The organism is Nocardia thailandica NBRC 100428, assembly GCF_000308795.1.
GTDB lineage: Bacteria > Actinomycetota > Actinomycetes > Mycobacteriales > Mycobacteriaceae > Nocardia > Nocardia thailandica.
In genome coordinates this window covers 1-43,176 of the sequence record NZ_BAGK01000234.1, presented here as the reverse complement: position 1 = coordinate 43,176, position 43,176 = coordinate 1, and the positions used below count along the sequence as shown (strand labels likewise).

The following is a 43,176-nucleotide window of genomic DNA, read 5'->3' as shown; positions in this document are numbered from 1 at the left end:
GGCCCTCGTGCCGGTGGTGACCGCGCTGCTGCACGTCGGCGTCTGGGCGGGCGCGGGGGCCCTGTGCGCCGCGCCCGCGCTCGTCGTCCTCTCGGCCGAACAGGGAATCCTGCAGGGCGGCAGGCGTTTTCGTGACCTCGCGGTCCTGCTGGCCGCCGCGGGAACCGCTCGCGTCGCGCCCGCCCTGCTGGTTCTCGCGCTCGGTGGCGGCGCCGCGCCCGCGCTGTGGGCAGGCGCCGCGGGCATCGCGGCCGCCGCCGTGTTCGGCCGCTGGATCGGCGACCGCGCGCCCCTGACCCCCGACGAGCCTGCGCCTGCGCCGCGCGGCGGGGCGCCGGCCACCGTCGAGACCGCGCGCGGTGCCGTCGGCGTGCTGCCGGTCCTGCGGGCCGCCCAGGTCCAGGCCGCGCTCATGGCGCTGTCCTCGGCCGACCTGATCGTGGTGCGCATGGTCCTCGACGACGTCGACGCGAGCCGGTACTCCCTCGGCACCATCGCCACCAAGATCGCGTTCTGGCTGCCGCAGGCCGTCGGCGTCGTCCTGTATCCCCGCATGGCCCAGCCCGGCCACTCCGCCCGCGCGATCCGCGACGCCCTCGCGGTGCTGTCGGGCATCGGTGTCCTCGCGGTGGCGGGCGCCGCGGTCGCCGCCCCCCTCGCCCCGCTGTTCGCGGGCCAGGACTACGCGCCGATCGAGGGCCTGCTGTGGTTGTTCGCCCTGCACGGCGCGATCCTCGCGGTCCTACAGGGCGCGCTGCTGTCCGCCATCGCCGTCGAACGCACCGCCCTCGCGGTCGTCACCTGGATCGGCCTGCTCGTGGAGGTCGCCTGCATGCTCGCCTTCGCCCGCAGCATCGGCAGCCTGATCACCACCGCGGTCTCGGTCGCCGCGGTCACCACCACCGTGGTCGCCGTCATCGTGCTCCGCAACGCCAGGACGGACTGATCCGCCGCGCGGCGGCGGTCGTGGCCGCCCCGACGAAAGGGACCCCGAGCCCCTGCGGCACAGCCGCGAAGCTCGGGGTCCCTGTCGTCGGGGCCGGAAGGGCCGCGACTCGGCGCGTCAGCGCTCCGAAATCACTGCTTCTTGTTGATGTCGATCTGTTCGGTCGGGGAGTCGTAGTCGCCCCGGGTGAACTGGGTGGTCGGCGCGTCGTCACCCGACCACTCGTCGCGGGTCTCGGGCGCGGGGGCCGGGGCAGGCGCCGGGCGGCCGCCGCGCGGGCTCGCGTGGGCGGGGGTGCTGCTGCCGCCGCCGGTCAGCCCGAGGAACAGGCCGGCGATGAGCGCGATGACACCGAGCACGCCGAGCACGATCGGGACGATGCGGCCGAACAGCGACAGCTTGTCGGTGTTCTCCTTGGCCACGGCCAGCTGCGACTCGACGGTGTTCTCGTCGAAGACCAGGTGCGACTTGAGCGCGGTGACCTCGGCCTTGTCCGGGGTGCGCGAGTAGAACAGGTGGATGTTCTCGCCGCCCTTCACCACGGTGCCGGTCTGCGGCTCGATCCACAGGTCGCGGGTGTTGGTGTAGTAGCGGGTCATCGTGACGTCGCCTTCGCCCTCGACGCCCCACTTGGCGGCGGGCAGGGTCAGGCGGTTGGTCGGCGCCTGCACGACGTCCCAGGTGCTGGTGACCGGGACCTTCATCTGGAAGTGGTAGACCTTGGTGTTGTTGATCTCGGTCTCTTCGATGAAGTTGGCGTCGAAGGACTTCCGCACGTTGACGTCGAAGTACGGGTAGGTCTTCTTCTCGGTGCCGATGGGGAAGCGGTAGCCGAGGCCGGTGTGCTGGACCGGGTCGAAGACGGTGCCGTTCTTGTCGACGGTGGTCGCGATCGCGCCGTTGGGGTTCTCGTCGACGGGCTCACCGGTGACGCGGTCGATGGTGACGCGGTCGATGTTGGCGGTGAGCAGGCCGGTGTCGCCCTGCTTGTCGATGCGGCGCAGCGTGGAGCCCGCCTGCACGGTCATCTTGTCGGCGTCGGAGGGTTCCTCGACCGTGAGGAATCGCTGCGAGATCAGGGGGACGTTGGTGTCCACCTTGGCCGGGCCGTCGCCGGAGGTCAGCGTCTTGGAGTCCAGCACGAGGCTGTCCTCGCCGGGCTGATTGGTGGCGATGGTGGTGATCTCGAGATCGAGCGGGGTCTTGGCCACCTTGCTGACCGTGTAGGTCGGGATCAGCAACGCGGCGGTGAGCAGCGCCGCGCCCAGACCCACGAGCACGCAGGCAACCGTCCTTCTGGTACCGGCACTCAGTGCCATGCAAACTCTCCTCGTCGTCTAACACGGATGTTCCGGTGGACCGGTGGGCGCGCCACAGGCACTCGTGAGCCCCGACCCTAACAGTTCGGGTGATACATACGACACGGCACACTGGACGCGATGACCGCCGTAACTCCCACCGCGCCCCGCCCGTTCGTGCCTGCTCTGGAAGGCATGCGCGGGATGGCCGCGCTCGGCGTGCTGCTGACCCACGTCGCCTTCCAGACCGCGGCGACCGCCACGCCCTGGCTGGGGCCGATCTGGGAGCGGTTCGACATGGCCGTCGCGGTGTTCTTCTCCCTGTCCGGTTTCCTGCTGTGGCGCCCGCACGCCGCCGCCGCGCGCGGGCTCGGCGCGGCGCCGTCGGCCCGCCGCTACCTGGCCCATCGCGCGGCGCGCATCCTGCCCGCGTACTGGGTGTGTGTGGCTGCCGTGCTGCTGTTGCTGCCGGGCGCCGCGCAGACGGCGAACCTGCGGGTGTGGGTGTCCAACCTGTTCCTGCTGCAGGTCTTCGTGCCGCTGACGCTGACCGAGGGGCTCACCCAGATGTGGAGCCTGTCGGTGGAGGTGGCCTTCTATCTCGTGCTGCCGCTGCTGGCGTGGTGCCTGGTCCGGTTGCGCGGCGCTTCGGCCGGGGCGCGGGTGCCCGCGCTGCTGGCGCTGGCCGCGGTGTCGCTGACGTGGAACCTGCTGCCGGTGCCGACCCCCGACGCCATCCACGCCGACAACTGGCTGCCCGCCTACCTGCCGTGGTTCGCCGCGGGCATGCTGCTGGCCGAGCTGATCCACCAGGTCAGGCCGACCGCGTGGTGGTACCGGCTCGGTGTCTCCCAGCCGCTGATGTGGGCGATCGCGCTCGCGGCGTTCCTGCTCTCGGCCACCGAGTACGGCGGCCCGGCCGGGCTGGAGCGGGCGCAGCCGTGGCAGTACGCGGTGAAGATGCTGCTGGGCGCGATCATCGGATTCTGCCTGCTCGCGCCGCTCGTCCTGCGGCCCGAGGGCGCCGCGCCGCACCGCTGGCTGGAATCGCGGCCCGCGGCGGTGCTCGGCCGCTGGTCCTACGGGGTGTTCCTGTGGCACCTGGCCGTGCTGACGATGGTGTTCCCGATCTTCGGCATCCTGCCGTTCTCGGGCGACTTCGTCTGGGTCCTGTTGCTGACGATCGCCTTCACCCTCCCGCTGGCCGCCGCCAGCTACGCGCTGATCGAGGAGCCGATCCGCCGCTGGGTGCGCGACCGGGAGCGGGCGAGGACCGCCGCGCAGCGGCGCGCCGAGGAGGAGCAGGCGCACGCCGCGCCCTAGTCGGTACCCGGTTCGGCGGCCGCGTCGCCGGTCTCGCGCGGGGGGAGCGCCGCGACGCCGACGGCGACGACGGCGACGAGCGCGGGCAGCTGCGCCCACAGCGATCCGCCCATGTAGGTCGACCCCGACCGCCACGTCCCCGTCGACAGCGCCGCCGTGGACAGCAGCGTCCCGACGCCCGCGATCCACGGCAGGGCCGCCGCCGTCGCCCGCGCGCGCGTGGCCCGGCAGATCAGCCCGAGCGCCGCCAGCGCGGCGCCGACCGGGCCGGAGATGACGGTGGCGAGCGCGACGAGTCCGGCCGCGCCCGGCCACGGGCTGCGCCAGGGCCGCGGCGCCGGTCCGGGGTCCCCGGCTCGGCGGGCCCGGCGCGGGATCGCCAGCAGGGCCAGCGGGATCAGCAGCGACAGGCCGCCGAAGATGGCGAGCCGGTACCAGCGGTCGGTGGGGAAGGACACCGTGATCGGCCCGGCGGTGCCCTCGGGCAGCAGCCAGCCCTGCTGCCACCCGTCGACGACGATCGGCGCGAGCGCGCGCCCGTCGGCGGTCTGCGCCTGCCAGCCGACGTTCGTGCTCAGCGGCAGCACGAGCACTCGGGTGCCGGGGGAGCTCGGCGCGGGCCGCAGCGGGTCGACGCGCGGCAGCCGCAGCCGGTCCACCGTGAACATCTCGGTCGGCGCGACCGTCACGTCGGTGCGGCCGGGGAGCAGGTCGACCCGCGTCCCGGCGTCGGCGTCGGCCTCGCCCTCGGGCGCGTCGGCGCAGGGTCGCGCGGACACCGGGGCGCCCGAACGGAGTTCGTCGGCGGTGGCGGTGATCGTGGTGTGGACGTTGCGGCCGCCGAGCGCGATGACCGGGCCCGCGTCGCAGCCGATGGTGACCATCCGGTCCCCGGGCGCGGCCGCCGGGTACTCCGGTCCGAGCACGGTGACCTCGGCGAGGCCCGGCGGCTGGGTGAGCACGAAGCCGAGCGCGGTGCGGTCGAGCACCTCGTTCCAGGACTGGATGCTGATCTCGATGCGGTCGGTGACGGCGGGATACAGCTCGACGCGAGCGGGTTCGCCGTGCTCGCGCTCGGGCAGCTCACGCACCTGCGGGCCGTCGCCGAGGTTGACCGAGACCGCGGTCGGCGTCGCGGGCAGGCCGCCGAGGCTGGTGGTGAGGTCGAGCCCGGTGACCTCGACCGGTTCGGGAAGTTCCAGGACGAGGGTGGGTTTGCCGCCCGCGAGGTTGCGGACGGTGGATTCGGGGGCGGTCCAGGTGGTGCGCGGGTCGCCGTCGGTGGCGGCGAACGCGGATCCGCGCAGGTCGCCGACGTCGGCCTTGCCGCGGGCGACGGGCCTGCCACGGTCGGTGAGCAGCGCTTCGAGTTCGGGACTCTGGCGGGTCCGCACGGTCAGTTCCGGGGTGACGGTCGCGGGTTCGGGGACGGTCAGCGTGCGGCTGAACCGGCCCGGTTCCTCGGCGGGCAGGCCGAGGCCCTTGCTGCAGTGCACCCGGTCCGGTCCGTCGAAACAGGCACTGCGCCCGGGGAATTCCTGGCCGAGGTCCCAGCCGGCGACGGTCGCCGCGCGCGCCGGTCCCGGGACGACCGTGCGGTGCCGGATGTCGACCTGGGTCGGCGCGTCGCGGTGTGTGTAGTCGTAGACGCTCAGCTCGCTGATGCCGAACTGGCCGCCGCGCGCGCCGGTCTCGGTGCGCGTCGCCGTCACCGTGATCCACGAGGTGCGGCCGGCGGGCAGCGGGACGCTCACGGGCACACCGGGTTCGGTGATCCGCGCGGACACCGTGCCGCGCTCGGTGCGCACCTCCACCCACTTCACCGGGTCGCCGATGGCGGCGGCGCTGGTGGTGAAACTCAGCGAGCCCGCGGCGATCGGCTGGTCGAGGTCGAGCCGGAGCCACTGGCCGAGCGCGTTCTCCGCGCCGTTGCTGATCCAGGCGGTGGTCGGGTCGCCGTCGACCGCGGCGGCGGTGGAGCTGCCGGGTGCCGCGCCGCCGATCTGGGTCGCGTCGCCCGCCGCGCTGGACGCGGTGACCGTGGCGCCCGACCATTCGCCGCGCACGAGTTCGGTGCCGTCGACCGGGTAATCGGGCACGAGATTGTGCGTGCGGCGCGCGTCGCCGGGGGCGCGCAGCGCGGAGTTGTGGTTGTCGACGCGGCCGAAGTCGGCCTCCCGGTCCATCGGGGTGTCGGTGACGAGCACCTGCCCGGCGGGCAGCCCGGCCCGTTCGGCGTCGGCGCCGAGCAGGCGCGGCGCGGCGGGGTCGCCGGTGCCGCGACGGAGGCGTTCGAGCACCTCGGGGCCGCCCTGCACCACCGGGATCGCGTCCAGCGCGACGGTGTAGGCGCCCGGGAAGCCGGGGGGCGCGCCGGTGCCCGCGCGCACCTCGGCCGGGGTGCCGGGTCCGGGCGTCTCGACCCGGTAGATCTCGACGGCGGGGTAGGGCGGGCGCAGGTCGTTGTCGACGACGAGCCCGGCGTCGGCCTCGCGCGGGCCGATCTCGGCGCCGAACTCGGCGACTTTGGTGAGGCCGGGTGAGCTGTCCAGGGTCTGGTGGGCGAGCATCGGCCGGGTCGAGCGCGAGGTGTCGGGGTCGAGGTCGTTGCGCAGGACGAGCACCCCGATGCCCTGGTCGGCCAGGGTCGCGGCGAGGCCGGTGGAGGGCCGCCCGTCGGCGATGAGCCGCTGGACCGAGTCCATCGCGCGGATGGTGCCGGGCGGGTTGAGGGGCACCGAGTCGCGCACGGCCCAGGGCGTCGTCGCCAGCGCCTGGATGGGCTCGTCGCGGGTGAGGCCCCAGATCTGGCTGCCGAACGGCGCCCCGGGGACGATGAGCGCGCGGGTGTCGGCGGCGTTGGCCTCCAGCCAGTCCGCGGTGTCCTGCCAGTACGCGGGCACCTCGTCGTAGGCGCCGCGGGGGGCGAGCTTGCCGGTCCAGGCCAGCGAGGTCGCCAGGACGAGCGCGGCGAGCACCAGCCCGGCGACGGCCACCGGACGGCTGCGCTCGGGATGGGCGAAGGCGCTGCGCCACACCGGCATCGGCACCGACGCGGGCAGCGGCACCCGGCCGAGCAGGTGCGCCAGCCCGAGCACCAGCGGCAGCCGGATCAGCGGTTCGAGCTTGTGCACGTTGCGCAGCGGCGCGCCGGAGGCGTCGAGGAAGACCCGCACCGACTCGGCGAAGGGTCCGCCGAGCTCGCCGACGTAGCCCGCGCAGATCCCGGCGAGCCCGACGCCGAGGATCAGGGCGAACCGGCCCCGGTGCGGCATGGTCTTCATGGCCAGCCCGGCCATGCCCGCGGCGGCCAGCAGCCCGGTGGCCAGCACGGCCGCGGGCTGGGTGACCAGCACGGCGCCCGCGATGCGTTCGGGGGAGACGAACGGGGTCCAGCTGTCGGTGCCGCGCAGCACCTCGCTCAGGGAGGCCCACTGGGTGGTCACCCCGGAGGACTCGATGTAGTCGAGGAACGGCGGGCTGACCTTGCCGAGCAGCAGCAGCGGCACCGCCCACCAGAAGGTCGCCAGCACCAGCAGCGGGATCCAGGCCGCCGTGAACCGCCACCAGCGCCGGTTCGGGCGGTACGTCGCCCACCACAGCGCGGCGGGCAGGAAGGCGGCGACGGTGGCGACGGCGTTGACCGATCCCATCAGGGCCAGCGCGAACGCGCTACCGGCCGGGGAGGTCGCGCCCCCGGCGCGGGGCGGCGAACTGCCGGTCCGGCGTCCCCGCATCGCGACGCCGAGCGCGGCGGGCGCCAGCAGCACCCAGGGCGCGAGCATCATCGGCAGCGTCTCCGAGGAGATGGACCCGAGCGTGGTGAGCACCCGCGGTGACAGCGCGAAGGCGATACCGGCGATCACCCGCGACCCGCGCGCGCCGATCCCGAGCGTCTCGCACAACCGCACGATGCCCCAGAAGCCGGCGAGCAGCAGCAGCGCCCACCAGACGCGCTGGGTGGCCCAGGCGGGGACGTGCAGCAGGTGGCCGCCGGAGAAGAACGCACCGTGCGGGAAGAAGTAGCCGTAGGCCTGGTTCTGCACCTGGCCCATCGGTGCCTGGCTGTTCCACAGGTGGGAGGCGCGCGCCAGGAAGCCCAGCGGATTCTGGGCGAGGTCGTATTTGGTGTCGGCGACGGTGAGGCTCGGCGCCTGGGCGAAGGTGAGGACGAAGGCGGCTACGACACTGCCGAGGAACCAGCGCTTGCCCAGCGGTTTCGTGTTCGGTAGCTCTGCCTGCATCTGTGACGGGCGCGCCGGGGCGCGCGACGACTACCGGCTGCCGTATTCGGGCGTGTTGAGCAGCGAGGAATCCTTGTCGCCGCTGCGGTCCACCGAGGGCACCGAGTTCTGCTGCACGGCGGCCGTGATCGCGAAGACGGCGATCGCGCTGAGCAGGGCGCCGCCGATCGCGCTGGCCACAGCCGGAACAGCAAACTTCATCGCGCTCTCCATTTCGCTCGACGACACCACAGTCCCGGCCAACCTAGCAGGTGCGTCGCCGAAGGTCAGTCTTCGGGCAGGACACAGTTCAGGGCGCCGAGCAGCGTGCGGAACTTGGCGGTCGTCTCGGCCAGTTCGGTGACCGGGTCGGACGCGGCGACGATGCCGCCGCCGGCGCAGGCGCGCAGGGTGCGGCGGTCGGCCGAGAGTTCGGCGCCGCGGATGGCCACGACCCATTCGCCGTCGCCGCGCCCGTCGCACCAGCCGACCGCGCCGCCGTAGAAGCCGCGGTCGGGTTCGTCGCTGGTGATGGACTCGAGCGCGCCGACGAACGGGGTGCCGTTGACCGCCGGTGTCGGGTGCAGCAGCAGGGCGAGGTCGAGCGCGGTGGTGGCCGGGTCGCGCAGCACGCCGCGGATGGGGGTGGCCAGGTGCCAGACCTGGGCGGTGCTCAGCAGCGACGGCGCGGCGGGGATGTCGAGGTCGGCGCACACCGGGCCGAGCCGCTCGGCGATCCACTCGACGACGTAGCGGTGCTCGTCGTGGTTCTTGGCGCTGGCCAGCAGTTCCTCGGCCTGCGCCGCGTCGGCGTCGGGGTCGGCGAGCCGGGGCAGGGTGCCCGCGAGCGGATGCAGCGTGACGACCGCGCCGTGCCGGGTGACGAGCACCTCCGGCGTCGCGCCGAGCAGGGTCTGGCCGGTACGGCCCGCCGCGGTGAGGTCGACGGCGTAGACGGACGCGGTGGGGTTGCGCAGCAGCAGATGCGCCGCCGCCACTTCGGGTTCCAGCGGCCGCGCGGCCTCGGCGACGACGGATCGGGCGGCGACCACCTTGTGCAGGTCGGCGTCGGGGTCGCCGAGTTGTTCGACCAGTTTCGTCACCCGGGCGACATGCTCCGCCGCGCTGGGCATCTGGGCGACCACGGCGATCTCGGGCAGGTCCGGCACCGCGGCCGGGCGCCACGGGCCGCTGGTGTGCTCGGCCTGTTCGGGTTCCCACAGCGCCGCCGTGCCGCGCGGGTCGAACGGCAGGGCGCCGACGACCAGGTCGGCCCCCGCGGCCAGCGCGGCCACCGCGTCGCGCGGATCGCCGAAGGCGCGCCGCGCGCCCGAGGCGCGCAACACACCGCCGGGCCGGGCTAGCAGATAGTCGTTCATCGCCCAGCCATCCTATGTGGCGCCCGCACGGCCCGGCCGGGGTGAGACCGACGGCACTACTTGCCCGGTGGGACCAGGAAGACCGGCCGGTGCGCGTGCTTGAGCACCGCCTCGGCAACGCTGCTGTGCAGCAAGGCTTTCAGTCCGGTGGCGCCGCGGGTGCCCGCGACGATCAGGTCGACCTCGAGTTCGTCGGCGACGTCGACGATCGCGTTCCAGATGGTCGTTGTGCACTCGGCCGTGCGCGGCTCGGCGTCGATGCCCGCCAGTTTCGCCAGCCGCACGCCCTCGGCGTTGACGGCGCGGGCCTCGGTGTAGGCGATGTCCTCGACCTCTTCGTCGGGCAGCCAATCCGGTTGCATGACACCGGAGAGCCCGGAGATCCGCGCGGCCTGGCGGACCATCGGCTCCCAGGCGGTGAGCAGGATCGCGCGCTGGGCGGACAGGAACCGGCCCGCGTATTCGATCGCGCGCTTGGCGTTGTCGGATCCGTCGTAGGCGATGAGCATCCGGTCGCATGCCATGGGGGCCTCCCGGGGCGGGGCTGCGTGCATTTGCGCGGCTACCTCCCCAGGTTACCCCCGGTTTCCGGTCGGTAATCGGTGAACCGGGACGTGTCGGGGGCCCCGGGCGGGCTACGGTGGTCGGCATGCGGAAAACGTCCGTGGTCGTCCTCGCCGTCCTCGCCGCCGTCGCCACCGCCTGCTCGGGCGGTTCGTCCACCGAGTCGCCGGGGACCTCGGCGACCAGCGCGTCCCCCGGTACCGGGCAGGCCGCGCCGACCGGCGGACCGACGGACGCGACGACGGCGCAACAGCCCTGCGGGCAGGCGTATCTGGCCGGCCTGACCCAGCGGCAGAAGCTGGCCCAGCTGCTGACCGTCGGCGTCACCGGCGCCGCCGACGCGACGAACGTGGTCGGCTCCGAACAGGTCGGCGGCATCTTCATCGGTAGCTGGACCGATCCCTCGCTGCTCTCGTCCGAGGCGCTCGCCCCGGTCAAGGCGCTGGCCAAGGTGCCACTCATGGTGACGATCGACGAGGAGGGCGGCCGGGTCTCGCGGGCCAAGGCCAAGATCGGCGCGTCGCCCTCGGCGCGCGTCATCGCCCGGACCCAGACGCCCGAGCAGCACTTCCAGAACACCCTGACCCGCTCGAAGGCCCTGGTCGACCTGGGTGTCACCGTCGACTTCGCGCCCGACGTCGACGTGAGCGCCCAACCCGACGACAGCGTCATCGGCGACCGCTCCTACAGCGACGACCCGCAGGTCGTCACCACCTACGCCGACGCCTACATCCGGGCGTCGCAGCAGGCGGGCCTCGGCGCAGTCATGAAGCACTTCCCCGGCCACGGTTCGGGTTCGGGCGATTCGCACACCGGCGCGGTGCGCACCCCGCCGCTGTCGGAGCTGCAGGAATCGGATCTGGTGCCCTACCGCAACCTGATCGGCTCGGGCGCCGCCGTGATGGTCGGCCACCTCGATGTCCCCGGGCTGACCGCGCCCGACGTGCCTGCCAGCATCAGCCCGGCGGTGATGTCGCTGCTGCGCGAGGGCACCGGCTACGGCGCGGCCCCGTTCCAGGGCCCGATCTTCACCGACGACCTGAGCGGCATGGCCGCAATCACCAGCCGTCTCTCCATCGATGCCGCCGTCGAGGCGGCGCTGGTCGCCGGCGCGGACAACGCCCTGTGGATCTCGACGAACGCGGTGAGCACGGTGCTCGACCGGCTCGAACAGGCCGTGGCCGCGGGCCGGTTGCCCGCCGACCGGGTCGACGCTTCGGTACTGCGAATGGCGCGGTACAAGGGCGTGTCGCTACCCTGCTGAGCGGCCCCGCGGCGACTCGGCGGCAAATCAGCTCCCGTGAACTTACCTTGCAGTAAGATAGGGGATACCAGGTCAAGTAGGAGATAGTGGATGGCGGGCGGAACCAAGCGACTTCCCCGTGCGGTGCGCGAGCAACAGATGCTCGACGCCGCGGTGGAGGTCTTCGCACGCAAGGGTTTCCACGACACCTCGATGGACGCCATCGCGGCCGAGGCCAAGATCTCCAAACCCATGCTGTACCTGTACTACGGCTCCAAGGACGAACTCTTCCGCGCCTGCATCCAGCGCGAGGGCATGCGTTTCATCGAGGCCATCGCCCCGGCGGGCAATCCCCAGCTGACCCCGCACGAGCAGGTGCGCACCGCCCTGGAGAGCTTCCTGTCCTTCGTCGACAGCAACCGGCAGTCGTGGCAGGTCCTGTACCGGCAGGCAATCGGTCAGCAAGCCTTCGCGAGCGAGATCGACAACGCCCGCGAGCGGGTCATCGAGCTGACGGCCAAGCTGCTCGAATCCAGCGCCAAGCACGCCGAGCCCGGCACCGACTTCGAGGTCGTCGCCGCCGCCATGATCGGCGCGGGCGAGGCCATCGCCGACCGGGTGGCGGGCGGCCGGATCGACGTCGGCGCCGCGGTGGACCTGCTCGACAACCTGGCCTGGCGCGGCCTCGCGGGCCGCAAGAAGGGCGAGTGACCCCGGCCCGGTTGCTCATCGGGCCCGTGGCTGCCAGAGTGCTCGGCGTAGTGGCGAGGTGGAAGATCGGGGATCGCGGTGTTCGGTGTGCTCAGGCCGTGCGCGCACAGTGCGGAGAAGTACGGTATCGATCCCGGCCGGTGGCAGGCGCACATGTGCGGGCTCTGCCTCGGCCTGCGTGACGGCCACGGCCAGTTCGCCCGCGCCGCGACCAATACCGACGCCGTCGTCCTGAGCATCCTCACCGAGGCCCAGCTCGGCGCCGGAGCGCGCGGCACCGCGGCCCCGTGCGCGCTGCGTGGCCTGCGCCGGGCGCAGGTCGCCACCGCCGACTCGCCGGGCGTGCGCCTGGCCGCCACCGCGTCACTGCTGCTGGGCGCGGCCAAGATTCGCGACCACATCGACGACGGCGACACGAACCGGCTGGCGCGGCGCCCCCTGCGCGGCGTGTCGGATCGCTGGGCCGCCCGGGCACGCGCCGAGGCCGCCGCGCTCGACCTGGACGTCGACCCGCTGCTGGCCGCCATCGCCACCCAGCACGAGCTCGAGGCGCGCGCGGCGCACGGCGACGCGACGGACCCGATCACCCTCGACGAGCTGACCGGCCCGACCCGCACCTGCACCGGCGCCCTGTTCGGTCACACCGCCCGGCTCGCGGGCAGGCCCGAGAACATCACGCACCTGACCGTCATCGGCCGCGAGGTCGGCCGGATCGCCCACCTCGCCGACGCCATCGAGGACTTCGAGCGCGACACCGCGCGCGGCCGCTTCAATCCGCTGGCCGCGACCGGCACCGGGATGCCCCGCGCCTACGACCTGATGCGCGAGAGCGAATCCCGGATCCGCGCCGCCGCCGCCGAGGCCGGGATCGATCGCGTCCCGGCGGTGCGCTGGGCCCTGCTCGATCCGCTGGCTGGCCTGCTGCACCGGCTCGCGCGCGGGCTCGGGCTCGCGGTCCGCCACGCCTGCCGGACGAAAGCCGAGGCACCGCAGGCGCATACGCCCTACCAGTTCCCGACCCCGCCGCAGCACCGGCCGCCGCGCAGGCCCGGCCCGCTGAAGGCGACCGGACTCATCCTCGGCGTCTACTGCACGGGCGTCGCGTGCTGCGTCGACCACACCAGCCCGTGCAGCGGCGAGCAGAAGGACGCCTGGATCAAGAACTGCGACTGCGACAGCTGCTGCGAGGGCTGCGACTGCTGCTCGGGCTGCGGCGACTGCGGCGACGGGTGCGACTGCTGCAGCTGCGACTGCGGCTGCTGAGGCTCACTCGCAGGTCACGATGGGGATCGGGTCGTACTTCACGGTGCGGGTCGTCCGCGAGATCTGCGCGCCCGTCTTGTGATCGGTGATCACCCGGGTGTCGGAGATCGTGAATCCCGGCGCGCCCTCGGAGGCGATGCAGTCGTTGCCCTTGGGCAGTTTCACCTCGGTGGGTTCGGTCGGCTTGGACTTCTCGCCGGTGATCGACTCCACGTCGACGGTCTTGGTGCCCCACAGCCGCACGGTGATGTCGGATCCGGTGGCGATGGCCTGGATGTAGACACCGGTGGCGGCGGTGTTGGTGAACTTCAGATCGATCGCGCCGTCGAACACCGTCGCCTCGCGCGCCGCGGGGTAGCGCGAGATGTAGTAGCTGTGCTCGGTGTGCCCGGCGTCCTCCATGCCGGCGAAGTAGGCGGCGTTGTAGAGGGTGGTCGCGAACTGGCTGATGCCGCCGCCGACCGCCTTGCTCGGCCTGCCCTTGTCGATGATCCCGGACTCGACGTAGCCCTCGGCGACGCCGCGTGGCCCGGTGAACTCGTTGAGCGAGAACGTGTCTCCGGGTTTGACCACCGCGCCGTCGACCTTGGCCGCCACGGTGCGGATGTTCACACCGGACGGTCCGCTGAACCCGCCGGTGGTGAACTGGCCGATCACCTCGTTGACGCCGAGCCCGTTGGCCGCCTCGGTGGTGAGCTTGGGCTCGACCCGCTGATAGGCCACCTCGGCGGCCCGGTCGCGCGGCTTGGTGAGCGCGGCGGGCAGCGATTCGAGGGTCTTGGCCCACTCGATCTTCTCGCCGACCACGGCGGGCACGACGGTCGGTTTGCCCGTCCCCACCGTGAACGTCGCGTCCTTGGCCTCGACCTCCGAGCGCCCGAGCTGCGGCGCGAGCAGGGCGGTGGCGGCCTCGGGATCGATGCGCGGCGCCAGCCCGCCGTTGCCGTCGGGCGCGAAGGTCAGCACGCCGGCGATCTGGTCCGGGGTCAGGGTGGCGTCGACATTGTTCTTGCCCTTGAGCACCACCGGTCCGGACACCGCCGGGGTGGCGATGTCGCGCAGCGCGGCCTGGACCGCGTCCATGCGCACGGCGACCGGCGCGGGCATGACGGGCAGCACGATCTCGCCGCCGGATGCCCAGCGGTCGAGCAGGGTGGTGCGCGCGCCTGACTGGTCGAGCACCCGGCCGGGCACGGGCGCGACCGCGACCGGCTTGCCGTTCTCGAACCGGACGGTGCCCTCGACGGTCGGGTTGTCGTGTCCGGCGAAGGTGGCCAGCTGCTGCTGGAGGGCGGGCTCGTCGATCGCGCTGGCGACGGGCACCTCCCGGGTGCCGAACAGCGAGACGAGCCTGCGCACGGGGTTGGCGGGCTGGCCGCCCACGTTCTGCCAGGTGCGGTCCCAGTCGACCTGGAGGCCGGCGGCGGACGGCACCAGGGTGGCGCGGACGTCGCCGATGCGGACCGGCAGTTGCTGTTCGGTGCGGGGGCCGAGCACGGCGTGCAGCTTGGCGTCGGCCTCGTCGACGTCCATGCCGCCGATCTCGACGCCGGCGACGACGACCCCGCGCGGTACCTCGCCCGCGCTGACTATCCGGTCGGCCAGGTAGAGCGCGGTGCCCGCCGCCAGCACGCCCGCGACGCCGATCCCGACCCGCTGGGCGGTACTCAATCCGGACTTCGGCGGCGGGGTGGGGGTGCCGCCCGCGGGGGCGGTGGGCCAGGGCTGGGGTTTGACGGCGTTGAGGGGCTGGGTGGGGAGGGCGGCCGTGGTCTCGGCGTCGAACGTGCGATTGGCTTCGAGCAGCTTGCGTAGTCCGACCTCGCCGCCTCCGGGTCGCTGCGCCGGGTGTCCGGGAGTCGACTCGCTCGGCACGGAGGTCCTTCCGTTCGGTTGTGGGTTTCGCGGCCCACGATAGTGGGTACCGGCCGGTACGGCATCGTGGCGAAGCCCGCACCGCGCCCCACCAGGCACAGCGGAAGGCTCCGCGGAGTTGCCGGGTCGGGGGTCTGGCAACTCCGCGGAGCCGATCTGTTTATCGGCGGCCCCGCACGGGCGTTACACACCGGATCACGAATGTATCGCCGGGGCCTCGGCGCCGGCCGCCGTCGCGCGTGGAAGACTCGCCACCAGGGCCGCCGGACTACTACAGGAGTGCAAGATGCAGCTGGGAATGATCGGTCTCGGACGGATGGGCGCCAACATCGTGCGCCGGATCGTCGCGGACGGGCACACCGCCGTCGGATACGAGCGGCATCATCCGCACATCGACGAACTGCGGTCCGAGCTCGGTGACAAGTTCGCCGGGTACACCGATCTGAAGGAGTTCGTCGCCGCGCTGGACACCCCGCGGGTGGCCTGGGTGATGATCCCGGCGGGCGCGACGGGCGCGGTCATCGACGAGCTGGCCGACCTGCTCGAGCCCGGCGACATCATCATCGACGGCGGCAACAGCCGGTATCACGAGGACATCCGCCGCGCGAAGGCCCTGGCGCCGCGGGGCATCCATTACCTCGACATCGGCACCTCGGGCGGCGTGTTCGGCCTGAAGCGCGGCTACTGCCTGATGATCGGCGGCGAGGCCGAGCAGGTCGCTTACCTCGAGCCGCTGCTGAGGTCGATCGCGCCCGGTGTGGACGCCGCGCCCCGCACCCCCGGCCGCACCGGCGAGCCGTCCGCCGCGGAGCAGGGCTACCTGCACTGCGGCCCCGCGGGCGCGGGCCACTTCGTGAAGATGGTGCACAACGGCATCGAGTACGGCGCCATGGCGGCCTATGCCGAGGGCCTGAACATCCTGCACCACGCGAACCTGGGCGCCGGGCACGACGGCAGCGAGCACTCGGCGGAGGAGACCCCGCTCGAGCACCCCGAGTACTACCAGTACGACCTGGACATCCCCGAGATCACCGAGGTGTGGCGGCGCGGCTCGGTCGTCGCCTCCTGGCTGCTCGATCTCACCGCGGGCGCCCTGTACGCGGACCCGAACCTGGAGTCGTTCTCCGGCCGGGTCTCCGACTCGGGCGAGGGCCGCTGGACCATCGACGCGGCCATCGACACCGCGGTGCCGGTGCCGGTGCTCTCGGCCGCGCTGTTCAGCCGCTTCTCCTCGCGCGGGGAGGCCGTCTACGCGGACAAGATGCTGTCGGCCATGCGCAAGGCCTTCGGTGGCCACAACGAGCTGCCCCAGAAGTAACCCGTTCAGGGGTGTTGACGCTCTCCGGCCTCCCGCGCGCGAACGCGGGAGGCCGGAGGTGTCTTCGTGGCACGATCGGGGGAGCGGGGGTCGAAAATGGTACGTGTTCTACAGTAGCCATACGGTCTAAAACGGCAATGTTTCACAGATTCACAACGGTCTTCCCGAACTCATGGACATGCGTCCAATCTGCTGGTTAACGTGCTCGCAGAGTGGTCCTCTGCCACTCATGGCGATGATCTGTATCGCCCGATGAGGATTTCCCCCTGGAAGTTTTCCAGGGTCTGGAGGAGAACATGTTCCACACTTCGCGCATGGCCGTGGGTCTCGCCTCGACCGCCCTCGTGGCGGCCGGGCTGGTGGCCGGTACCGGGGCGGGCACCGCCGTCGCCGACACCGGATGCTCGGTGAGCAGCCACGACACGAAGAAGGACGTCAGCACCGTCGGCGTCACCCACGTCTACGACAAGGTGGCCAGCGCCGAGCAGATCGGCGTCGGCACCTCGGTGACCTACAAGGTCATCGTCGGCACCACCGGCATCGGCAACCCGTACGTCAACACCATCACCGACTTCCCGCCGCCCGGCTTCGGCGCGCCGACCAAGACCACCATCACCGCCTACCACGCGGCGGGCGGCCAGGTCACCGAGGACGTCACCGCCACGCCCAACGGCGGCGGCTGGAAAGTGACCAGCACCGGCTGGTTCGTGAACTCCGGCAACCCGGTGACCCTCACCATCACCTACCCCGTCCCCGACAGCGTGAAGGCGGGCCAGCAGGTCACCAGCGGCGGCGTCGGGGTGGCGGGCACGGTCGGCGTCGGCGGCGAATTCCCCAACCTCACCGCCTGTTTCACCGCGCGCGGCGCGAACGCGGGCGAGACCGTGATCGGCAGCCTCGGCGACAACGGCCTCGGCTCCTCCGACGGTCAGCTCAGCTCGACCGGGTCGGTCACCGACATCATCTCCCAGATCCTGCGTAACGTGATCGGCAGCTGATCCCCGTTCTCCGCCCGGCCGGTCCCCTCCCGGCCGGGCGGGAACGGCCTTTTTCCACAAGGATTTCCCCGTGTTCGGTTCCACCCCGGCCCTGCGCCTGCTCGCCTGCGCGATCGCGGCCACCCTGACCCTCGCCGCCCCGCTGACCGGCGCGAGCGCCGCCCCCGGCTCCTACCTCGACCGCAGCGACCGGCCCGGTCAGCGCCAGCAGACGCTCTACGTGTACTCGGCGGCCATGGGCAGGCAGGTTCCGCTGCAGGTCATCACGGCGCGCGACACCAGCGTGCCGCGGCCGACGCTGTACCTGCTCAACGGCGCGGGCGGCGGCGAGGACATCGCCAACTGGTACAACCAGACCGACATCGTGCAGTTCTTCGCCGACAAGAACGTCAACGTGGTCACCCCGGCCGCGGGCAAGTTCTCCTACTACACCGACTGGCAGCGCGACGATCCCACGCTGGGGCGCAACAAGTGGCAGACCTTCCTCACCGAGGAACTGCCCCCGATCATCGACGCCACCCTGCGTACCTCCGGCGTCAACGCCATCGCGGGCCTGTCGATGTCGGCGACGGCCGTGCTGAACCTGGCCATCGCCGCACCCGACCTCTACCGCGCCGTCGGCGCCTACAGCGGCTGCGCCGCGGTCTCGGACCCGGTCGGCCGCGCCTACGTCGACGTGGTCTTCGCCCGCTCCGGCGCCGACCCGGCCAACATGTGGGGCGCCCCCGGCGACCCCGCCTGGCGGGCCAACGACCCCTACCTGAACGCGGAACGCCTGCGCGGCAAGGCCATCTACCTCTCCAGCGGCACCGGCCTCCCCGGCGCGGGCGAGACCCTCGACCCCGGCGAGTCCTCGGTGAAGCTGGCCGACCAGATCATGCTCGGCGGGACGATCGAGGCCGCCGCCAACGGCTGCACCCGCAACCTCGCCACCCGCCTCGCCGAGCTGGGCATCCCCGCCCAGGTCGAGTTCCGCCCCGCGGGCACCCACACCTGGCACTACTGGCAGGAAGACCTGCACACCTCCTGGCCCCTGCTCGCCGCGGCCATCGGCGCGAACTGATCCCGTTCCGCCGCAACCCCTGCGGAAACGACCGCGGCGGCACCCGAATCCGGGTGCCGCCGCGGTGTTCTCGGGATCGGACTAGCGCTCCACGATGGCGACGACGCCCTGGCCGCCCGCGGCGCAGATGGAGATCAGCGCGCGACCGCCGCCGTTCTCGGCGAGCTGCTTGGCGGTCGAGGCGATGATGCGGCCGCCGGTCGCGGCGAACGGGTGGCCCGCGGCCAGCGACGAGCCGTTGACGTTGAGCTTGCTGCGGTCGATGGAACCCAGCGCGCCGTCGAGGCCGAGGCGCTCTTTGCAGTAGGCGTCGGACTCCCACGCGGCCAGGGTGGCCAGCACCACGGAGGCGAAGGCCTCGTGGATCTCGTAGTAGTCGAAGTCCTGCAGGGTCAGGCCGTTACGGGCCAGCAGGCGCGGCACCGCGTAGGTCGGGGCCATCAGCAGGCCGTCGGGGCCGTGGATGTAGTCCACCGCGGCGACCTCGGAGTCGACCAGGTGCGCGAGCACCGGCAGGTTGCGCTCGGCCGCCCACTCCTCGCTCGACAGCAGCACCGCCGAGGCGCCGTCGGTGAGCGGGGTGGAGTTGCCCGCGGTCATGGTGGCGTCGCCCAGCTTGGTGCCGAAGACCGGCTTGAGGGTGGCCAGCTTCTCCACGGTCGAACCGGGACGCAGGTTGTCGTCGCGGGTCAGGCCGAGGAACGGGGTGATCAGGTCGTCGAAGAAGCCGCGGTCGTAGGCGGCGGCCATGTTCTTGTGCGACAGGTAGGCCAGCTTGTCCTGCGCCTCGCGGGCGATGCCGAACTCCTTGGCGGTGATGGCGGCGTGCTCACCCATCGACAGGCCGGTGCGCGGCTCGGCGTTGCGCGGGATCTCGATGCCGAGCATGGAGGGCCGCAGCTGGCCGACCAGCTTCAGGCGGTCCTTGTTGGTCTTGGCGCGGTTGGCCTTGAGCATCCACTCCCGCATGTCCTCGCTGACGCCGATCGGGGCGTCGGAGGTGGTGTCGGTGCCGCCGCCGATGCCGGACTCGATGCGGCCGAGCGCGATCGCGTCGCCGACGGTGACGATCGACTGCAGGCCGGTGCCACAGGCGAGCTGCAGGTCGTGGGCGGGGGTGTAGGGCGAGAGCTTCGAGCCGAGCACGCTCTCCCGGATCAGGCCGTGCTCGCCGACCCGCTTGAGCACCGCGCCGCCGACGACCATGCCGAGGCGCTCGCCCTGCAGGCCGAACCGGCTCACCAGACCGTCGAGCGCGGCGGTGAACATGTCCTGGTTGGACGCCTGCGCGTAGGCCTTGTCGGAGCGAGCGAACGGGATGCGGTTACCGCCCACGATCGCGACCGGGCGCGCGGTCTTTCCGGCCGGGGTGGCCTTGGCAGCCGGCTTCGCCGAACGGGCTTTGCTAGTCACTCGAGTCTCCAGAGGTCTCGTCGGTTCGGGTATCGGTTTACATTAAACTTACTCTGGAGTAAGTTCTTTGTCGAGCACAGATACCTCGTCGAGCACAGAGAAGGTAGGAACAGTGGCAGCCAAGAGCAAGGGCGCACCCAACCTCTACGGATCCTTCATCCACTCCGCTCCCGGCGCGTTCCTGGCGAGCAAGCTGGGTCTGCCCCAGCCGGAGACCCTGCGTCGCTACAAAGCCGGCGAACCCGCCCTGACCGGCCCGGTTCTGATCGGCGGCAAGGGTCGCGTGGCCGAGCCGGTGCGCGCGCTGCTGTCGGACTACACCTTCGCCGACGCGCTGCAGTCCGGCACCAAGTACGGCGCGCTGGTCTTCGACGCCACCGGCATCGGGTCCATCGACGAGCTGTCGCAGCTGTTCGAGTTCTTCCAGCCCGCTATGCGCAGCATCACACCGTCGGGCCGCATCGTCGTCATCGGCACCACCCCCGAGCTGGTCGCCTCGGTCGACGAGCAGATCGCCCAGCGCGCGCTCGAGGGCTTCACCCGCTCGGTCGCCAAGGAACTGCTGCGCGGCTCCACCGCCCAGCTGGTCTACCTGCACCCGGAGGCGGGCGCCTCGGCCACCGGCCTCGAGTCCACCCTGCGCTTCCTGCTCTCGGCCAAGTCGGCCTTCGTCGACGGCCAGGTCATCCGCGTCGGCAAGGACGATTCCGTCGCCCCCGCCAGCTGGGACAAGCCGCTCGAGGGCAAGATCGCCGTCGTCACCGGCGCGGCCCGCGGCATCGGCGCCACCATCGCCGAGGTCTTCGTCCGTGACGGCGCCAAGGTGATCGTCGCCGACATCCCCGCCGCGGGTGAGGCCCTGTCGGAGACCGCCAACAAGATCGGCGCCACCGCGCTGGCCCTCGACGTGACCGCCGTCGACGCCGCCGAGCGCCTCGCCGACTTCGCGCTCCAGCGCTTCGGCGCCCTCGATATCGTCGTCCACAACGCGGGCATCACCCGCGACAAGCTGCTGGCGAACATGGACGAGGGCCGCTGGGACTCGGTCATCAACGTCAACCTGGCCGCCCCGCGACGCATCACCTCGGGCCTGGTCGCCAAGGGCGCGCTGAAGGAGGGCGGCCGCGTGATCGACGTGTCCTCCATCGCCGGCATCGCGGGCAACCGCGGCCAGACCAACTACGGCGCCTCCAAGGCCGGCGTCATCGGCATGGTGAACGCCGAGGCCCCGCTGCTGGCCGAGAAGGGCATCACCATCAACGCGGTGGCCCCCGGCTTCATCGAGACCGCCATGACCGCGGCCATCCCGCTCGGCACCCGCGAGGCGGGCCGCCTGATGAGCTCGCTGCTGCAGGGTGGCCAGACCGTCGACGTCGCCGAGACCATCGCCTACTTCGCCAGCCCGGCGTCGAACGCGGTGAGCGGCAACGTGGTCCGCGTCTGCGGCCAGAGCCTGATCGGCGCCTGATGACCCAGACGATCACGCTCTCCGAGCTGCCGCGCAACGGCGGGCTGTACGCGAAGGCCGCGCTCGGGGCGGTCCCGCTGCCCGGCGGCCTCTCGGCCCGCAAGTCCACGCTGCCCGACCGGCAGGTCAAGCTCGACGGCGTCAAGGTCGATCCCGATCACCTCGCCGCCTACTGCCACGCCACCGGGCTGCGGTTCGGCGACACCCTCCCGCTGACCTACCCGTTCATCCTGGCCTTCCCGCTGTCCATGCAGCTGGTCGTCGCGCGGGACTTCCCGTTCAGCGCGGTCGGCGCGGTGCACTTCGAGAACGTCATCGAGCGCACCCGTGAGATCTCCCTCGCCGAGCCGCTGGACTTCACCGCCCACATCGAGAACCTGCGCGAGCACCCCAAGGGCCTGCTCGTCGACGCGATCACCGAGATCCGCGTCGGCCGGGAGCTGGTGTGGCGCCAGGTCACCACCTTCCTGCACCAGCAGCGCACGTCGCTGTCGGGCGGCCCCAAGCCGGAGCCGAAGCCGGAGGAGGTGCCCCCGCCGCCGCTGCGGGTCACCCGCGTCGATCAGAAGATGATCAACCGGTACGCCGCCGCGTCGGGCGACCACAACCCGATCCACGTCTCCGGGATCGGCGCCAAGGCGATGGGCTTCCCCAAGACCATCGCGCACGGCATGTGGTCCGCGGCCAACATCCTCAGCACCATCGAGGGCCGCGTCCCCGAGAAGACCACCTACACGGTCCGTTTCGGCAAGCCGATCTTCCTGCCCTCGTCGGTGAACATGTACGCCGACAAGGTCGACGGCGGCTGGGATCTGTCGATCCTGCACCCGAAGAAGGGTTACCCGCATCTGACGGCCACCCTGCGCTGATCGGTACCGGTGAGGGGCCGCACGTGTGAGAGGGAGCGTGCGGCCCTTCGCCGTCTCGGGCCGGTGATCCGAATTCGCGCCGAGTTCGCGTACGGTTCATCCGCCGGTGAGCGGATGTAATTGTTCCGTGATAGAAACGGTGTCGCCGCCGGTCCAGGATCCGGCGGTGCGGTGTTCCGGGGAGGAGGCACCACAAACCCCGACACCACCGTGCGCACGCACGATCACGTGGTCCACCGCAAGGAGAACTCTGTGACCATCGCCGCCAACGCCATCGCCGACACCGGTTCCGCCGAAGGCCTCGTCGACCTCGGCACCCTGCTCTTCGGCCTTTTCGGCGGCTCGTCGAACCTGCTGACCAGCCTCTGATCGCGGTCGGCGCCGGGCCGCGCGGAGGCATCGCGCGGCACCTGGCGGACCCATCCGCCCCGTCCACGGACTAGTGTTGTCAATCGGAAGCGTTGCCGCACTCGTCGCGAATGACAAAGGGGCTCTTGATGACATCGGTCGACAACCTGCTCGCCGTGCTGGGTCTGCTCACCGGCACCGGTTCGGCAGGCAGCCTGGGACCGGTGCTCAGCATTCTCGCCTACGGCTCGTCCGGCCACTGACCCGCCGGCCGGTTTGCCCCACCGGCCGCGACGCTCTACTGTCCCCCCTGGCCCGCATGCATTCGGCGCGGGTCGAACGATCATCTTTTTGGGGGGAGTGCCATGTCGGCACCACAGGGATTCGGCGCGGTTCCGGCCGCGCTCGGCACGGCCAACGGAATCTACTGCGTTTTCTGCGGGTCGACGCCCGCCGCGCCCGCGACCATTCGCAGTCACCGCGGTTTCCTGATCATGATGCAATTCGTGAAACAACAGGGGCCGTTCTGCCGTGACTGCGGTATGGCGACCTATCGGCGGATGACCGCCGAAAGCGCGATCCTGGGTTGGTGGGGCATCGTCTCCGCGATCGCCAATCCGATCACCATGCTGCTGAACATCGCTCCGGCGCAGCGCATCAAGAACCTGCCCGCACCCATCCCCGGCAGCCCGCGGATGCCCCTCGACCCGGGCAAGCCGCTGTTCCGCCGGGCGGGCATGCTCGGTCTGCTGATCCCGCTGATCCTCGTCCCGCTCGTGATCGTCTCGGGCGCCGAGTCCGGGAAGCGGTCGCCGAGCAGCGCCGAGATCGGTGACTGCGTGGTCAACCGCCACGGCAGCCGCACCGACGACAGCTCGCCCGACGTGGAGAAGGTCTCCTGCTCGGACCCCGCGGCGCAGGGCAAGGTCATCGCGAAAGTCGCGGGCACGCACGGAAATTCCAGCACGGCGGAACTCCTGTGCTCCCGCTATCCCGAGACCGAACTCGTCTACACGACCGACAGCTACACCCTCTGCCTGAAGAGCCCGCGCTGAACCGCGATCGGCGCGCGTCCTGGCCCGGAGTGGTCGACCCGCCGGCGACGCGGCGCTGACATCACGGCGACCGTCCGGTGCTAGAAGGTCAAATCGATGTCGAGGGGGAATGGGGCTGTGGTGTTGATGTTGCCCGTGAACACCTCGCCGTCGCGGTAGGCCCTCGTCGCAGGATCCAGGACGTAGGTGTAGGTCAGGGGGACGCCGGTCGGGGCCTGTTCGACCCGCCAGTAGAACGCGATGCCTGCCTTGGCGTACTGGTCGACCTTGACGACCCGGTCCGTCGTTTCCGATCCGGGCGACACGACCTCCACGACCAGCAGGACGTGTTCGGGCCGGGTGGGGGCGATGTCGATGGTGTCCGCGCGGTAGACGACGACGTCGGGGCGTCGGTTGGTGAGCGGGACGTCCTGGAGGCGGACGTCGAAGTCGGTGTCGGCGTTCCAGTCCGGCCCTGCCGCGCTGTCCAGGGCATTCGCCAGGATACGGGCGAGGCGATTGTGGCGTTTGGTCGCGCTGGGACTCACGACCACCATTCCGTCGACGATCTCGACACCTGCACATTGCTCCTCGGTCCAGGAGTCGTATTCCGCGGCGCTGATCTGCCGGTGCATCCATGCGGGGGTGATGGGTTCGATGGTCATGACACCCTCCTCCCGGACGCTCTGGGCGGACTGGATTCCGCCGGTCAAGTCTACAAGCTGTATCGCGGGCCGAAGCCCGACAGCGGAAGGCCCCGGAGTCGATGACTCCGGGGCCTTCCGTCAGTTGTCTACTGTCTACCCGATCACGGATCAGAACGCGGCTTCGTCCAGCTCCATGATGTCGTTGTCCAGGTTGGCCAGCACCGCGCGGGTGGCGGTCAGCTCGGGGAGGATGTTGCGGGCGAAGAACTGGGCGACGCCGACCTTGCCGGTGTAGAACGCCACGTCGTTGCCGGTGGCGCCGTTGTCGAGGGCGGCGAGGGCGATCTCGGCCTGGTGCAGCAGCTGCCAGCCGATGAACAGGTCGCCGACGGCCAGCAGGAAGCGGACCGAGCCGAGGCCGACCTTGTACAGCTCGGTCGGCTGCTCCTGGGCGCCCATCAGGTGGCCGGTCAGGGTGGCGGCCATGGTCTGGACGTCCTCGAGCGCGGTGGCGAGCAGCTTGCGCTCGCCCTTGAGGCGCTCGTTGGCGGAGTCGGAGTCGATGAACTTCTGGATCTGGCCTGCCACGTGGGCCAGGGCCACGCCGCGGTCGCGGGCGATCTTGCGGAAGAAGAAGTCCTGCGCCTGGATGGCGGTGGTGCCCTCGTAGAGCGAGTCGATCTTGGCGTCGCGGATGTACTGCTCGATCGGGTAGTCCTGCAGGAAGCCGGAGCCACCGAAGGTCTGCAGCGAGTCGGTCAGGTACTGGTAGGCGCGCTCGGAGCCCACACCCTTGACGATCGGCAGCAGCAGGTCGTTGACCCGGAAGGCTACGTCCTTGTCGGCGCCCGAGACGAGGTTGGCGATGTCCTCGTTCTGGTGGGCGGCGGTGTAGAGGTAGATGGCGCGCAGGCCCTCGGCGTACGCCTTCTGGGTGGCCAGCGAGCGGCGCACGTCCGGGTGGTGGGTGATGGTGACGCGCGGCGCGGTCTTGTCGGTCATCTGGGTCAGGTCGGCGCCCTGGACGCGGGTCTTGGCGTACTCCAGCGCGTTCAGGTAACCGGTCGACAGGGTGGCGATGGCCTTGGTGCCGACCATCATGCGGGCGTTCTCGATCACGTCGAACATCTGCGCGATGCCGTTGTGGACCTCGCCGACCAGCCAGCCCTTGGCGGGCACGCCGTGGCCGCCGAAGGTGACCTCACAGGTGGCCGAGGCCTTGATGCCCATCTTGTGCTCGACGTTGGTGACGAACACGCCGTTGCGCTCACCGAGGGTGTCGGTCTCGAAGTCGAAGTGCCACTTCGGGACGTAGAACAGCGACAGGCCCTTGGTGCCCGGGCCCGCGCCCTCGGGGCGCGCCAGCACCAGGTGCATGATGTTCTCGAACAGGTCGTCGGAGTCGGCCGAGGTGATGAAGCGCTTCACGCCCTCGATGTGCCAGGAGCCGTCCTCCTGCTTGATCGCCTTGGTGCGACCGGCGCCGACGTCGGAGCCCGCGTCGGGCTCGGTCAGCACCATGGTGGCGCCCCAGTTGCGGTCGGCGATCTTGGCGGCCCACTTCTTCTGCTCGTCGGTGCCGTTGTTGTAGAACACCTGCGCGAAGCCGGCACCCGCGGCGTACATCTGGATGGGCGGGTTGGCGCCGAGCACCATCTCGCCCAGGGCCCAGCCGACGACGGACGGGGCGGCGAGGCCGCCGAGCTCCTCGCGGACCGGAACCTTGGCCCACTCGCCCTCTTCCAGGGCCTTGTAGGACTTCTTGAACGACTCCGGCAGGGTGACGGTGTGAGTGTTCGGGTCGAAGACCGGCGGGTTGCGGTCGGCGTCGGCGAACGACTCGGCCAGCGGGCCCTCGGCCAGGCGGCGGACCTCGTTCAGCATCTCCTTGACGGTGTCGGTGTCCAGGTCGCCGTAGGCGCCCTCGTCCAGGAGCTTGCCGATGCCGAGCACCTCGAACAGGTTGAACTCGAGGTCGCGGACGTTTGCCTTGTAGTGGCCCATGTGAGTACTCACTCTCCGTTGAGTTCTGGTGCGGGTCGGTGTGCGCCGTTCCCGCCCGTGTGAACGTTCACCGGGTAGCTGCCGGTTTTCCGCATGCTACTCGCGGGTAACTTATGGAACATATTACCGGCCAGTAGTGCTTCTGCAAAAGGGGACGTGCGCAATGTGACGCGCGGAACACGCGCGATCGCCGTGATGTTGCCTGCCGTGCGCGCGGGGCTACGGTGAGGTATGCGGATCGACACCGGTGCCGGGCCTGCGGAAGTGGCACTCGACGGGCCGGCGCGGCCCGCGTTCCTGCTGCTGATGACGCACGGCGCCGGCGGCGGTTGTGACACGAAAGACATTGCCGCCGTCTGTGATTCGGCCATCGAGCACGGCGGCGTGGCGGCGCGGGTGACCCAGCCCTACCGGGTCGCGGGCAGGCGGGCGCCGGGATCGGCGCCCGCGCAGGACGCGGCGTGGCTCGAGATCGTCGCGGCGTTGCAGCGGCGCTACCCGGACACGCCGCTGGTGCAGGGTGGCCGCAGCAACGGTGCCCGGGTGGCCTGCCGGACGGCGGTCGAGGCCGGGGCGCGCGGCGTCGTGGCGCTGTCGTTCCCGCTGCATCCGCCGGGCAAGCCGGAGAAGAGCCGCCGCGAGGAGTTGCTGGCGACCGGCGACATCCCCGTCGTGGTGATCAACGGCGGCAGCGACCCGTTCGGGGTGCCCGACGCCGCCGACGCGGCCGAACTGCTGGTCATCCCCCGGCAGCCGCACTCGTTCCGTACCGGATTCGAGCAGATGGCCGCGACCGTCGGCCCGTGGTTCGAGCGCTGGCGCGACTGATCAGTCGACGGGTTCGGCGCGCCGGGCGACCACGAGCGCGTCGATCGCGTCGTTGCCCTCGGTCGGGCGGAGGACGGTGTCGGCGACGGTGACGACGATGTCCTCGCGGGTCTCGCCGAGTTCGGCGCGCACGTCCTCCGGGGTGAACAGGATCTCCGGGTCCTGGGGTCCGCCGTAGCCGTCGGCGATGTTGCGCCGGTCGTGGCCGAGGACCAGCAGCGTTCCGCCGGGGGCGAGCCGGGCGGTCACCTCGCGCAGCAGCGCGCGGCGGGCCGGCGCGGGCAGATGGACGAACACCACCAGGATCAGCTCGAACGGGCCAGCGACGCCGGCCGCGTCCAGGTCGGTGATGTCGGCGCAGCGCCAGTCGATGCGGGAGCGCACCGAGCGGGACAGGCGCGCCGCCACCGTGCGGCCCTTGTCGATGCCCACCTGGGAGAAGTCGACCGCGGTGACCTGCCAGCCGTGGGTGGCCAGCCACAGGGCGTGCCTGCCCTCGCCGCAGGCCAGGTCGAGCGCGCGGGGGAGCTCGGGGACGGCGCCGCCGGGTTCGTCGGGGCGCAGGGTGATCCGGCGGTCCAGCCCGTGGATGTGCTCGACGACCGTGCTGTTCGGCGGTGCGCCCCAGACCAATTCGGTGCGGGCGTAGCGTTCGTCCCAATCCGAGGCGTCCATGGGGGCGAGTCTAGGCCCCGGGGGCGCACCGCCCGCGCGGGTGTCAGGCGACCGCGGTGCCCGTCAGTTCGACCAGCTGACCGGGGACGGCGAGCCGGGTGACGCCGAGCATCGTGGTGGCGGGCGCCACCCGCGCCGCGCCCAGGCGGCCTGCCAGCACGCCGTAGTGCGCGAAGAGGAGTTCGACGTCGGTGGTGTGGACGTCGAGCCGGACCAGGTTCGCCAGGGTCATGTCCGCCCCGGCCAGGACGGCTTCCAGGTTGTCGATGCTCAGGGCCAGCTGGGCGGCCATGTCGCCCTCGTGCCGGGGTTCGCCCTCGGCGCCCATCGCGGTCTGGCCGGAGCAGTAGAGGGTCCGGCGGTGTCCCGAGACGAGGACGCCCTGGTCGAACCCGAGTTTCTCGGACCAGGTCACCGGGTTGATCGTCGTGCGTTCCGCTGCCACGTCAGCTCCATTCGTTCGTCGAAATGCGGACCTGCGGCAGCCTGCCAACCATTCACGACAACCTGTGTCGTGTATTTCGCTAGGGTGTCCGCATGCGCGCCGACCGGCTGGTCTCCCTGGTGCTGCTGCTGCGTCAGCGCGGCAGGCTGACCGCCGCCGAACTGGCCGACGAACTCGAGGTCTCCACCCGCACGGTGCTGCGCGACATCGAGGCGCTGTCCACCGCGGGCGTCCCGGTCTACGCCGAACGGGGCAGGCACGGCGGATTCGCGCTGCTGCCCGGCTTCCGCACCGAGCTCACCGGGCTCAATCACGACGAGGCGCTGGCCCTGCTCGTCGCGGGCGCGCGCCGCGGCGCCCAGGCGTTCGGGCTCGGATCGGCGCTCGCGTCGGCGATGCTGAAGGTGGTCGACGCGCTGCCCGCCGGCTATCGCGACACCGCGGCCGAGGTGGCCGAGCGGCTGCTCATCGAACCGGAGACCGATCTGCTGTCGCGCAGGCTGGCCGAGGAGGACGTGCCAGGCCCGATCCTGGCCGAGGTCCGGCGCGCGGTGTTCGCCGGGACCCGCCTGCGGATCCGCTACGCCCCGGTCGATCAGGAACCGCGGTGGCGCACGGTCGATCCGGTCGGCGTCGTGGTCGCCAGGAACCAGACCTATCTGCTGGCCGCGCGCGACGGTGAGGATCGCACCTATCGGCTCTCCCGGGTGCTGGCCGCCGAGCAACTGCCCGAACCGGCGCGACGGGCGGACCGGGTGGACCTCGACCGCGCCTGGCGCGACCGCGGCACCCGGTTCCGCCACGGCGGCGACCGGGTCACCGCGCTCGTCCGGACGACACCGGGCAGGCGCGACGAGCTGGCGCGCACCGCCCTTGCCGTCCATGCCGAGGAACCCGAGGCGGGCGGGCTGCTCCGGCTCGAGGTCACCTTCCAGGACGCCCGCCACGCCGAATGGGCGCTGTGGCAGCTCGCGACCGACGCCGAGGTGCTGGCCCCGCCGTCCCTGCGCGCGGCGCTGCGCGGGCGGGCGGTCGCGCTGGCCGCGCGCTACGAGGGGACCGGTTAGAGCGTGGTCTTCATCAGGACGACGTTGTACTGGCTGTGGATGGTCGTCATGAAGTAGAGGTCGCGGCCGGTCTGGTACGGGAAGATCGACGGCGCGTAGGCGGTGGGCAGCTCCCGGGCGTCGATCAGGACCTCCGGCGCGCTCCAGGGGCCCTCCGGCGACGACGCGCGGCGGAGCACGACCGAGTTGTGCGGGTCGGTGGTCAGCGAGATGAACTGGCCGAGGTAGTCGTTGTACATCACCGACAGTTCGGCGACGTGGTCCATGACGGGCGCCGCCTTGTTCACGTCGGGGGTCCAGGCGCCGCCGTCCCAGTACTCGTAGGCGGCCAGGTTCTCGATCTCGCCCTCGTGGACGCGGGCGAGGAAGGCGTTGTTGTCGCGGCCCGCCGGGGTGCCGTACTCGTAGACGTAGCCGCCGCTCTTGGCGAAGGCGTTCATCTGGAAGTTGTGGTTGCCGCCCTCGTCCGGGCGCCGGGTGCCCGCCAGTTCGCCCCAGTTCTCCCCGTTGTCGGTGGACACCGCGAGTCCGGAGGAGTTGGTGGTCCATTCGCCGGGCGCGTCCCAGGTCTTGACCGACATGAGGGACAGGTACTGCTTGCCGTTGGCGGAGATGCCCGCGGTGGGGATGCGGCTGATCTCCAGGAACGGGATCTTGGGGCTGGGGATGAGATCGCGGGCCTGGCCGACGACGTCGCGGACGACGCTGTCGAAGAAGATGCCGCGCGAGGGGTCCTGGGTGCGGCTGCGCACCAGGATGTTCGACCGCCAGGCCCAGGTGCTGCCCGCGAGCAGGTTGGGGAAGCCGATGCCCGCGGTGTCGCCGAAGGCCGTGAGCATCTCGCCGTGCCCGTTGTCCCACATGATGCCGAGGTCGGTGCCGAGCACGTTGTAGTTCTGGGTGTTGTTCGGGCTGGCCATGCCCGTCACCTGGAACACCGCTTGGGTACGGCCGGTCAGCGTCGGCAGGCCGGTCGTGCCGTTGAGCACCGGGATCGGGTTGATCGCGTTGGGGTTCGCCAGGGCGGGCGACGCGCCGATCAGAACCACGGCCGTGGCCCCCGCGAGCGCGGACAGCAGGATCGAACCGGTTTTCCTCACAGTCTTCTCGAGCCTCCGGGTCGCGCCGCGGGGACCTCCGACGAATCGGTCTATGTCGTGGGCCACACCACGGCTGGCTGGCGAATCGCAGAGATGCTAGCAGGCTATGAGTGTGAAATGTGACGCTTTCTCATTTACGGGTATGTCATTCCGGATCTTTCGTGTTCGGCGACAAGGCTTTGCGGATCAGTAGCGGAACCTGCGTGGCGCGCTCGGCGGCGAAGGTGCGGCGCGGGCCGCGGTCCCAGGAGCCGCCCAGCAGCCGCTTGGCGGCGGTGACGGTCGCGGCCGGGCGCGCCGCGATGCGCTCGGCGAGGTCGGCGGCCGCCGCGAGGGGGTCGTCCGCGACGGCGGTGACCAGGCCGATGCGGGCCGCGTGCGCGGCGTCGATCGGCTCCGCGGTCATCGTCAGCAGCATGGCCTGATCGAGGCCGATCAGCTGCGACAGTGTCTGCGGCCCTGTCATATCCGGGATCAGGCCGTGCACGGCCTCCATCACCGAGAACTCGGCGCCCGGGGTGGCGAAGCGGAAGTCGGCGCCGAGGGCGAGTTGCAGCCCGCCGCCGTAGCAGCGGCCGTGCACGGCGGCGATCACGGGCACCGGCAACCTGCGCCAGGCCCAGCAGGCCTCCTGGAAGGTGTTGGTGCCCCGCCACGGCCGTGGGAGGAACTCGCGCACGATCGCCAGCGGGTTGCGGGTGGCCGCGGCGATGTCCAGGCCGCTGGAGAAGCTGGGCCCGTTGCCCGACAGGATGACCGCGCGGACGCCGTCGCGCGTGTCGATCGCGCGGGCGGCCGCGACCAGGTCCCGCAGCATCTCCAGGGTCAGCCCGTTGTGTTTGTCGGGGCGATCGAGGGTGACATAGGCCCGATCGCTATCGAAACGCAGTGTGATGTGGTCTCCCATGGCCGTATCTTACTCAGGAGTCAGTTCGGGGGTGGGCGGTCTCCCGGACACCGGCGCCCCCGGTGCGGCATGATCGAGCCCGCTGCCCACCGAGGCGGTGGGCCGATCGAGAGGAACAACTGGTGCGGATCTGTCTGGTCGCCGCGGCGCTGCTCGCGCTGCCGGTGTTGTCGGCGTGCGGTAGCGACGAACCGGCCGAGCCCGCGGTCACTCAGGCTCAGCTGTCGAAGGCGCTGCAGGACAAGGGCCTGGGCAACCCGAAGCTGGCCGACTGCGCGGCCAAGGTGTTCATCGACTCCGGGATGTCGCAGTCGGGTCTGAAGGTGATGGTGGCCAGCAGCAAGCCGGGCGACCCCGCCCAGCAGCTGGACAAGGAGGACGCGGCCAAGGCGACCGCCTCGCAGTCCAAGATCGCCACCCAGTGCGTGGACCTGGCCAAGTGAGCCACGCCGGGTAGGAATCCCGCGGATTCCAACCCTGTCCGTCCGTGCCCGCCGGTGCTGAACTGGAGAGCGGCTCCCCAGGAGCTGCCGACGAGTACGACGGGCGGAGGCGCCGAATCATGCACGAACTGCTGGACTTTCCCGCCGACGGCGCCGGCCTGCGCCGCGCGTTCGCGAACTTCCCCAGCGGGGTGGTCGCGGTCTGCGCCGAGATCGACGGTGTGCCGCACGGATTGGCGGTGGCCACCTTCGTCCCGGTCTCCCTCGACCCGCCGCTGGTCTCGTTCTGCGTGCAGAACAGCTCGACGACCTGGCCGCGGCTCGAACAGGCCGGGCATCTCGGCCTCAGCCTGCTCGGCACCGACCAGCAGGCCGCGGCCAAGGCCCTCGGCGGTCGCAACGGAGACCGCTTCCGGGAGACCGACGTGCATCGCGGGACCGGCGAGGCGGTGTTCATCCAGGGCGCGACGGCCTGGATCGAAGGCGTCGTCGAGAGCCAGGTACCCGCGGGCGATCACCGCGTGGTGATCCTGCGCGTGCACCGGCTGGCGGCACGGGACGATCTGGACCCGCTGGTCTTCCACGGCAGCAAGTTCCGCACGCTCTTCGCGGGCTGAGGCCGTCAGCCCGGGTGGGCGGCGAAGAACTGCCACAGCAGCGCCGTGGCGTTCGGGTCGGTGTGCGGCCACTGGTGGCCCGCACCGTCTTTCACGACAGTCGTGACCGCGCGGCCCGCCGCGCAGGCCGCCGTCGTCGTGCTCACCCGGCCCTCGGTGCGCGTGGACGCGGGCCCGCAGTCGTCGACGGCGCGCCAGAACGCGGCGACCTCCTCGACCGGCGGCCCGTCGATCCGGGCGATGCCCGTGCCGCGTTCCCCGTCGAGCCGGACCAGCCGGTCCGCGCCACCGTGAATATGCATCACCGACACCGGTTTCGGTGCCTCGCACGCGTCGAGTGAGGTCGCCGAGACCGCCCCGATGGCGGCGAACAGGTCGGTCCGGCAGGCCAGCGCGTAGGCCATCATGCCGCCGTTGCTCATGCCCGCCGCGTACACCCGGCGCGGGTCGATGTGCCAGGTGTCGATCAGCTCGCGCACCAGCGCGCTGAGGAAGCCGACGTCGTCGACCTGGTCGGCGGCCGCGGATCCGCAGCAGCCCCCGCCGGCGTTCCAGGCGCGGCCGACGCCGTCCGGGTAGGCGACCGCGAACCCGGAGCGGTCGGCCTGCGCGTTCCAGCCGTAGGCGAGCTCGGCCTGCTCGCCCGACCCGGCGCCGCCGTGCAGCATCAGCACCAGCGGCAGGTCGCCCGCCGAGCGGGCGGGCAGGTGCAGGCGGAAAGTGCGTGCGGCGCCGTCGAAGTCGAGGGTCTGCGTGGCGGTGGTACCCGGCGTCACCGGCTCGGCGCGGTCGTCGGTGTGCGCGGTCCGTTCGCGTGACCCGGTACAGGCCGCCAGGGTGAGCAGGACGCACAGCAGAGCGAACACCCGGGCCACCATGACTCGAGTAGACGGCCACACGGGCCGGCGCGCAAGCCGACACACGAGAAAAGCCCCCGCGTACGGAGGCTTTTCGTGGAGCCGGTGACGGGAATCGAACCCGCAATTCGACCTTGGGAAGGTAGCGTGTTGCCACTACACCACACCGGCAGGTGCGATCGCGACACTATCATAGACTCACCCCATGCTGCTTTCCGATCGTGACATCCGGGCGGAGATCGCCGCCGGACGGCTCGGCGTCGAGCCGATGCTGGACTCGCTGGTCCAGCCGTCCAGCATCGATGTGCGGCTGGACGGGTTGTTCCGGGTCTTCGACAACACCCGCTACACCCACATCGACCCCGCCCAACAGCAGGACGAGCTCACCAGCCTGGTCGAGCCCGCCCCCGGCGAACCCTTCGTGCTGCACCCCGGGGAGTTCGTGCTCGGCTCCACCCTCGAGGTGTGCTCGCTGCCCGACGACCTCGCGGGCAGGCTCGAGGGCAAGTCCAGCCTGGGCAGGCTCGGGCTCCTCACCCACTCCACCGCCGGGTTCATCGATCCCGGGTTCAGCGGCCACATCACCCTCGAGCTGTCCAACGTGGCCAACCTGCCCATCACGCTGTGGCCGGGGATGAAGATCGGGCAGCTGTGCCTGTTCCGGCTGACCAGCCCGTCCGAACACCCCTACGGCAGCGCCGCGGCGGGCTCGAAGTATCAGGGTCAGCGCGGGCCGACCCCGTCGCGGTCCCACCTCAACTTCCCCCTGCCGCCCGAATGGGTCGCCGCCGCGGCCACCCGCTGACCGACCGCGAGCGCCGCGTCGAGGACCAGCGAGAGCTCCGGCAGGACGTCGTCGCGGCTGGGCGGGCGCACCCAGTGGCAGCCCTCCCGGCTCCACCGGCCCAGGCTCGTCGGCAGCATGACCGCGCTGCCCACCGCGGGAACCGCGATGTCGAGCCGGGTCAGTTCCGCGGCGAGCCGCTCACCGGGGCGGGAGTCGGGGTGCGCGAGCAGGCTCCAGCGGATCTGGCGGGCGAGCATCGGGCCCGCCGATCCCCGCTCGCTCAACACGGTGTGCACGCGCTCGGCGCGCGCCGTCGGCAGGTGCACGACACACAGGCTGCCGGTGATCGGCAGCATCACGAAACCGCCGCGTTCGCGCACCGGTAGCCCGAATTCGCTTCGGTAGCAGTCGACCCACTCGTCCACGGTTCTGGCTTCCACCTGTCCAGGGTCGCGCGTGCGCGCGCCGAGGGGAATCGCCAAACGTATTCCTTCCGCCGCCCTTTCACTGCCTTTGACACCGAACGACACGCCGGGAGAACGCGGTGACGCGCCGGAATCTCGGCGGCGTGTGTGTTCCAGATGTGGTGTGGCTCACCGAAACGCTCGTACTCTGGAATTCGTTGGTCTGCGGAAAGGTTGCGCTGTGGTCGGGGAGTGGACAGGCAGAGAGGCCCGTGCCCTTCGCGATGCCAAACGGATGAGCATCCGCGAGTTCGCGGCTCATCTCGGAGTTCACGAACGGTTGGTGTCGAAATGGGAGGCCGGCGGGTCACGGGTGCGCCCGCGCCCGGTGAACCAGGCCGCGCTCGACACCTCGCTGGCGCGTTCCGACGACGTCGTCCGTGCCCGTTTCGCCACGCTGCTCGCGCCGCCGCCGGCCGCGTCGCGCCGCCGGGCCGCGGGCAGCGACGACGACCTGCTGGCGCTCGTGGACTCCGGTGCGATGAAAGGTACTGCGCTGGGGGTTGTCTCGGAGAGGGATCTGATCATGGCGGCTGCGCACGAGGCCAGTGAGCACGCGGCGGGAGCGGAGAGCACGAATGTGGGGGCCACGACGCTGGCCCAGCTCGACGCGGATGTCCGGCGTATCGCGAACGACTACGTGCACGCCGCGCCCGCGCCGATGATGGTGGAGATGCTGCGCGTGCGGCGCCGGGTGTACCGGCTGCTGGAAGGGCATCAGAAGCCGGTCGACACCTCGCACCTCTACCTGCTCGCGGGCACCCTGTCCGGCCTGCTGGCCAACGCCAGCACCGATCTCGGTTATCTCGACGCCGCGGGCGAGCAGATCAGGGCCGCGTGGGCGTACGCGGAGCTGTGCGGGCACAACGGGTTGCGGGCCTGGACCCGCGGCATGCACGCCCTGATCGAATACTGGTCCGATCGGCCGCGCAACGCCATCCAATTGGCGCGCAGCGGGCAGGAATTCGCCGACAGCGCCACCGCGCGGGTGCGCCTGCACAACATCGAGGCGCGGATCTGGTCGCAGCTCGGCAGCACCGACGAGACCGATCGCTGCCTGCTCGCCGCGGCGGCGGCCCGGGAATCCGAGAGCCGCTGCGGACTCCACGACGAGGTCGGCGGCGTCTTCGGCTTCGGCCCGGCCAAGGCCCAGTACTACGCGGGCGCCACCTACATCCACCTCGGGCGGGCCGACGCCGCGCTGGAGGCCACTGGGACGGCCATCGAGCTGTACTCGGCGGGCCCGGCGCGGCAGCGTTCCTACGGCGCGGAGTCGCTGGCCCGGGTCGACAACGCCGCCGCCCACCTCATCAACGGCAGCCTGGACGGCGCGACCGCCGCGCTGAGCCCGGTCCTGCACCTGCCCGAGGACCGGCGGATCGCCCAGCTCGGCGAACGGCTGACCGGGGTGCGCAGGCGCATCTCCACGCCCCGCTATCGCGACGCGCTGGAGGCGAGGCAGCTCGACGAGCGGATCGAGGAGTTCTGCGGGTCGACCGCGGCCGCCGGCATCCCGCCAGGGCGCTGAGCAACCCGTCTGACCTGCCGTTTCCCGGGTCCGCGAACACCGGGTGCGCCGGGCGCGGCACAATGTCAACTGTGCCTCAACATCCCTATGTCCCGCCGCGCGTGCTGGAGCAGTCCACGAAGCTGCAGAACGTGGTCTACGAGATTCGTGGACCGGTGCACGCGCACGCCGCGCGGCTGGAGGCCGAGGGGCACCGGATCCTGAAGCTCAACATCGGCAACCCGGCGCCGTTCGGTTTCGAGGCCCCCGATGTGATCATGCGCGACATCATCGCCGCGCTGCCGTACGCGCAGGGCTACTCCGAGTCCAAGGGCATCCTGCCCGCGCGCCGGGCCATCGTGACCCGCTACGAGCTGGTCCCCGGCTTTCCCGAGCTCGACGTCGACGACGTCTACCTGGGCAACGGGGTCTCTGAGCTGATCACCATCACCATGCAGGCGCTGCTGAACAACGGCGACGAGGTGCTGATCCCGGCGCCGGACTACCCGCTGTGGACGGCGATGACCAGCCTGGCGGGCGGTACCCCCGTGCACTACCTGTGCGACGAGGCCAACGGCTGGCAGCCCGACATCGCCGACATCGAGGCCAAGATCACCGACCGCACCAAGGCGCTGCTGGTGATCAACCCGAACAACCCGACGGGCGCGGTGTACTCCACCGAGGTGCTCCAGCAGCTCGTCGACCTGGCGCGCAAGCACAATCTGCTGCTGCTGGCCGACGAGATCTACGACAAGATCCTCTACGACGACGCCAAGCACATCTCGCTGGCGTCGCTGGCGCCCGACCTGCTGTGCCTGACCTTCAACGGCCTGTCCAAGGCGTACCGGGTGGCCGGCTACCGCTCGGGCTGGCTGGCGATCACCGGGCCCAAGGAGCACGCGCGCGGTTTCCTGGAGGGCATCGATCTGCTTGCGTCGTCGCGGCTGTGCCCGAACGTGCCCGCGCAGCACGCGATCCAGGTCGCCCTCGGCGGGCATCAGAGCATCGAGGATCTCATCCTGCCGGGCGGGCGCCTGCTCGAGCAGCGCGACGTGGCCTGGGAGCGGCTGAACATGATCCCGGGGGTGTCGTGTGTGAAGCCGCGCGGCGCGCTGTACGCCTTCCCCCGGCTCGACCCGAACGTGCACGAGATCCACGACGACGCCAAGCTGGTGCTCGACCTGCTGCTGCAGGAGAAGATCCTCATGGTCCAGGGCACCGGCTTCAACTGGCCGAACCACGACCATCTGCGCATCGTGACGCTGCCGTGGGCGCGGGACCTGGCGGTGGCGATCGAGCGCTTCGGCAATTTCCTGGCCGGCTATCGGCAGTGATCCCGGCCGCCTGAGGCCCCGGAGCGGACCCCCGCTCCGGGGCCTTCGCGCTCTGTGCGGCAGACTCACCCTACGATGCACCACGACGTGAGGTGTCGGGGTTACTCACCGGTCGGTCAACAGGCCAGAACCTGGGAAAACAGACCTTGAGTTCGGAATTTTGGGTTTTTTATCGACCTACTAGTGCAAAACCGTGAGGTTTGTGTACAGTAGGACCCGGCGCTTCGGGCGCCCGGCCCGGTTGTCTACCCCCCCTGGACAACTGGAGGCCTCAGGTACGCGCGCCTACCCCCCTGGGCGCCTGCCTGCGGGCGGCGGAGACATCCCCCTGCTCTCCGCCGCCCCCTCTACGTCGACTCCCCGCGTCCGGTAGCCAACCCGGACGCGGGGAGTTTTGTTTCCACGGTGCGGTGTTGAAAATGAAATCCCTTAAGCTCGGGGACCGTGAGCGATCATCATCACCACCATCACGACCACTCCGGGCCCATCGCCATCGGTGACACCGCGGCCCGGGTGGTCGTCGGGCTCCTGGCCGTCATCGGGGTGATCGTGCTGATCGCCACCGTCGTGCTGTGGCCGAGCAAGCAGCACGTCGACATCCCCCTGCCCATGCAGAACGCGGGCGGCGGCGCCGTCCAGACCGAGGCGGGCACCGTCGTGCAGCAGGACGTCGGCGCGTGCGGCAGCCCGTCGATCGGAAAGGTCTTCCCCGACAAGCCGGTCCCGCCCCGCGCCAACGCCTACACCTGCCAGCGCAGCATCATCTCCATCGACTCCGGGCCGAACGAGGGCAGCTACACGCTGTTCGAGATCGCCCCAGGCCCCGGCCAGCCCGACCTCGCCGCGGGCGACAAGATCCGCGTCATCCGCCAGCAGGATCCCTCCGGCGCCACCCTCTACTCCTTCGAGGACTACGCGCGCGGGCTCCCCCTGACACTGATCGTGATCGCCTTCGTGGTCGTCATCGCCCTCGTCGCGCGCTGGCGCGGCATCCGCGCGCTGCTCGGCCTCGGCTTCGCCTTCGCCGTCGTGGTGGTGTTCCTGCTGCCCGCGCTGCTGGACGGGAAACCCGCCGTCCCCGTGGCGCTGGTGGCCGGCTCGCTCATCCTCTACGCGGTGCTCTACCTCGCGCACGGGGTCAACCTGCGGACCAGCTCGGCGCTGCTCGGCACGCTGGCCTCGATGGTGCTCGCGGCCGTGCTGTCCTGGCTGGCGCTCGAGGTCACCCACCTGACCGGGCTGTCGGAGGAGCAGAACACCAACGTCGCCACCTACCTGCAGCACGTCAGCATCACCGGCCTGCTGCTGGCCGGCTTCATCATCGGCTCGCTCGGTGTGCTCAACGACGTCACCATCACCCAGGCGTCGGCCGCCTTCGAACTCGCCGCGCTCGACGAAGGCGCCTCCCGCCGCGAGGTCTTCGCGGCGACGATGCGCGTCGGGCGCGACCACATCGCCAGCACGGTCTACACGCTGGTGCTCGCCTACGCCGGTGGCGCGCTGCCGCTGCTGCTGCTGTTCAGCGTGGCGGGACGGTCCATGCGCGACGTGCTCACCGGCGACGCCGTGGCGATCGAGATCGCCCGCTCCGCGGTCGGCGGTATCGCCCTCGCCCTCTCGGTGCCGCTGACGACCGCCATCGCGGTGTTGCTCGCGCGGCCCTTCGGCAGCAAGCCCCAGGTGGAGGCGCCGCGCCGGGCGCGGCACGCCCGGCACTGAGCACCGCTACTGCGGGAACCCCGGCACGACGATCGGCGGCAGCGTCGGCATGACGATGGGCGGCAGGCCCGGCACCGTGAAGGTGTTCGGGCCCGGCGTGGTCACCGGCGCCTCGGTCGTCTGCTGGGGCGCGTAGGACGGCGGGGCGGCGGCGGTCTCGTGCTGCAGCTCGCTCGGCGTCGGGGCGGTGGTCGTGTTGGGGGTGACGCCGCTCTGCCGCGGCGTGGTCGACGCGGGCACCGCCTGGGCGTCCTCCGGGCTCTGCGAGCCGCGCTCGAGGACCTGCGGGCCGTAACCGAGGCCGAGACCGATCGCGGCGACCACGACGAGCGAGGTCACCGTCAGGGCCGCGACATTCAGCTCGCGGCGGGAATGGCCGCTGCGGGACGTCAACGCGTCCAGGGGATTGCGGCTGCGGCGCGCGGGGGCGGTCAGCCAGGCGGGGGTGATGTCGTCCTCGCCGTACGCCGCGCCCTGCGGCGCCGGCGCCGCGGTCTGCACGGGGGCGGGCGCCGCCACCGCCGGGGTGGCCAGCAGGGCCGCGCCGCGCGCCAGAACGGTCTCCGGCTCCTCGGGCACGATGACCGGCACCCCGATCGTCCGCTCCAGCACCCCGGCGACCAGCGGGATGCGGGCGCCGCCGCCGATCACCAGGATCGCCTGCACGGGGTACTGGGCGCGGATGATCGCGTCCCTGGCCAGCCGCGCCGAGGACTCGATCGCCAGCATCATCAGCGATTCGAAGTTCTCCCGGGTCAGCAGCACGAGGCCCTGCTCGCTGGGCAGCGCGACCGCGTTGCTCGTCGACAGCTGTTCCTTGGCGGCCCGGCACTGCGCGTCCAGGGCGGCCAGGCCGGCGGGGTCGGCCGGATGGGCGATCCGGCCCGAGGCGATCTGCTGTTCGCGGATGAGGGAATCGAGGTAGTCGCCGCTGATGTCGCTGCTGCGCTCGGTGTGCCGGATGTCGCCGGTGCGGGCGTTGACCACGCTCACCGTCAGCCCGGAACTGCCGAGGTCGTAGACCGCGAGCGTCGTCACCTCGCGCAGATCGCACGTGGCGTGCGCGAAATGCAGCGCGGCGACCGCCTCCGGGATCAGCTGATAGTTGGTGAGCTGGCGCCGGGCGAGCGCGGATCGCACCGCCCTGGCCTGCGGTTCGCTCCGGAAGGTGATGGCGGTGGCCGACGGCTCGGCGGAGATCAGCGCGCCGGCGACCGCTTCGGCCGCGGCCTCGTCCACCTGGTGTTCGGGCATCGGTAGCGAGTGCACGTCGAAAGCGAACGGGAGCATGCCACCCGGCGCAGGGCGCGCCAGGCGCACCGAACCGGCACCCACCGAAACTCCCGTTACCGAATTCATCGTCAGACCATCCCGTCACCCGCTTACGCGGCCACTCTACGGGGTACCGAGTCCGGCGTACACCCAGCCCGCATCGCGCCAGGCAGTGCGGTCGAGGCAGTTTCGGCCGTCGATGATCGAACGGGAACGTACCACCGGATTCAAGTCGGCGGGAGTCAAAGTCGTGAATTCGCGCCATTCGGTCAGAACCAGTACCACATCGGCGCGATCGCACGCCTCGGCGACCGACGTGGCGTAGTTCAGGGTCGGGAACACCCGGCGCGAATTCTCCACGGCTTTCGGGTCGTAGACGGTCACCACCGCGCCGTGCAGCTGGATCATCCCGGCGACGTTCAGGGCGGGCGAATCACGCACGTCGTCGGATTCCGGCTTGAAGGCCGCGCCGAGGACCGCGACATTCGCGCCGAGCAACGAACCGCCGCACGCGCGCGCCGCCATGTCGACGACTTTGGTCCGGCGGCGCATGTTGATGTTGTCGACCTCGCGCAGGAATGCGACCGCATGATCGGCGCCGAGTTCCCCCGAACGCGCCATGAACGCGCGAATGTCCTTGGGCAGGCAGCCGCCGCCGAAACCCAGGCCCGCATTGAGGAAACGGCGACCGATACGCGCGTCGTATCCCAGCGCGTCGGCCAGCACCGTCACGTCGGCGCCGGTCGCCTCACAAACTTCCGATACCGCGTTGATGAACGAAATCTTTGTCGCGAGAAAGGCGTTCGCCGAAACTTTCACCAATTCCGCGGTGGCCAGATCCGTGCTCAGGAAAGGAATTTCCGCGGCGAGCAGATCGGCGTACAGCTCGCGGATCTGCCGCTCGACCCGCTCGGCGGCCTCGCGCCCGCGGTCGACGCCCAGGACCAGACGGTCCGGGCGCAGGGTGTCCTGGACGGCGAAACCCTCGCGCAGGAACTCCGGATTCCAGGCGACCTCGACCTCGACCCCCGCTTTCGCCCGAGCGCGTTCGCCCAGCGCCGCCGCCGTGCCGACCGGCACCGTCGACTTGCCGACGATCGTGGCGGGCCGCTCCAGCATCGGGGCCAGCGTGTCGACCACGGCGTTGACGTATTTCAGGTCGGCGCCGTACTCGCCCTTCTTCTGGGGCGTGCCGACACCGAGGAAGTGCAGGTCGCCGTGGTCGGCGGCCATTTCGTAGTCGGTCGTGAAACGTAGTCGGCCCGCGGCGAGGTTGCGTTGCAGCACCTCGTCCAGGCCCGGCTCGTAGAAGGGGACCACCCCGTCGGCCAGTTTGGCCACCTTGCCCGGGTCGACGTCCACCCCGAGCACGTCATGTCCCAGCTCCGCCATGCACGCCGCGTGCGTGGCGCCCAGGTACCCCGTTCCGAAGACTGTGCATCGCATACTCCTGTTGGTAGGTGCCGAGCGTGGCTACGCCGCGTCAGGCAGGCGAGGGCGCGCGCAACAGTAGATGTACAGGTGGCGACGCGGACCCGGCGAAAACGTTTCTACCTGCGACGATGCGTTCATGTGCGGCGGTATCGCGGGAGTCGAGGCCCGCTGACGTGGGCGGATAGGCTGCGGGTATGAGCAGGCGCAGCGTGGTCGTCGCGGGGCTCGCGGCCGCCGTCGTCCTCGCGGTGACGGCGGCGCTGTGGCCCGTCTACGTGCGCCCGCGGGTCGACCCGCCGCAGCGCGCCGACGCCGTCCTGATCCTCGGCGGCGCCCACGACGGGCGCGAACAACTCGGCCTCCGGCTCGCTGCCGAGGGATACGCGCCCCGCGTCCTCGTCTCGAATCCCTACGAGCACTCGCCGATGATCAACCGGATCTGCCACGGCGGCTACAGCTTCGACGTCCACTGCTTCGATCCGGCGCCGCGCACCACCCTCGGCGAAGGCCGCGAGCTGGCGCGACTCGCGCGCGCGGGCGGCTGGCAGCGGGTCATCGTCGTCACCTTCACCCCGCACATCTCCCGCGCCCGCTACATCCTCGGCCGGTGCTGGCCCGGCGAACTGCTGTTCGTCGACCCCGAGCCGGACCTCGCGGCGTGGCGCTGGGCCTACGACTACGTCTACCAGTCGGTCGGATACGTCAAGGCGGCCCTGCAGGATTGCTGACCGGGCGGCGGAAGTCGTCGTTACCGGGGCACAGCACGCGGCACAGGACCTATCCGGCGTCGGCCGTCCCGGCCATGCTCGCGGTGGCCGGATGCGCTACCGGGGGCAGCGATTCGGCGCGCGCGACACGATCGTCCACGACGCCGGTGACCTCCTCGGCGCCGGTTGCGACCGCGACGAGCCGGTGCCGGTGGTCGTGCCCGCCACGACGACCGGACCGAGCGCGTCGCCGTTGCCGGCGACCGGCCCGAGCGTGCCGCAGGCGGCCGGCGGTGCGCCGTCGGGTCGCGGTGTCCCGATGCGTTATCGAGGGCAGCGATTCGGCGCGCGCTACACGACAGCGCGCCGCACGCGACCTGCGGTGGGCGTCGGCCGCTGCGGCGGTCATGCCCGCGGTGGCCTGCATGAATCTGCAGGACGCGCAGGACACCATGCAGGCCGCGGGGGTGTTCTTCTCGCGGTCGACGGACGCGACCGGGAAGGGACGTCGGCCGGACACTCGCGTCGGGGTCCCGATCGGCGCGGGCGAGGCGGTGCTGTCGGTGGGGAAGTGCGGGGAATCGAATCCCTGCTGATCGGGCCGCGGGCAGACAGCAGTGCGGCGTGGATCCGGGGGGATCCACGCCGCACTGTTCGTTCAGGACCGGCCGCGGGTCAGCTCTTGCGGCCGGGCGCCTTCGCGCCCGCCTTGAAGCCGAGGCCGCCGGGCCTGGCGGTCGGCGGGGCGACCGCGGTGCCGTTGGACTCGGTGCCGTTGGACGCTGTTCCGTTCGCCTCGGCCGGAGCGTCGACCGCGGCCTCCGTGGCCGTCTCCGCCTCGGCGGGGGTCTCGGCCTCGGCCGGTTCGGCCGGAGCCGCCTCGGTGGCCGGAGTCGGACTAGCCGCCGAAGCCGCGTCGGTGGCCGGGGCCGCCTCGGTGGTGGCCGGGGCCGTGGCGCCGGGTGCCTTGGGGCCGGCCGCTTGAAGCCGGACTTCATGGCCAGACCCTTGGCGGCGACGGTCGGC

Annotated in this window: 39 protein-coding genes and 1 tRNA gene; 21 read left to right on the top strand and 19 right to left on the bottom strand. The window is 71.2% G+C overall.

All coding sequences use genetic code 11. From position 1 onward, the window contains the following. Positions 1-946, top strand: a 946-nt coding sequence (locus tag ON36_RS27165; RefSeq protein ID WP_043659368.1) for a hypothetical protein, incomplete at its 5' end; no start/stop codon positions are given. Between the two features lie 131 nt (positions 947-1,077). Here the strand turns inward: ON36_RS27165 and pgfA are convergent. Next, complete coding sequence (gene pgfA, locus ON36_RS27160; protein WP_043659342.1) at positions 1,078-2,265, bottom strand: cell envelope lipid trafficking protein PgfA; 1,188 nt, start codon at positions 2,263-2,265, stop codon at positions 1,078-1,080. Positions 2,266-2,385: 120 nt separating this feature from the next. On the opposite strand from pgfA, the gene ON36_RS27155 reads away from it, so the two are divergent. After that, complete coding sequence (locus ON36_RS27155; RefSeq protein ID WP_043659340.1) at positions 2,386-3,567, top strand: acyltransferase family protein; 1,182 nt, start codon at positions 2,386-2,388, stop codon at positions 3,565-3,567. On the opposite strand, the gene ON36_RS27150 is transcribed toward ON36_RS27155, so the two are convergent. From ON36_RS27150 to ON36_RS27135, 4 genes are all read right to left on the bottom strand, one after another. Next, entirely contained in the window at positions 3,564-7,811 is a 4,248-nt protein-coding gene (locus tag ON36_RS27150; RefSeq protein WP_052314388.1) for an alpha-(1->3)-arabinofuranosyltransferase, read from the bottom strand. The two genes, ON36_RS27155 and ON36_RS27150, sit on opposite strands and share 4 nt — an antisense overlap. A 30-nt stretch (positions 7,812-7,841) precedes the next feature. Then, entirely contained in the window at positions 7,842-8,012 is a 171-nt protein-coding gene (locus ON36_RS27145; RefSeq protein ID WP_083885454.1) for a DUF2613 domain-containing protein, read from the bottom strand. 65 nt (positions 8,013-8,077) lie between these two features. Then, a complete protein-coding gene (locus ON36_RS27140; protein ID WP_043659334.1) occupies positions 8,078-9,169 on the bottom strand; it encodes an isochorismate synthase in 1,092 nt (363 codons plus the stop codon). 56 nt (positions 9,170-9,225) lie between these two features. Then, positions 9,226-9,693 (bottom strand): universal stress protein, encoded by a 468-nt coding sequence (locus ON36_RS27135; protein ID WP_043659361.1) that lies wholly within the window; start codon positions 9,691-9,693, stop codon positions 9,226-9,228. Between the two features lie 125 nt (positions 9,694-9,818). On the opposite strand from ON36_RS27135, the gene ON36_RS27130 reads away from it, so the two are divergent. The 3 genes from ON36_RS27130 to ON36_RS27120 all read left to right on the top strand — a co-directional run bounded on the left by ON36_RS27130 (position 9,819) and on the right by ON36_RS27120 (position 12,950). Further along, the gene (locus ON36_RS27130; protein WP_043659359.1) at positions 9,819-10,997 is read left to right on the top strand and encodes a glycoside hydrolase family 3 N-terminal domain-containing protein; all 1,179 of its coding nucleotides are present in this window, start codon (positions 9,819-9,821) and stop codon (positions 10,995-10,997) included. Positions 10,998-11,087: 90 nt separating this feature from the next. Next, positions 11,088-11,687 (top strand): TetR/AcrR family transcriptional regulator, encoded by a 600-nt coding sequence (locus tag ON36_RS27125; RefSeq protein ID WP_043659331.1) that lies wholly within the window; start codon positions 11,088-11,090, stop codon positions 11,685-11,687. Between the two features lie 78 nt (positions 11,688-11,765). After that, positions 11,766-12,950 (top strand): DUF5685 family protein, encoded by a 1,185-nt coding sequence (locus ON36_RS27120; RefSeq protein WP_043659329.1) that lies wholly within the window; start codon positions 11,766-11,768, stop codon positions 12,948-12,950. Between the two features lie 3 nt (positions 12,951-12,953). Here the strand turns inward: ON36_RS27120 and ON36_RS27115 are convergent, their stop codons facing one another. Then, on the bottom strand, positions 12,954-14,825 hold the full coding sequence (locus ON36_RS27115) for a VanW family protein (RefSeq protein ID WP_052314387.1): 1,872 nt from the start codon (positions 14,823-14,825) through the stop codon (positions 12,954-12,956). 286 nt (positions 14,826-15,111) lie between these two features. Between ON36_RS27115 and gnd the strand changes: the two genes are divergently transcribed. The 3 genes from gnd (at position 15,112) to ON36_RS27100 (ending at position 18,204) form a co-directional block, all read left to right on the top strand. Further along, positions 15,112-16,143, top strand: a complete 1,032-nt coding sequence (gnd, locus tag ON36_RS27110) for a phosphogluconate dehydrogenase (NAD(+)-dependent, decarboxylating) (RefSeq protein ID WP_043659326.1) — start codon at positions 15,112-15,114, stop codon at positions 16,141-16,143. 314 nt (positions 16,144-16,457) lie between these two features. Beyond that, complete coding sequence (locus ON36_RS27105; RefSeq protein WP_245558221.1) at positions 16,458-17,141, top strand: hypothetical protein; 684 nt, start codon at positions 16,458-16,460, stop codon at positions 17,139-17,141. A 70-nt stretch (positions 17,142-17,211) separates the two neighbouring features. Then, a complete protein-coding gene (locus ON36_RS27100; RefSeq protein ID WP_052314386.1) occupies positions 17,212-18,204 on the top strand; it encodes an alpha/beta hydrolase in 993 nt (330 codons plus the stop codon). Between the two features lie 81 nt (positions 18,205-18,285). Here the strand turns inward: ON36_RS27100 and ON36_RS27095 are convergent, their stop codons facing one another. After that, positions 18,286-19,617 carry an acetyl-CoA C-acetyltransferase gene (locus ON36_RS27095; RefSeq protein ID WP_043659320.1) on the bottom strand — a complete coding sequence of 444 codons (1,332 nt, stop codon included), beginning with the start codon at positions 19,615-19,617 and terminating at the stop codon, positions 18,286-18,288. Between the two features lie 112 nt (positions 19,618-19,729). Here ON36_RS27095 and ON36_RS27090 point away from each other — a divergent pair, with 112 nt between their 5' ends. The 3 genes from ON36_RS27090 to ON36_RS27075 all read left to right on the top strand — a co-directional run bounded on the left by ON36_RS27090 (position 19,730) and on the right by ON36_RS27075 (position 23,357). Then, positions 19,730-21,085 carry a 3-oxoacyl-ACP reductase gene (locus tag ON36_RS27090; RefSeq protein WP_043659318.1) on the top strand — a complete coding sequence of 452 codons (1,356 nt, stop codon included), beginning with the start codon at positions 19,730-19,732 and terminating at the stop codon, positions 21,083-21,085. Beyond that, on the top strand, positions 21,085-21,954 hold the full coding sequence (locus ON36_RS27085; RefSeq protein WP_043659316.1) for a MaoC family dehydratase: 870 nt from the start codon (positions 21,085-21,087) through the stop codon (positions 21,952-21,954). The genes ON36_RS27090 and ON36_RS27085 overlap by 1 nt, the downstream gene beginning before the upstream one ends. Before the next feature lie 908 nt (positions 21,955-22,862). Then, positions 22,863-23,357, top strand: a complete 495-nt coding sequence (locus ON36_RS27075; protein WP_157225026.1) for an LppU/SCO3897 family protein — start codon at positions 22,863-22,865, stop codon at positions 23,355-23,357. Positions 23,358-23,437: 80 nt separating this feature from the next. Here ON36_RS27075 and ON36_RS27070 read toward each other — a convergent pair whose 3' ends face one another. Continuing rightward, positions 23,438-24,001 carry a Uma2 family endonuclease gene (locus tag ON36_RS27070; protein ID WP_043659351.1) on the bottom strand — a complete coding sequence of 188 codons (564 nt, stop codon included), beginning with the start codon at positions 23,999-24,001 and terminating at the stop codon, positions 23,438-23,440. A 150-nt stretch (positions 24,002-24,151) separates the two neighbouring features. Then, positions 24,152-25,987, bottom strand: a complete 1,836-nt coding sequence (locus tag ON36_RS27065) for an acyl-CoA dehydrogenase (RefSeq protein WP_043659310.1) — start codon at positions 25,985-25,987, stop codon at positions 24,152-24,154. Positions 25,988-26,218: 231 nt separating this feature from the next. Between ON36_RS27065 and ON36_RS27060 the strand changes: the two genes are divergently transcribed. Continuing rightward, positions 26,219-26,815: an alpha/beta hydrolase family protein gene (locus ON36_RS27060; RefSeq protein WP_043659307.1), complete on the top strand. Its 597-nt coding sequence runs from the start codon at positions 26,219-26,221 to the stop codon at positions 26,813-26,815. On the opposite strand, the gene ON36_RS27055 is transcribed toward ON36_RS27060, so the two are convergent. Both ON36_RS27055 and ON36_RS27050 read right to left on the bottom strand, forming a co-directional pair. Next, the gene (locus tag ON36_RS27055) at positions 26,816-27,490 is read right to left on the bottom strand and encodes a class I SAM-dependent methyltransferase (RefSeq protein WP_043659304.1); all 675 of its coding nucleotides are present in this window, start codon (positions 27,488-27,490) and stop codon (positions 26,816-26,818) included. Positions 27,491-27,533: 43 nt separating this feature from the next. Then, a complete protein-coding gene (locus tag ON36_RS27050) occupies positions 27,534-27,935 on the bottom strand; it encodes a RidA family protein (RefSeq protein WP_043659302.1) in 402 nt (133 codons plus the stop codon). Positions 27,936-28,027: 92 nt separating this feature from the next. Between ON36_RS27050 and ON36_RS27045 the strand changes: the two genes are divergently transcribed. Next, positions 28,028-29,002, top strand: coding sequence for a helix-turn-helix transcriptional regulator (locus ON36_RS27045; RefSeq protein WP_043659299.1), 975 nt, complete (start codon positions 28,028-28,030; stop codon positions 29,000-29,002). On the opposite strand, the gene ON36_RS27040 is transcribed toward ON36_RS27045, so the two are convergent. Both ON36_RS27040 and ON36_RS27035 read right to left on the bottom strand, forming a co-directional pair. Further along, on the bottom strand, positions 28,999-30,102 hold the full coding sequence (locus ON36_RS27040) for a glycoside hydrolase family 183 protein (RefSeq protein ID WP_043659296.1): 1,104 nt from the start codon (positions 30,100-30,102) through the stop codon (positions 28,999-29,001). The two genes, ON36_RS27045 and ON36_RS27040, sit on opposite strands and share 4 nt — an antisense overlap. Before the next feature lie 145 nt (positions 30,103-30,247). Next, positions 30,248-31,009 carry a crotonase/enoyl-CoA hydratase family protein gene (locus ON36_RS27035; RefSeq protein WP_043659293.1) on the bottom strand — a complete coding sequence of 254 codons (762 nt, stop codon included), beginning with the start codon at positions 31,007-31,009 and terminating at the stop codon, positions 30,248-30,250. A 122-nt stretch (positions 31,010-31,131) separates the two neighbouring features. Here ON36_RS27035 and ON36_RS27030 point away from each other — a divergent pair, with 122 nt between their 5' ends. After that, positions 31,132-31,452, top strand: coding sequence for a hypothetical protein (locus ON36_RS27030; RefSeq protein WP_043659292.1), 321 nt, complete (start codon positions 31,132-31,134; stop codon positions 31,450-31,452). Positions 31,453-31,571: 119 nt separating this feature from the next. Next, positions 31,572-32,069 carry a flavin reductase family protein gene (locus ON36_RS27025; RefSeq protein WP_043659290.1) on the top strand — a complete coding sequence of 166 codons (498 nt, stop codon included), beginning with the start codon at positions 31,572-31,574 and terminating at the stop codon, positions 32,067-32,069. 5 nt (positions 32,070-32,074) lie between these two features. On the opposite strand, the gene ON36_RS27020 is transcribed toward ON36_RS27025, so the two are convergent. Both ON36_RS27020 and ON36_RS27015 read right to left on the bottom strand, forming a co-directional pair. Further along, complete coding sequence (locus tag ON36_RS27020; protein WP_043659287.1) at positions 32,075-32,947, bottom strand: extracellular catalytic domain type 1 short-chain-length polyhydroxyalkanoate depolymerase; 873 nt, start codon at positions 32,945-32,947, stop codon at positions 32,075-32,077. A gap of 76 nt (positions 32,948-33,023) precedes the next feature. Next, positions 33,024-33,097: transfer RNA gene (locus tag ON36_RS27015), tRNA-Gly, on the bottom strand. Positions 33,098-33,131: 34 nt separating this feature from the next. Between ON36_RS27015 and dcd the strand changes: the two genes are divergently transcribed. Beyond that, entirely contained in the window at positions 33,132-33,731 is a 600-nt protein-coding gene (dcd, locus tag ON36_RS27010; RefSeq protein WP_043659284.1) for a dCTP deaminase, read from the top strand. Here the strand turns inward: dcd and ON36_RS27005 are convergent. Continuing rightward, positions 33,650-34,153, bottom strand: coding sequence for a hypothetical protein (locus tag ON36_RS27005; RefSeq protein WP_245558220.1), 504 nt, complete (start codon positions 34,151-34,153; stop codon positions 33,650-33,652). The two genes, dcd and ON36_RS27005, sit on opposite strands and share 82 nt — an antisense overlap. A 205-nt stretch (positions 34,154-34,358) precedes the next feature. Here ON36_RS27005 and ON36_RS27000 point away from each other — a divergent pair, with 205 nt between their 5' ends. From ON36_RS27000 to ON36_RS26990, 3 genes are all read left to right on the top strand, one after another. After that, the gene (locus ON36_RS27000) at positions 34,359-35,705 is read left to right on the top strand and encodes a helix-turn-helix domain-containing protein (protein ID WP_043659281.1); all 1,347 of its coding nucleotides are present in this window, start codon (positions 34,359-34,361) and stop codon (positions 35,703-35,705) included. A gap of 71 nt (positions 35,706-35,776) precedes the next feature. Further along, on the top strand, positions 35,777-37,018 hold the full coding sequence (locus tag ON36_RS26995; protein WP_245558218.1) for a pyridoxal phosphate-dependent aminotransferase: 1,242 nt from the start codon (positions 35,777-35,779) through the stop codon (positions 37,016-37,018). Between the two features lie 444 nt (positions 37,019-37,462). Further along, positions 37,463-38,737, top strand: coding sequence for a YibE/F family protein (locus ON36_RS26990; RefSeq protein WP_043659276.1), 1,275 nt, complete (start codon positions 37,463-37,465; stop codon positions 38,735-38,737). A gap of 6 nt (positions 38,738-38,743) precedes the next feature. Here the strand turns inward: ON36_RS26990 and ON36_RS26985 are convergent, their stop codons facing one another. Both ON36_RS26985 and ON36_RS26980 read right to left on the bottom strand, forming a co-directional pair. Further along, entirely contained in the window at positions 38,744-40,027 is a 1,284-nt protein-coding gene (locus ON36_RS26985) for a DUF7159 family protein (protein ID WP_506330736.1), read from the bottom strand. 105 nt (positions 40,028-40,132) lie between these two features. Beyond that, positions 40,133-41,455: a UDP-glucose dehydrogenase family protein gene (locus ON36_RS26980; RefSeq protein WP_043659272.1), complete on the bottom strand. Its 1,323-nt coding sequence runs from the start codon at positions 41,453-41,455 to the stop codon at positions 40,133-40,135. 182 nt (positions 41,456-41,637) lie between these two features. Here ON36_RS26980 and ON36_RS26975 point away from each other — a divergent pair, with 182 nt between their 5' ends. After that, positions 41,638-42,171: a YdcF family protein gene (locus ON36_RS26975; protein WP_043659269.1), complete on the top strand. Its 534-nt coding sequence runs from the start codon at positions 41,638-41,640 to the stop codon at positions 42,169-42,171. Positions 42,172-42,575: 404 nt separating this feature from the next. Beyond that, positions 42,576-42,746 (top strand): calcium-binding protein, encoded by a 171-nt coding sequence (locus ON36_RS26970; protein WP_245558216.1) that lies wholly within the window; start codon positions 42,576-42,578, stop codon positions 42,744-42,746. 79 nt (positions 42,747-42,825) lie between these two features. Here the strand turns inward: ON36_RS26970 and ON36_RS26965 are convergent. Further along, positions 42,826-43,176: hypothetical protein (locus tag ON36_RS26965; protein WP_043659266.1), on the bottom strand; the 351-nt coding region annotated here is incomplete at its 5' end.

Excerpts from the sequence above, each read along its gene's own strand:
- pgfA (WP_043659342.1), bottom strand. The coding sequence starts at position 2,265 with ATGGCACTGAGTGCCGGTACCAGAAGGACGGTTGCCTGCGTGCTCGTG.
- ON36_RS27155 (WP_043659340.1), top strand. The coding sequence starts at position 2,386 with ATGACCGCCGTAACTCCCACCGCGCCCCGCCCGTTCGTGCCTGCTCTG.
- ON36_RS27150 (WP_052314388.1), bottom strand. The coding sequence starts at position 7,811 with ATGCAGGCAGAGCTACCGAACACGAAACCGCTGGGCAAGCGCTGGTTC.
- ON36_RS27145 (WP_083885454.1), bottom strand. The coding sequence starts at position 8,012 with ATGAAGTTTGCTGTTCCGGCTGTGGCCAGCGCGATCGGCGGCGCCCTG.
- ON36_RS27140 (WP_043659334.1), bottom strand. The coding sequence starts at position 9,169 with ATGAACGACTATCTGCTAGCCCGGCCCGGCGGTGTGTTGCGCGCCTCG.
- ON36_RS27135 (WP_043659361.1), bottom strand. The coding sequence starts at position 9,693 with ATGGCATGCGACCGGATGCTCATCGCCTACGACGGATCCGACAACGCC.
- ON36_RS27130 (WP_043659359.1), top strand. The coding sequence starts at position 9,819 with ATGCGGAAAACGTCCGTGGTCGTCCTCGCCGTCCTCGCCGCCGTCGCC.
- ON36_RS27125 (WP_043659331.1), top strand. The coding sequence starts at position 11,088 with ATGGCGGGCGGAACCAAGCGACTTCCCCGTGCGGTGCGCGAGCAACAG.
- gnd (WP_043659326.1), top strand. The coding sequence starts at position 15,112 with ATGCAGCTGGGAATGATCGGTCTCGGACGGATGGGCGCCAACATCGTG.
- ON36_RS27105 (WP_245558221.1), top strand. The coding sequence starts at position 16,458 with ATGGCCGTGGGTCTCGCCTCGACCGCCCTCGTGGCGGCCGGGCTGGTG.
- ON36_RS27085 (WP_043659316.1), top strand. The coding sequence starts at position 21,085 with ATGACCCAGACGATCACGCTCTCCGAGCTGCCGCGCAACGGCGGGCTG.
- ON36_RS27075 (WP_157225026.1), top strand. The coding sequence starts at position 22,863 with ATGACCGCCGAAAGCGCGATCCTGGGTTGGTGGGGCATCGTCTCCGCG.
- ON36_RS27070 (WP_043659351.1), bottom strand. The coding sequence starts at position 24,001 with ATGACCATCGAACCCATCACCCCCGCATGGATGCACCGGCAGATCAGC.
- ON36_RS27065 (WP_043659310.1), bottom strand. The coding sequence starts at position 25,987 with ATGGGCCACTACAAGGCAAACGTCCGCGACCTCGAGTTCAACCTGTTC.
- ON36_RS27060 (WP_043659307.1), top strand. The coding sequence starts at position 26,219 with ATGCGGATCGACACCGGTGCCGGGCCTGCGGAAGTGGCACTCGACGGG.
- ON36_RS27055 (WP_043659304.1), bottom strand. The coding sequence starts at position 27,490 with ATGGACGCCTCGGATTGGGACGAACGCTACGCCCGCACCGAATTGGTC.
- ON36_RS27045 (WP_043659299.1), top strand. The coding sequence starts at position 28,028 with ATGCGCGCCGACCGGCTGGTCTCCCTGGTGCTGCTGCTGCGTCAGCGC.
- ON36_RS27035 (WP_043659293.1), bottom strand. The coding sequence starts at position 31,009 with ATGGGAGACCACATCACACTGCGTTTCGATAGCGATCGGGCCTATGTC.
- ON36_RS27025 (WP_043659290.1), top strand. The coding sequence starts at position 31,572 with ATGCACGAACTGCTGGACTTTCCCGCCGACGGCGCCGGCCTGCGCCGC.
- ON36_RS27020 (WP_043659287.1), bottom strand. The coding sequence starts at position 32,947 with ATGGTGGCCCGGGTGTTCGCTCTGCTGTGCGTCCTGCTCACCCTGGCG.
- dcd (WP_043659284.1), top strand. The coding sequence starts at position 33,132 with ATGCTGCTTTCCGATCGTGACATCCGGGCGGAGATCGCCGCCGGACGG.
- ON36_RS26985 (WP_506330736.1), bottom strand. The coding sequence starts at position 40,027 with ATGCTCCCGTTCGCTTTCGACGTGCACTCGCTACCGATGCCCGAACAC.
- ON36_RS26980 (WP_043659272.1), bottom strand. The coding sequence starts at position 41,455 with ATGCGATGCACAGTCTTCGGAACGGGGTACCTGGGCGCCACGCACGCG.
- ON36_RS26975 (WP_043659269.1), top strand. The coding sequence starts at position 41,638 with ATGAGCAGGCGCAGCGTGGTCGTCGCGGGGCTCGCGGCCGCCGTCGTC.
- ON36_RS26970 (WP_245558216.1), top strand. The coding sequence starts at position 42,576 with ATGAATCTGCAGGACGCGCAGGACACCATGCAGGCCGCGGGGGTGTTC.